Source organism: Reyranella sp. (assembly GCF_044224635.1).
Classification (GTDB): domain Bacteria; phylum Pseudomonadota; class Alphaproteobacteria; order Reyranellales; family Reyranellaceae; genus Reyranella.
On record NZ_JBGAKA010000023.1, the window covers coordinates 57,672 to 115,034 of the forward strand.

At 66.8% G+C, this 57,363-nt stretch carries 47 protein-coding genes and 1 pseudogene (2 of these 48 running past the window's edge); 30 read left to right on the plus strand and 18 right to left on the minus strand.

What is annotated here, in order from left to right; genetic code table 11:
- A protein-coding gene (locus tag ACILR9_RS20205) for a winged helix-turn-helix domain-containing tetratricopeptide repeat protein (RefSeq protein WP_395711759.1) crosses the window boundary here: on the minus strand, positions 1 to 1,726 show its 5' portion. It extends 29 nt beyond the left edge of the window; 1,726 of the gene's 1,755 nt are visible here — the first part of the coding sequence; the start codon lies at positions 1,724 to 1,726; its stop codon lies off the left edge, out of view.
- Positions 1,727 to 2,011: 285 nt separating this feature from the next.
- Between ACILR9_RS20205 and ACILR9_RS20210 the strand changes: the two genes are divergently transcribed.
- The gene (locus ACILR9_RS20210; RefSeq protein ID WP_395711760.1) at positions 2,012 to 2,845 is read left to right on the plus strand and encodes a metal-dependent hydrolase; all 834 of its coding nucleotides are present in this window, start codon (positions 2,012 to 2,014) and stop codon (positions 2,843 to 2,845) included.
- A 15-nt stretch (positions 2,846 to 2,860) separates the two neighbouring features.
- Here ACILR9_RS20210 and ACILR9_RS20215 read toward each other — a convergent pair whose 3' ends face one another.
- Complete coding sequence (locus ACILR9_RS20215) at positions 2,861 to 4,021, minus strand: substrate-binding protein (RefSeq protein WP_395711761.1); 1,161 nt, start codon at positions 4,019 to 4,021, stop codon at positions 2,861 to 2,863.
- A 248-nt stretch (positions 4,022 to 4,269) separates the two neighbouring features.
- Here ACILR9_RS20215 and ACILR9_RS20220 point away from each other — a divergent pair, with 248 nt between their 5' ends.
- The 7 genes from ACILR9_RS20220 (at position 4,270) to ACILR9_RS20250 (ending at position 12,761) form a co-directional block, all read left to right on the plus strand.
- Positions 4,270 to 5,574, plus strand: coding sequence for a carbohydrate porin (locus ACILR9_RS20220; protein WP_395711762.1), 1,305 nt, complete (start codon positions 4,270 to 4,272; stop codon positions 5,572 to 5,574).
- 60 nt (positions 5,575 to 5,634) lie between these two features.
- Positions 5,635 to 6,741 carry a hypothetical protein gene (locus tag ACILR9_RS20225; RefSeq protein ID WP_395711763.1) on the plus strand — a complete coding sequence of 369 codons (1,107 nt, stop codon included), beginning with the start codon at positions 5,635 to 5,637 and terminating at the stop codon, positions 6,739 to 6,741.
- Between the two features lie 199 nt (positions 6,742 to 6,940).
- Complete coding sequence (locus ACILR9_RS20230) at positions 6,941 to 7,753, plus strand: FAD binding domain-containing protein (protein ID WP_395711764.1); 813 nt, start codon at positions 6,941 to 6,943, stop codon at positions 7,751 to 7,753.
- Positions 7,750 to 10,458: a molybdopterin-dependent oxidoreductase gene (locus tag ACILR9_RS20235; RefSeq protein ID WP_395711765.1), complete on the plus strand. Its 2,709-nt coding sequence runs from the start codon at positions 7,750 to 7,752 to the stop codon at positions 10,456 to 10,458. Before ACILR9_RS20230 ends, ACILR9_RS20235 begins: the two co-directional genes overlap by 4 nt.
- Positions 10,455 to 11,393: an antibiotic biosynthesis monooxygenase gene (locus tag ACILR9_RS20240; protein ID WP_395711766.1), complete on the plus strand. Its 939-nt coding sequence runs from the start codon at positions 10,455 to 10,457 to the stop codon at positions 11,391 to 11,393. The genes ACILR9_RS20235 and ACILR9_RS20240 overlap by 4 nt, the downstream gene beginning before the upstream one ends.
- 115 nt (positions 11,394 to 11,508) lie before the next feature.
- Positions 11,509 to 11,697 (plus strand): M23 family metallopeptidase, encoded by a 189-nt coding sequence (locus ACILR9_RS20245; protein WP_395711805.1) that lies wholly within the window; start codon positions 11,509 to 11,511, stop codon positions 11,695 to 11,697.
- Between the two features lie 56 nt (positions 11,698 to 11,753).
- Positions 11,754 to 12,761 carry an ABC transporter substrate-binding protein gene (locus tag ACILR9_RS20250; protein ID WP_395711767.1) on the plus strand — a complete coding sequence of 336 codons (1,008 nt, stop codon included), beginning with the start codon at positions 11,754 to 11,756 and terminating at the stop codon, positions 12,759 to 12,761.
- Between the two features lie 106 nt (positions 12,762 to 12,867).
- Here ACILR9_RS20250 and ACILR9_RS20255 read toward each other — a convergent pair whose 3' ends face one another.
- Entirely contained in the window at positions 12,868 to 14,871 is a 2,004-nt protein-coding gene (locus ACILR9_RS20255; protein ID WP_395711768.1) for a tetratricopeptide repeat-containing protein, read from the minus strand.
- 177 nt (positions 14,872 to 15,048) lie between these two features.
- Entirely contained in the window at positions 15,049 to 16,221 is a 1,173-nt protein-coding gene (locus tag ACILR9_RS20260) for a patatin-like phospholipase family protein (protein WP_395711769.1), read from the minus strand.
- Between the two features lie 213 nt (positions 16,222 to 16,434).
- Between ACILR9_RS20260 and ACILR9_RS20265 the strand changes: the two genes are divergently transcribed.
- From ACILR9_RS20265 to ACILR9_RS20275, 3 genes are all read left to right on the plus strand, one after another.
- Entirely contained in the window at positions 16,435 to 18,354 is a 1,920-nt protein-coding gene (locus tag ACILR9_RS20265; RefSeq protein WP_395711770.1) for a hypothetical protein, read from the plus strand.
- Entirely contained in the window at positions 18,351 to 19,256 is a 906-nt protein-coding gene (locus tag ACILR9_RS20270) for a hypothetical protein (RefSeq protein ID WP_395711771.1), read from the plus strand. Before ACILR9_RS20265 ends, ACILR9_RS20270 begins: the two co-directional genes overlap by 4 nt.
- 92 nt (positions 19,257 to 19,348) lie before the next feature.
- Positions 19,349 to 20,416 (plus strand): hypothetical protein, encoded by a 1,068-nt coding sequence (locus ACILR9_RS20275; protein WP_395711772.1) that lies wholly within the window; start codon positions 19,349 to 19,351, stop codon positions 20,414 to 20,416.
- A 50-nt stretch (positions 20,417 to 20,466) separates the two neighbouring features.
- Here the strand turns inward: ACILR9_RS20275 and alr are convergent, their stop codons facing one another.
- The 5 genes from alr to ACILR9_RS20300 form a co-directional block, all read right to left on the minus strand.
- Positions 20,467 to 21,597 (minus strand): alanine racemase, encoded by a 1,131-nt coding sequence (gene alr, locus ACILR9_RS20280; protein WP_395711773.1) that lies wholly within the window; start codon positions 21,595 to 21,597, stop codon positions 20,467 to 20,469.
- Positions 21,598 to 21,803: 206 nt separating this feature from the next.
- Positions 21,804 to 22,232 carry an Ivy family c-type lysozyme inhibitor gene (locus ACILR9_RS20285; protein ID WP_395711774.1) on the minus strand — a complete coding sequence of 143 codons (429 nt, stop codon included), beginning with the start codon at positions 22,230 to 22,232 and terminating at the stop codon, positions 21,804 to 21,806.
- A gap of 11 nt (positions 22,233 to 22,243) precedes the next feature.
- On the minus strand, positions 22,244 to 22,663 hold the full coding sequence (locus ACILR9_RS20290; protein ID WP_395711775.1) for a carboxymuconolactone decarboxylase family protein: 420 nt from the start codon (positions 22,661 to 22,663) through the stop codon (positions 22,244 to 22,246).
- 55 nt (positions 22,664 to 22,718) lie between these two features.
- The gene (locus ACILR9_RS20295; protein WP_395711776.1) at positions 22,719 to 23,261 is read right to left on the minus strand and encodes an SDR family oxidoreductase; all 543 of its coding nucleotides are present in this window, start codon (positions 23,259 to 23,261) and stop codon (positions 22,719 to 22,721) included.
- 12 nt (positions 23,262 to 23,273) lie between these two features.
- Positions 23,274 to 23,450, minus strand: coding sequence for a hypothetical protein (locus tag ACILR9_RS20300; RefSeq protein ID WP_395711777.1), 177 nt, complete (start codon positions 23,448 to 23,450; stop codon positions 23,274 to 23,276).
- Positions 23,451 to 23,603: 153 nt separating this feature from the next.
- Between ACILR9_RS20300 and ACILR9_RS20305 the strand changes: the two genes are divergently transcribed.
- The 7 genes from ACILR9_RS20305 to ACILR9_RS20335 all read left to right on the plus strand — a co-directional run bounded on the left by ACILR9_RS20305 (position 23,604) and on the right by ACILR9_RS20335 (position 32,213).
- Positions 23,604 to 25,208 carry an ABC transporter substrate-binding protein gene (locus ACILR9_RS20305; RefSeq protein ID WP_395711778.1) on the plus strand — a complete coding sequence of 535 codons (1,605 nt, stop codon included), beginning with the start codon at positions 23,604 to 23,606 and terminating at the stop codon, positions 25,206 to 25,208.
- 317 nt (positions 25,209 to 25,525) lie between these two features.
- Positions 25,526 to 26,572, plus strand: coding sequence for an ABC transporter permease (locus ACILR9_RS20310; protein WP_395711779.1), 1,047 nt, complete (start codon positions 25,526 to 25,528; stop codon positions 26,570 to 26,572).
- On the plus strand, positions 26,572 to 27,438 hold the full coding sequence (locus tag ACILR9_RS20315) for an ABC transporter permease (protein ID WP_395711780.1): 867 nt from the start codon (positions 26,572 to 26,574) through the stop codon (positions 27,436 to 27,438). Before ACILR9_RS20310 ends, ACILR9_RS20315 begins: the two co-directional genes overlap by 1 nt.
- Entirely contained in the window at positions 27,431 to 28,501 is a 1,071-nt protein-coding gene (locus ACILR9_RS20320) for an ABC transporter ATP-binding protein (RefSeq protein WP_395711781.1), read from the plus strand. Before ACILR9_RS20315 ends, ACILR9_RS20320 begins: the two co-directional genes overlap by 8 nt.
- A gap of 21 nt (positions 28,502 to 28,522) precedes the next feature.
- Positions 28,523 to 29,527, plus strand: coding sequence for an ABC transporter ATP-binding protein (locus ACILR9_RS20325; protein WP_395711782.1), 1,005 nt, complete (start codon positions 28,523 to 28,525; stop codon positions 29,525 to 29,527).
- Positions 29,528 to 29,577: 50 nt separating this feature from the next.
- Positions 29,578 to 30,675, plus strand: a complete 1,098-nt coding sequence (locus ACILR9_RS20330) for a DUF917 domain-containing protein (protein WP_395711783.1) — start codon at positions 29,578 to 29,580, stop codon at positions 30,673 to 30,675.
- Positions 30,672 to 32,213, plus strand: coding sequence for a hydantoinase/oxoprolinase N-terminal domain-containing protein (locus tag ACILR9_RS20335; protein ID WP_395711784.1), 1,542 nt, complete (start codon positions 30,672 to 30,674; stop codon positions 32,211 to 32,213). Before ACILR9_RS20330 ends, ACILR9_RS20335 begins: the two co-directional genes overlap by 4 nt.
- Positions 32,214 to 32,302: 89 nt before the next feature.
- On the opposite strand, the gene ACILR9_RS20340 is transcribed toward ACILR9_RS20335, so the two are convergent.
- Entirely contained in the window at positions 32,303 to 34,033 is a 1,731-nt protein-coding gene (locus tag ACILR9_RS20340; RefSeq protein WP_395711785.1) for an IS1634 family transposase, read from the minus strand.
- Between the two features lie 244 nt (positions 34,034 to 34,277).
- On the opposite strand from ACILR9_RS20340, the gene ACILR9_RS20345 reads away from it, so the two are divergent.
- The 6 genes from ACILR9_RS20345 to ACILR9_RS20370 all read left to right on the plus strand — a co-directional run bounded on the left by ACILR9_RS20345 (position 34,278) and on the right by ACILR9_RS20370 (position 42,305).
- Positions 34,278 to 35,237, plus strand: a complete 960-nt coding sequence (locus tag ACILR9_RS20345; RefSeq protein WP_395711786.1) for an OmpA family protein — start codon at positions 34,278 to 34,280, stop codon at positions 35,235 to 35,237.
- Positions 35,238 to 35,546: 309 nt separating this feature from the next.
- Entirely contained in the window at positions 35,547 to 36,725 is a 1,179-nt protein-coding gene (locus ACILR9_RS20350) for an MFS transporter (protein WP_395711787.1), read from the plus strand.
- Between the two features lie 44 nt (positions 36,726 to 36,769).
- Positions 36,770 to 37,147 carry a rhodanese-like domain-containing protein gene (locus tag ACILR9_RS20355; protein WP_395711788.1) on the plus strand — a complete coding sequence of 126 codons (378 nt, stop codon included), beginning with the start codon at positions 36,770 to 36,772 and terminating at the stop codon, positions 37,145 to 37,147.
- A 163-nt stretch (positions 37,148 to 37,310) separates the two neighbouring features.
- Positions 37,311 to 38,486, plus strand: coding sequence for an N-methyl-L-tryptophan oxidase (gene solA, locus ACILR9_RS20360; RefSeq protein WP_395711789.1), 1,176 nt, complete (start codon positions 37,311 to 37,313; stop codon positions 38,484 to 38,486).
- A 279-nt stretch (positions 38,487 to 38,765) separates the two neighbouring features.
- The gene (locus ACILR9_RS20365; RefSeq protein ID WP_395711790.1) at positions 38,766 to 41,480 is read left to right on the plus strand and encodes a DEAD/DEAH box helicase; all 2,715 of its coding nucleotides are present in this window, start codon (positions 38,766 to 38,768) and stop codon (positions 41,478 to 41,480) included.
- Positions 41,481 to 41,483: 3 nt separating this feature from the next.
- Positions 41,484 to 42,305 carry a hypothetical protein gene (locus tag ACILR9_RS20370; protein ID WP_395711791.1) on the plus strand — a complete coding sequence of 274 codons (822 nt, stop codon included), beginning with the start codon at positions 41,484 to 41,486 and terminating at the stop codon, positions 42,303 to 42,305.
- On the opposite strand, the gene ACILR9_RS20375 is transcribed toward ACILR9_RS20370, so the two are convergent.
- On the minus strand, positions 42,296 to 42,694 hold the full coding sequence (locus ACILR9_RS20375; RefSeq protein WP_395711792.1) for a VOC family protein: 399 nt from the start codon (positions 42,692 to 42,694) through the stop codon (positions 42,296 to 42,298). The two genes, ACILR9_RS20370 and ACILR9_RS20375, sit on opposite strands and share 10 nt — an antisense overlap.
- Before the next feature lie 212 nt (positions 42,695 to 42,906).
- Here ACILR9_RS20375 and ACILR9_RS20380 point away from each other — a divergent pair, with 212 nt between their 5' ends.
- Positions 42,907 to 44,463 carry a Fic family protein gene (locus tag ACILR9_RS20380; protein WP_395711793.1) on the plus strand — a complete coding sequence of 519 codons (1,557 nt, stop codon included), beginning with the start codon at positions 42,907 to 42,909 and terminating at the stop codon, positions 44,461 to 44,463.
- A 22-nt stretch (positions 44,464 to 44,485) separates the two neighbouring features.
- On the opposite strand, the gene hutU is transcribed toward ACILR9_RS20380, so the two are convergent.
- The 3 genes from hutU to ACILR9_RS20395 all read right to left on the minus strand — a co-directional run bounded on the left by hutU (position 44,486) and on the right by ACILR9_RS20395 (position 48,619).
- Entirely contained in the window at positions 44,486 to 46,153 is a 1,668-nt protein-coding gene (gene hutU / locus ACILR9_RS20385) for a urocanate hydratase (protein WP_395711794.1), read from the minus strand.
- Positions 46,150 to 47,697 (minus strand): histidine ammonia-lyase, encoded by a 1,548-nt coding sequence (gene hutH, locus ACILR9_RS20390; RefSeq protein WP_395711795.1) that lies wholly within the window; start codon positions 47,695 to 47,697, stop codon positions 46,150 to 46,152. The genes hutU and hutH overlap by 4 nt, the downstream gene beginning before the upstream one ends.
- Positions 47,698 to 47,842: 145 nt before the next feature.
- Positions 47,843 to 48,619 (minus strand): SDR family NAD(P)-dependent oxidoreductase, encoded by a 777-nt coding sequence (locus ACILR9_RS20395; protein WP_395711796.1) that lies wholly within the window; start codon positions 48,617 to 48,619, stop codon positions 47,843 to 47,845.
- A 75-nt stretch (positions 48,620 to 48,694) separates the two neighbouring features.
- Here ACILR9_RS20395 and ACILR9_RS20400 point away from each other — a divergent pair, with 75 nt between their 5' ends.
- The 3 genes from ACILR9_RS20400 to ACILR9_RS20410 are packed head-to-tail and all read left to right on the plus strand — an operon-like array spanning position 48,695 to position 52,514.
- On the plus strand, positions 48,695 to 50,338 hold the full coding sequence (locus ACILR9_RS20400) for a hydantoinase B/oxoprolinase family protein (protein WP_395711797.1): 1,644 nt from the start codon (positions 48,695 to 48,697) through the stop codon (positions 50,336 to 50,338).
- On the plus strand, positions 50,335 to 52,389 hold the full coding sequence (locus ACILR9_RS20405; protein ID WP_395711798.1) for a hydantoinase/oxoprolinase family protein: 2,055 nt from the start codon (positions 50,335 to 50,337) through the stop codon (positions 52,387 to 52,389). Before ACILR9_RS20400 ends, ACILR9_RS20405 begins: the two co-directional genes overlap by 4 nt.
- A 35-nt stretch (positions 52,390 to 52,424) precedes the next feature.
- Entirely contained in the window at positions 52,425 to 52,514 is a 90-nt protein-coding gene (locus ACILR9_RS20410; protein ID WP_395711806.1) for a type II toxin-antitoxin system Phd/YefM family antitoxin, read from the plus strand.
- Positions 52,515 to 52,586: 72 nt separating this feature from the next.
- Here the strand turns inward: ACILR9_RS20410 and ACILR9_RS20415 are convergent.
- The 3 genes and pseudogenes from ACILR9_RS20415 to ACILR9_RS20425 all read right to left on the minus strand — a co-directional run.
- Positions 52,587 to 53,690: pseudogene (locus tag ACILR9_RS20415) on the minus strand (ISAzo13 family transposase); the annotation flags it as partial.
- Positions 53,691 to 53,761: 71 nt separating this feature from the next.
- A complete protein-coding gene (locus ACILR9_RS20420; protein WP_395708878.1) occupies positions 53,762 to 55,531 on the minus strand; it encodes an IS1634 family transposase in 1,770 nt (589 codons plus the stop codon).
- Positions 55,532 to 55,610: 79 nt separating this feature from the next.
- The gene (locus tag ACILR9_RS20425; RefSeq protein WP_395711799.1) at positions 55,611 to 55,760 is read right to left on the minus strand and encodes a hypothetical protein; all 150 of its coding nucleotides are present in this window, start codon (positions 55,758 to 55,760) and stop codon (positions 55,611 to 55,613) included.
- Positions 55,761 to 55,812: 52 nt separating this feature from the next.
- Here ACILR9_RS20425 and ACILR9_RS20430 point away from each other — a divergent pair, with 52 nt between their 5' ends.
- Positions 55,813 to 56,313: a DUF433 domain-containing protein gene (locus ACILR9_RS20430; protein WP_395711800.1), complete on the plus strand. Its 501-nt coding sequence runs from the start codon at positions 55,813 to 55,815 to the stop codon at positions 56,311 to 56,313.
- A gap of 1 nt (position 56,314) precedes the next feature.
- Positions 56,315 to 56,707, plus strand: a complete 393-nt coding sequence (locus ACILR9_RS20435; protein ID WP_395711801.1) for a DUF5615 family PIN-like protein — start codon at positions 56,315 to 56,317, stop codon at positions 56,705 to 56,707.
- A 355-nt stretch (positions 56,708 to 57,062) separates the two neighbouring features.
- On the opposite strand, the gene ACILR9_RS20440 is transcribed toward ACILR9_RS20435, so the two are convergent.
- Positions 57,063 to 57,363, minus strand: partial view of a Panacea domain-containing protein gene (locus ACILR9_RS20440; RefSeq protein WP_395711802.1) — the 3' end only. 332 nt of this gene lie beyond the right edge of the window; 301 of the gene's 633 nt are visible here — the last part of the coding sequence; its start codon lies beyond the right edge, outside the window — the gene reads right to left on this strand; its stop codon occupies positions 57,063 to 57,065.

Sequence of the window (57,363 nt, forward strand, 5' to 3'; positions counted from 1 at the left end):
TCCGCCCCTCGAGCTTGAGCGCCCGCAAGACGCCCTGGAAGCGCGGGTCGCCATGAAGCGCGCGAAAGCACGGGCTCTGGCCGGTGAAACCCAGGTAGGTCGTCCGGGCCTTGACGCAGTGCTCGAGGGCATCGAGGGCGCGCGACGGCTCGCCGGCCGCCATCCATTGCATCGCCGCGCCCTCCCAGCGGTTGGTGCGTTCGAGCAGGCCGATCCACACCTCCATTGCCGCACGCCAGCCCTGGCTCCTGGCCAGCGCCTCGACATGCTCGGCCAGTCCCTGGGCGACGCTGAGGCCGCGCAGCGTCGCCAGACGCTCGACCATCGCTTCGTCGCGCCGGCCGAGCTGGTCGAAGATCAGCATGCGGCCGTAGTGGCCGCGCGGCGATTCGGGCACGATGGCCAGGCTCTCGGCAACCACCTCGAGGGCCTGCTCCGCCTTGTCCGCCATCCAGTAGACGATGCCGAGATGCTGCAGCGTCTCGACGCTGCGCGGATCGAGACGCCGCGCCTGCTCCATGGTTTCGATCGCCTCGTCATGGCGGCCCATCACGCTCAGGAACTCGGCCGTCGCGGCGAGCGCTTCGACCGAGCTGCCGTTGAGGGCGACGGCGTGGGTCAGGTCGGCCTCGGCGCCGTCCCAGTCCCAGTCGTATTCCATCTTCACGCGGCCCAGCACGGCCCATGCTTCGGCCAACCCCTCGTCGATTGCGAGGGCGCGTTCAGCCGACCGGCGCGCCATCGGCATCGCTTCGTCGACCGGCAGAGGCCGCAGCAGGGCGGTCGACGACATGCGCAGGTAGGTCGACGCCAGACCGGCATGGGCCATGGCGTAGTTGGGATCGATGGCGACCGCCTGCTCGAACAGGCTGAGCGCCTTCAGCAGCGGCAAGCGCATGAAGGGCTTGAGATTGGCCCTGGCCTGGAGCTGCAGGAAATAAGCCTCCGACGTGCGCGGCCGGTAGCTGTGCAGGCGATGCTCGGCGGCCGGTACCTGGGGCAGGGTGCTCGCGGCCCAGGTCGCGATCGCATCCTGCAAGGCCGCGCTGTCGCCATGCGGCCGCTCGAAGCGCTCGCTCCATCGGGTCCGGCCGCTTTCCACGTCGATCAGACGCGCCGCGATCTCCAGCCGGTCTGCGCTGCGTTGCACCGTGCCGTCCAGCAGCACGCCGACCCCGAGTGCCCGGCAGGCTTCCACGGTGTCGCTGGCTCCGGTGAGATCCTGCATGGCGTCGATCGGCCAGACGGTGAGACCAGGTACGGCACCAAGCACCGTGCTGACGGCGTCCGCGATGCCGACGCCGATGTAGGTGTCCGCGTCGGCAGCGGTGCGGGTCGAGAAGGCCTTGACCGCAAGCGTCCTCATCTCGGGGGGGGGCGGCGCCCCCCCGACGACCGGCGACGGCTCGGCGGTCGCCTGCACACGCACGGGCACGGACAGGCGATATCCTTCGCGAGCGACAGTCTCGAGATAGCCGCCGGCGGGGCCAGGACCCAGCGACTTGCGCAGGGTCGAGACATGGACGGTCAGTGTGCGTTCTTCGACGACGATGTCCGGCCAGAGCTTGGCTCTCAGCGTCTCATGCGCCACCAGCCGGCCGCGCGCCTCGACCAGCAGCAGGAGAATCTGCCAAGCCTTGCCCGGAACGGCAATCCGTCTTCCGTCCCGCGTCAGCCAACGTTCGGCGGAATCGAGAACAAAGGGCCCAAACGCGTAAACCGCCATCCCTACGCTCCGCGTCGCCGCGTCAGTCTTGATCCTTTCTTGATGTGCCGGCACACGCCATGCCGCAGATCATGGGAGCCATCCTAGTGGGAAGGCAGGCCGGCGTCTGCACTGTCGTGCACGACATCCGGGACGGGTGCCGCGTGTGGGGGCGATCGAGCGGTCGGCGAGCCATGGGTAGGGGGCTCGCCGGCTGCCGACGCCAGCAGGCTCCTGGTTTGGCTGGTGCGCCAACCGGGCAACGGTCACAATTGGTCCTGTCTTACCTTGTGTGGGGCTCGAAAGATGACTGTCACGATCAAGCGCCGCTCCGCTCTTGCCGGCTTTGCAGGCTTTCTGCTGTCTCCTGCCGCCTACGCTCAGGCGCCGGCCGCGGGCAAAGGAGAGCTCCAGTGGTTCGGACAGTCGGCATTCAAGCTGACGACTCCAGGCGGCAAGGTCATCATGATCGACCCCTGGCTCACGGCCAATCCCAAGACTCCGGCGGAATACAAGGACCTTGACAAGCTGGGCACGGTCGACCTGATCCTCGTCAGTCACGGTCACGGTGACCATTTCGGCGATGCAGTCGCGATCTCCAAGAAGAACGGCGCCCCGGTCCTGGCGACCGCCGGCATGGGCCAGACGCTGCAGGTCCTCGGAATCCTGACGCCGCAGATGTCGATCCGCATGAACAAGTCGGGCACCTACGAAGCTTTTCCGGGAGTCAAGATCACCCAGGTGCACGCCGACCATTCATCGGAAATGGTGCTGAAGGACCCGGCGACCGGCAAGGACGGCAGCTACCCGGGCGGCGAAGCGGTCGGGTTCATCATCGAGCTCGAGAACGGCTACAAGATCTGGCACACCGGCGACACCGGCCTGTTCACGGACATGAGGTTCATCGCCGACTACTACAAGCCGGACCTGCTGCTCATCCCGATCGGCGGCCACTTCGTGATGAATCCCAAGGACGCCGCTTACGCGACGGCAGAATGGATCAAGCCGAGGAAGGTCATGCCGATGCATTACGGCACCAGCCCCTTCCTGCGCGGCACCCCCGAGCAGTTCAAGGCGGCGCTGGGCAATGCACCGGTCGAGGTCCTGGCGATGCAGCCCGGCGACAAGATCGGCCTGTAGTCGGCCGGGGCCGCCTCAGCGCCCGAAAGCTTCGGGCTTGCAGCCCGACTGCGGCGCGACCTCGCCGAGGGCGCGGACTTCGACGAGCTCCTCGCCCTTGGACTTGACCAGGAACATGTTCAGCGTCGCGTGATGGTCCTTGCCGATGGTCAGCGCGCCGGACGGCGCCTCAAATCTCAACCCTTCGAGCGCGTCGACCAAGGCCTCCTTGTCGACCTTGCCGGCCTTCTCCAGGGCGGCCTTGATCGCCAGGAGCGTGCTGTAGTGGGTCTCGACGTAGTTTGAGATCGCGACACCAGGCCCGGCCTTGGCGCGCGCCCGCTCGACAAAGGCCTTGGCCTTCGGATCCTGGCTGGCGACCACAAAGGGGACTGCGGCGTAGAGATTGTCGCCCTTGCCACCGAACACCTTGAGATCGGCCTCGGTCAAGCCCAGGAAGGCCACCGTCATGGTCTTGAACACGCCACGTTCGGAAGCCAGCGGAATGAACTGCATGCCATCGCCCTTGAGCGCGTAGAGCAGGACCTTCGCCTTGCTGTCCGCCACCTTGTCGATCAATGGCGTGAAGTCCTTCTCGGTACCCAGCGTGTACTGCTTGGCGATCACCTTGCCGCCCAGCTTGGCGATCAAGGGCTCGGCAGCGTCGAACATGCGATGCGGCCAGTCGCGATCGGCGCCCAGCAGGTAATAGTCGGCGCCGAAGGTCTGCGTCATGTAGGGCAGCAGTGAATCGAGCTCCTGATTGGGCACCGTGTTGAGCGAGAACATATAGCGGTTGCATAGCCCGCCCTCGTAGTTCGTGGCGTAGAGCAAGGGGGTCTTGCGGCTTGCCACCACAGGTACGATGGCGTCGAGATTCTGTGACGTGATGGGGCCGACGACCGCCAGCACGCCGTCCTCTTCGACGGCCTTGCGCGCGGCTTCCGTTGCAATGAAAGGGCGGGTACCATCATCGCGATAGACGATCTCCACCGGCCGGCCCAGGATTCCTCCCGCGGCGTTGATATCGGCTGCAGCGAGGTCGAGGCCGAGCTTGGCCTGATTGCCGTAGAGCTCGACGCCGCCGGAGAACGGCAGCACGGCCCCGATCCGGATCGGATCGGCCGCATCGGCGGCCGCCATGGCGCCGGCGCTCAGCCAAAGCAGAGCAGCCCACCCTGAAACTCGCATCTTCATCTGTCGCATCCCTTCACACCGGTCGTCGTCAGCCGGCGTTCGACTGTAAGCCGATACGCCTTCGCTTGCGCCTTGCGCGCCCAATCTTGATCGTTTCTTGATGTCGCGGAACACACGTTGCCATGGATCATGTAGCATCCTGAGAGAAGGCGGGTCGGCGTCTTCGGGGCGAACGCGAACTGACGTTGGGGTGGGTAGGTCGACCATTGGCGAACCGGGGGGTGCCTTTGCGGGGTGCAGGGCTCTGGTTGTACTTGGGGCTGATATTCTCCGTTCTGGCCAGTGCGGCCGGAGCGCAGCAGCCGGCCGACACCGCGCCGCCCAGCGCCATCGGGACACAAGCGTCGCCGCAGAAGGTGGCGGCGATCAGCAGCAACCCCGCGGCCACCACCTTCTCGACCGGCACCGGCTGGCTCGGCCGCACGCTCGGTCTCAAGGAGGAATGGGGAATAAGGCTCGGGGGGCTGTGGTTGGCCGACACGAACGTCGTGGTTGCGGGGGGCGTGGACAACGGCGGATGGACGAATAACAGCGCACTGTTCGTCGGTCTCGGCGTCGACGCCGAGAAGCTGGTCGGCTGGCGCGGCGCGGCCTTCGGTTTCCAGTTCCTGCAGTTCAATGGCGGAAATACCAACGGAGAAGCCGGTGCCGTCACCGGATATAACAGCCTGATCGGCGCCCCGCCCTTCCACCGCACCGAGCTCTACGAGGCGTTCTACGAGCAGACCATGATAAAGGATGTGCTGAAGATGCGCATCGGGCGCCAACTGCCCGGAGCAGACTTCAACAATGTCCTGCGACCGGTCGTCTTCGATGATGTCTCGGAGAATATCCCGTCTGTCAGCGGCCTGCTCCTTACCTCGGTGTTCGTCAACACCTCGATGATTGGCGTGCTGCCCGGGTATTACAATCCCGGGAATGGCGTGACGGTCAATTTCACGCCGACCAAGTCCTTCTACGTCAATCTGGGCGTCTACGACGGTAATCTGGCGCGCGGGGTGCAAACCGGGATTACGCCGCCGCACTTCAACGGCTATTACTTCAGTATCGCTGAGATCGGCACCAACTGGGTGCTGGGTGAGGGCAGGCACCCCGGCCAGTTCGCTGTCGGCTTATGGCGCCAGACCGGCCTTCTGGAGGCCCGGGGTATCAGCGAGGAGGGAACCGGTGGGTTCTATCTCTTCGGCTCGCAGCGGTTGGCGCACCGCGTCAATCCGCATGTTCCATCGTCGGGCATCACCATGTTCTACCAGTTCGGGGCCAATACCTCGCAGACGCGGCCGGTCAGTCAATTCTACGGCGCAGGCATCACGGGCTTCGGCCTGGTTGGCGGCCGCGACCACGATTCGATGGGCATGGGCGTCAGTTTGTCGAGAATGAACCAGCACCTCTTCGTCCGGCCGACGGAGTTGCTGCTGCAGGCCTACTACCAATTCCACGTCGTGTCGGCGATCTTCCTGCAACCGACCGTGACCTTCATCCCCGAGCCCGCAGCCTCGCCCAACGTGCCGAGCACGCTGACGACGACGCTCAGGCTCACCGTGCTCTTCTAGGGCGTATCACCATCCATGACCATCAACTTACCCAACTGCAGAACAGGGATTGGAGCGAAGATGAGCAAACTGTGTTCACCGCTGGCGGCGGGCTTGCTCGCCGCCGGCCTTGCCGTCGGACCGGCGTCGGCGCAGGTGCCGGCCAACCTGCCCGAGTATCTCGCCAATATTTCGGGCAACACGGCGTCCAACCCGAGCGACGTCGCCACGCGCGATATCCTGCAGCTCGATATCGGCATGTTCTCGCTCTACGACAGGGCGTCGAACATTTACCGCCGCAACATCCTGGCCAAGCATCCCATCATTCTGGCGATGTTCACCAACGAGGGCGGACGGCTGATGCTCTACAGGCCCGGCCAGGCACCGATCGATGCGCCCAAGGTCCCCAAGGTCTACCAGATCCTGAAATCGACCGGGCACAGCACCATGGCGCTCAGCCAGGTCGTCATCCCGTCGGTCAACAATCCGGCCGACAAGCGCTGGATCGCACCGATGGCGGCCTACCGCACCCAGATGAAGACCGCGCTCGACGGCCTCGACGCCAGCAACGACATCCAGGCCGATTGGAAGCCCGCGGTGAAGGAGATCCTGGCCGCCAACGTCGCCTATATGGACGACTGCCTGTCCAAGGGCGTGGTCACGCTCGAGCCGCTGCTCGCCTTCGCCAAGAAGCAGGCGCCCAATATCAAGCAGATCATCAACTGGGCCGCCGCCACCCAGGTCAAGCACTGGATGGGCGTGATGGACGAGTGGTCGACGATGCTCGGGGCCGACATGGCCAAGACTTACGCGGCTTCCAACACGATCTACGTGGCGCGCCAGAACAACGTGCTGTTCTCGGTGCTCGCCCAGTATTTCGGCCCGGAGGCGATCAACGACCGCCTGATGCTGATCGAGACGATGGGCTTCACCACAACGCCCGAGGAAATGCTGACCTCGATGACGCGCATCATCGGCGACCGCTCGGTCGGCGAACTGTTCTTCGGCAACTACAAGCTCATGGACTTCGAGCTGATGGGAGGCGACGGCCGCAAGACCATCATCTCCGAGATGCAGCGCCGCGGAAAGCAGCCCTTCCTGCCGCCCGCCGTGCCGTTCGGCTCCAAGCAGTGGCCGACCCTGATCACGACCGGCCCGGGTCCGACATCGCTCGACGACCTGAGGTGAGGAACGTCTTGCGGACGCCTCATTGCTCCTCCCCAGGGAAGCTGGGGAGGTGTCGCCGTCTTCGGCGACGGAGGGGTCATGAATCTCATGGCTCTTGACCCCTCCGTCCGCGAAGACGCGGACACCTCCCCAGCTTCGCTGGGGAGGAGAATGAGGCGGTCCAGAGGATCATGAAGCTTAGCGAGATCGGGAGCGACAGATGAATCTCAATACGATCGTCGAGGTGAAACGGCCGAAAGCGTTCGATCAGATCGAATGGCGCGACGGCCATGCCTTCCTGGGCGGCGGGACCTGGTTGTTCTCCGAACCCCAGGTCAGCGTCGACACGCTGGTCGATCTCGATCAGTTCGGCTGGCCGGCGCTTACCGTGACGCCGCAGGGGCTCGAGATCGCCGCCACCTGCAGGATCGTCGAGCTGCACGACTTCAGGGGGCCGCCCGAATGGCAGGCGGTGCCGCTGTTCGACAAGTGCATCGACGCCTTCCTGATGTCGTTCAAGATCTGGAACGCGGCGACCGTCGGCGGCAACGTCGTCATGTCGCTGCCGGCCGGCGCGATGGTCTCGCTGACCGCAGCGCTCGAGGGCGTGTGCACGCTGTGGCCGCAGAACGATCCGCCGCGCCAGGTGCCGACCGTCGACTTCGTGACCGGCATGCATACCAATGTCCTGCAGAAGGGCGAGCTGCTGCGCTCGATCATGCTGCCGGCATCGGCGCTCAAGAAGCGCTTCGCCATGCGCCAGGCGTCGCTCACTCGCTACGGCCGGTCGGCGGCCCTGATCATCGCCACCGTCGACGACAGCGGAGAGGATTTCCTGCTGACGATCAGCGCGGCGACGCCGCGCCCGGTGCATCTGCGCTTCCCCAAGACGCCCACGGCCAGCGCGCTGCATCGGGCGATCGACGAACGGCTGGCGCCCGGCGCCTGGTTCGCCGACGTCCACGGATCGGCGCCCTACAAGCGCCACATCACCTTCTTCCTGGCCGAACAGATTCGTGCGGAGCTGTCATGAGCAAGTTCGAGGTCAACGGTCGCCTCTATTCGGCCGAGCCCAAGCCCGGCCAGTGCCTGCGCACCTTCCTGCGCGACCTGGAAGTGTTCGGCGTCAAGAAGGGCTGCGATGCCGGCGACTGCGGCGCCTGCACGGTGTGGCTGGACGGCAAGCCCTTCCATTCCTGCCTGGTGCCGGCGTTCCGCGGCGAGGGCCGCAAGATCACCACCATCGAGGGCCTCGCCCCGAACGGCTCGCTGCATCCCATCCAGAAGGCCTTCCACGACGCCCAGGCCTTCCAGTGCGGCTACTGCGCCGCCGGCATGATGATGACGACCGCGACCTTCGACGAGGCGCACAAGGCCGATCTGCCGCACGCGCTCAAGGGCAATATCTGCCGCTGCACGGGCTACCGCTCGATCGTCGATGCGCTGCACGGCAAGAGCAACATCGAGGAGGACATCGCCGGCAAGGCGCTCGGCGCCAGCCTGCCCAACCCGTTCACCGACGCGATCCTGACCGGCAAGGCGCACTACACGATGGATATCGCGATGGAGGGCATGCTGCACCTCAAGGTGCTGCGCTCCCCGCATGCCCACGCGCGCCTCAAGAGCATCGACAAGTCGAAGGCTCTGGCCATCCCCGGTGTCGTCGCCGTCTACAGCTGGGAAGACGTGCCGCGCCGGCTGTACAGCACGGCGTTGCACGAGGACCATCTCGTCGATCCCGACGACACCTACATCCTCGACAACGTCGCCCGCTTCGTCGGTCAGCGGCTGGTCGCGGTGGTCGGCGAGACCGAGGCGGCAGCCGAGGCGGGCGTGCGCGCCCTTGTCGTCGACTACGAGATCCTGCCGGCAGTGTTCGATCCGGTGGCCGCCATGGAGCCCGGCGCGCCGATCCTCCATGACAAGAGCGAGGTCGTCACCGACAACGGCAACATCTTCTGTACCCTGCAGGGCGAGATCGGCGACGTGGCTAAGGGCTTCCGCGAAGCCGACGTGATCCACGAGAACACCTACTCGACGTCGCGCGTCCAGCACGTGCATCTCGAGACTCACGGCTCGATCGCCTACCGTGGCGAGGATGGCCGCTGGCACGTGAGGACCAGCTCGCAGGGCCCCTTTGCGGCGCGCGCCAAGCTCGCCTACCTGATGGGCGTGCCCGCCTCGCAGATCCACGTCTTCACCGAGCGCGTCGGCGGCGGCTTCGGTGGCAAGCAGGAGATGGTGTCGGAGGACCTGCCGTTGTTCGCCACCATGAAGCTCGACGGCCGGCCGGTGAAATGGGAATGGAGCCGCGAGGACGAGTTCATCGGCGCCACGACCCGGCACCAGATGACGACCAGGGTCAAGATCGGCGCCAAGAAGGACGGCACGTTGACTGCGCTCGACGTCCAGGTGGTGTCCAACACGGGCGCCTACGGCAATCACGCCAGCGAGACCCTGGCCGCCGCCATGGCGAGCCCGTTCGCAGCCTACCGTTGCACCAACAAGAAAGGTATCGGCCGCGTCGTCTACACCAACATGATCCCGGGCGGCGGCTTCCGCGGCTACGGCGCCTCGCAGACCACCTTCGCCATGGAATGCGCGATGGACGAGCTGGCCCGCGTCCTCGACATCGATCCGTTCGAGATCCGTCGCAGGAACGTCGTGCGGCCGGGAGACAATGTCGAGTCGATCTGGAAGGAACCGAGCGATGCGAGCTTCGGCAGCCACGGCATCGACCAATGCCTCGAGATCGTCGATCGCGAGCTGAAGACGGGCAACGGTGTCGGCAAGCCGGAGGGTGACGACTGGCTCGAAGGCACCGGCGCGGCCCTCGCCATGCTCGAATGCGGCCCGCCGACCGAGCATCGCTCGGGGGCGGAGATGAAGCTGCTGGCTGACGGCACCTACCATCTCGCCTGCGGCTCGTCGGAGATGGGTAACGGCATCACCACGGCGCACAAGCAGATGGCCGCTGCCGTGGTCGGCGTGCGTGCTGGCGACATCGATATCATCAATGCCGACACCGACCGCACGCCCTATGACACCGGCACCTTCGCCAGCACCGGCACGGTGGTCGCCGGCAAGGCTGTGCTGGCGACGGCCGAGGCGATGAAGGCCGACATCCTCGACTTCGCCGCGCGTTTCACCAAGACGCCGCTCGAGCAGTGCCGCCTCGACAACGACGCGGTGATCTGCGGCAACAAGCGCATCAAGCTGAGTGAGCTCCATGCCGAAGGCGCCAAGGTCAATCATCGCTTCACGGTCGGCCGCAAGGCCTACCTGTCGCCGCGCACCATCGCCTTCAACGTGCAAGGCGTGCGGCTCGCGGTGCATCGCGTCACCGGCGAGATCCGCATCCTGCACAGCGTGCATGCCGCCGACATCGGCAAGCCGATCAATCCCATGCAGTGCCGTGGGCAGCTCGATGGCGCGGTCGCCATGGGCTACGGTTGGGCGCTGATCGAGAACATGGTTCACGACGAGGGCCACATGGTGAACCCGCAGCTGCGCAACTGCCGCGTGCCGGCCTTCGCCGACACGCCGCACACCGACATCTTCTTCGCCGACACGGTCGATACGATCGGTCCGCTCGGCGCCAAGTCCCAGGGCGAATGCGGGATCAACCCGGTGGCGCCGGCGGTCTCGAACGCGTTGGCCGACGCCACCGGCGTGCGCTTCGCGCACCTGCCCTTCACGGCCGATCGCCTGTTCGCGGCCCTGGCCAGCGCGTCATGACGGTCAGCATCGTCACGCAGACCTGCGTGCGGCCCGAGCGCGCCGATGATTTCGCGCGCTGGCAGGGTCAGACCAGCGACCTGGTCGCGGGCTTCCCCGGCTTCGTCGAGCAGCGACTGCTGCCGCCCAATCCGCCTCTGCAGGTCGACTGGGTCATCCTGCAGCGCTTCAACACGATCGAGGACGCCCAGCGCTGGCTGGCCTCGAACGAGCGCCAGACGCGCATCGAGGGCGCGGCGCCGATGCTGGTCGGCCGCGACGACGTGCACATCGTTCGCGACGATGAAGGCGGAATCAAGCCGGCGCCGGTCTCGGCCGTGATCAGCACCCGCGTCAAACCGGGGAAGGAGGTCGAATACCGCGCCTGGGAGCGCAAGATCGCCGCCGCGCAGTCGAAGGCGCCCGGCCTGCAGGGCTATCGCTTCGAGCCGGCGGTGCCGGGCATCCAGGAAAGCTGTGTGGCGATCCTGCGCTTCGACAGCCAGGCGAACATGGAGGCGTGGCTCAACTCGCCGGTTCGCAAGAAGCTCGTCGAGGAGTCGGCGCCGCTCACCGAGGAGTTCCACGCGCGCATGGCGAGCTCGGGCTTCGAGCAATGGTTTCGCGATGTCGCTCCCGGCAACAAGCCGCTGCCGGTGTGGAAAATGGACATGATCGTCCTGCTGTTGCTGTACCCCATCGTGTTCCTGTGGGGCTTCCTCGTCGGCACGCCGTTCCTGCAAAACCAGCTCAACATGAACTTCGCCGTGAACCTGTTCATCGGCAACATCTTCAGCGTTACCTTGACGGGCTTCCTCGTCCCTTGGGCGGCCAATCGCCTGACCTGGTGGCTGCAGCCTGCGGCCGGCTCCGAGATGCGCATGAGCCTGCTCGGTGCCCTGCTGATCATGGTCGTCTACGCTGCAATGGTGCTGGTCTTCTGGCGCTTCTTCTGAGGCCGTCGACGCACAATCGCGCCGACGGCTGGCACAGACGTCGCCCGCTTCTGTCGCAGCGTTATCACGGGCTGGCGCTGGCCGGTTCGGCCGTGCCGTCGCGCGCGGCGAGCTGATCGGATACGTCGGCAACACCGGTCATTCCACAGGCGCCCATCTGCATCTCGAGCTGATCAGCAGCGGCAAGCCGGTCGATCCGCTTGGCCATGCGATCTTCAAGCCCGTGCGCCGCGACCTGGAGAGATTCCGCCGTCAAGGTTCACGGGCGGCATCGGAGCCGAGCGAGGGTGGGAAAATCCGCTGAGACCATCGCGCCTGGGACGCGTATGATCTGATCAGCGTGGTATCAGACATAGCGTGATGCGCTGCAGTCCCCTGAGGCGGCGTGCCCTGCTTGCGGGCACCGCCGCAACCTTGTTGCCGCAATCGTCGGGCGCCCAAACCCAGAGAGGCGAAGGTGTGCGCCGGCTGGGCGCCCTGATGGCTGGCGCCGCCGGTGATCCGCTGTGGAAGGGGTTTGCCGACAGCTTCGTGCGCGACCTCCGTGACCTCGGTTGGCGCACCGGCGACAATCTGGTGATCGAGTGGCGCTGGGCGGCCGGCGAGGGCGCCCTGTTCGAGCGTTACGCTTCCGAGCTGGCGGCACTCGCTCCCGACGTCATTTTCTGCCAGACCAGCCCAGCCATTGCGGCGCTACTGCGGGCCACGCGCACGATCCCGATCGTCTTCGCCCGGGTCACCGATCCGGTCGCGCAAGGCTTCGTCCGCAGCTTGGCGCATCCCGGCGGCAACGCCACCGGCTTCGCCGACTACGATCCGCCGCTGGCCGGAAAGTGGCTGTCGATGCTGACCCAGCTCAGCCCGAAGGTGACCCGGGCGACGGCGCTCTACAACCCTGCGACCGCCCCCTACGCCGGCTTGATACTGGGCACGCTGGAAGCCATTGCACCTTCCTTCAAGATCACCCTGCACACCGCGACGATCGAGCATGAATCCGAGATCGAGCCGGCCGTCGCCCGGATCGCACAGGACAAGGGGGCCAGCGTGCTGGCCCTGCCCCACATCTTCACGGCGGTGCGTCGTGCGACCATCCTCGCGGCCGTCGGCCGGCATCGCCTGCCGGCCGTCTATGCCGACCGCTTCATCACCGAAGCCGGCGGCCTGATGTCGTATGGCATCGACCCGGGGGACCTGATCCGGCGTGCCGCCGTGTACGTCGATCGGGTGCTCGACGGCAGCAAGCCCGCGGACCTGCCGGTGCAGAATCCGACCAGGCTGGTCCTGGCGATAAACCTGCGGGCTGCCAAGGAGATCGGAGTCACGGTCGCGCCGACGCTGGTCGCGTCGGCCGACCAGGTGTTCGAATAGCTGCGGGTGGCCGCCCCATAGGCGCTAAAATACAAAGGGACCTCACCCTACGCTCAGGATGCTGGGAAGCGTGCGGATGCTCCTCACTTTGCGGCTGAAGCACCTCTCAAAGCGCCCGCGGATCGATGATCTCCGGTCGCCGACCGGTAGTCTTGCGCACGAGCTCCACCATGTGCTCGGTGCCGCCGGGTCCATCGCCTGGCGCGCCATCCCACAGTGTGATGAAGTAGGTCTTGCGCAGGCCCATCGACAGCGCGCTGTAGAGCATCCATCGATTGCAGCGATCGTGCACGCTGACGCCTGCCGGCGTCGGGCCCAGCTCCTGCGGCATCACGAGCGTCGTTGTCGCCTTGCTCTCCTTGACCTGCTCGAAGCTTTCTTCCCAGCGCCGATCAGGGTCGGCGAATGTCACCGAGTCGGCCAGGAATTCCTCTTCGCGGCGGGCCAGGCGCAGCTCCAGGCGCATGCCGCGCTCGAGGCAGGCTTCGGCGAACAGCAGGTCGCCGCCCGAGGCGCCGCCGCAGATGCCGAGATCGCCGGCGGCGGCGCCGACCTTGTCGAGTCGCTGGCGGATCACCGTGGCCGCGGGCTCGATCTTCTCCGGCGGGAAGCGCGCCGGCTTCTCCTTGCCCGGTCCGCGGATGTCGGGGTTGTCGATCATGTGGCCGCTGAACACCACGACGCGTTGGGGCTCGGCTTGCGCCGGCTTGCGGCCGCCGACCAGGGCATCGAGCTGCCGCTCGGCACGCTCGATGATCGGCAGGGCTTCGCGGACGATCTCGGCCCGGAACCCCAAGGTGCCGACGAAGCCCAGCTGTTGCTTCGACGAGTCGAGCGCGAAGCGGTCGCGATTGGTCACGGCCAGCGCCGCGGCATCGGCGTAGTCGGCGAGGGCCTCCGGTCGACGGCCTTCGACCAGCGCCATCTCGGCGCGCGTGGCGAGCGACCAGTAGTCCTTGTCGCGCTCCACCGCCACGCTGGTGGTCCAGCCGACGCCCGAGGCAATGCGGCCGAGCGGCAACTTGCTCTCGAGTCCGGTTACGTGCTCCCAGAGCCGGCCCAGGGTCAACGCGTTGATGCCGGCATAATATTCCCCGGGCGCGGCGCGGAACGCGTCGTGGTAGGCCGCCGCCGCGTTGTGCAGCGTCGACGCCGTATCGCGCGCCGCGGCGGCGGGATCCTCCTGGCGTTGCGGATGGCTGTCCCAGATCTGTATCCACTCGTCCTTCCAGGTGCGGGCATAGAGACCGAGGGTCTCGCCATCCTTGTGCTTGTCGGCTAGGGCGGCAAGGACATCGCGTGCTTCTGCGAAGCGCTCGGCGCGGCCAAATGCCATGCCTTCGATCTGGGCGGACTTGACGTCGTCGGGATCGAGCTTGCGCGCCTGCTCGACAATCTGCAAAGCGTATCGCGGCCGGTTCATCTTCAGGAGCGCATCGGCCGCCGTGCGCAACGCCTCGAATTCGAGCAGGCTGTTGGGCGTCTCGTCGGCCAGCACCAGGATATCGCCGGGTCGCTGGTTGCGCCGGGCGATCTCGACACGCCGCCGCCAGGCGTCGAGCGCGTCCCAGAACTCGTTGACGTCGCCGACCTTGAGCGTCTTCCAGTCCGGCTCGCGCAGGCTCGGGATCGTCTGGTAGACCGGGCTGGCACGCCGGCCGCGCCAGGCGCCCAGCGTCGCCACGATCGCCTCGGTGAGCGCCTGGCATTCCGGCTGGAGCCGATCGGGGTCGAGCTTGCCGTCCTTCAAGGTGTAGCGCTGCATACGCTGGCCGGCGATGTCGAACGGCAGGCGGTCGCGGTTGGCATAGGTCAGGACAGTGCCGCCGGAACGCAGGGCGTGGCGCACGCCGATCTCGTACCAGACATTGGGATTGTCCATCGTCAGGTCGGCAACCACGAACTCCGACAGCAGCAGATCCTGGAACATGTCGAGATGGATCGACCCGCCGCGCCGATCGGCATCGGCACGATGTGCGGCGAGCCCCGCCGCGTCGATGGCCGGCCGGATCAGCCGTTTGTAGATGTCGTCGCAGTCGACCTCGGTGCCGTCGGTCAGCTTCTTCCTGCCGAACGGCATGATGACGAAGGCCCGTCGAGCAGCGCTCATGGCGACCCTCCAGCCGTACAGGCCCGTAAGAGCGTGTGGTGAATCAAGCGCTTCATTTCACGAGATGAGTGCGTCCGGCGACGTTGTCATCCCGAGCGTCGCGAGCGACTTTCGAGGCAGCAGGAAAGGTCCCTCGCTGCGCTCGGGATGACACGGCTTTTGTCGCGCGCACCATGCTCACGAGAAATTCGAGAAATGGTCCGGGGTCACATGCTTCGCGGCATACTGCTCGCCGACGCTCCTGATATCGGCGATGAACTTGACAGAGTCCATGACCTGAACGTTCTCCGGCACGATATGCGGCAGGCCGAGCGCCGCCAAGCCTTCCCGGGTGACGTCGGGGTCGTAGCGTACGTAGGTGAAGAGCTTGGGGCCGGTCCAGTTCGACGGCCCGCCAGCGGTCACCAGTCCGGCGCCGAATTCCCGGTCGATGGGGGCGCCGAAACGGCACGCGCCGAAGATCCGGCACGACATGTCCTGGCCGGCCGATGCGGCGTTCATCAAGGCCGACGGAATGCTCTTGGCGTGATCGAGCAGCGACAGATCGCCTGGGCGCAGGCCGGGGCGGGCGCGCGGCGCCTGCCCGGTTCCGATCGACACGATCAGGAGATCGTCGATGCCGGTCTTCCAGTTGACGGCGTAGGGTTGGGCGGTGGCCAGCTGGAAGGCGAGAAAGGCCGGGTTGTTGTAGGTCGTTACGCCGCCGTCGACGAACACGAACGAGTATTCCCGCTCCGTGCCGGGGGCGAACACGATGACTTCGGGCGGGAAGTAGGTCGGCGCGGCGGTGCTGGCGCGGACGAGCTGCCACAGGGGAAGATCCAGATTGCAATCCTTGCGGCCACGCTCGTTATAGCGGGCGCGCGGATTGTTGGAGACCGGCCACGGTGAGTCGGTCGAATGGTTGCGCATCACCATCATGAGGAGAGTGCGCACCCTGTCATTCCCCAGCACGGCTGGCGGATCGGCCGCGGCATAACCGAGCGTGCGATTGATCTCCTGGCGCAGGATCGCGGCCAGGGGCTCGTCGACATAGCTGTAGTGCAGGCGCTTCCAGATCGACGATTGCTCGAACATCAGCGGTCCGCTCTTGACGTAGAAATCACGGATCTGCGCTGTCGACATGCCGATCGCTATGCAGGTCGCGATGATCGCGCCGGTGCTCGTGCCGCACACGAAGTCGAAATAGTCGGCCAGCACCAGGTCGGGCCTGCCGTGCCGGGCACGCAGATCCGCCTCCAGCTTGGCCAGGATCTCGACGCTCATCAGCCCCAGGATCCCGCCCCCGTCGCAGGCGAGGATCTTCTTCGGACCCGGCGCGGTCATGCGCTCCAGCACCTTGCTCGTCATGGCGTGCTCCCCCCGTAGCTCGATCTTTCCGTAGCTTCGATCGTCGAAGAGCGGCGGCCTGCCGTGACGTCCTGATGGCCCGGGTCGCCCGGTTGCGCCCGCCGCTCGCATGACAGGCACTGAAGATTATAAGCGACTTCGCGCTCCAGCCGGGTGCTCGAAACCTGTTCGCAAGATATGCAGTTGGGGAGGGGGCGCGGATCGCGGCCTTCCTTGAATTGCCCCGTCGATCCGGTCACCTTCCCTGAAATGATCTTCACGCCTGCGCTACTGGTCTTTGGTGTCCAGGGGTTGATCAAGCTCGGGCGCGCGTCGCGCGATGCCTATGAGCAGTACGTCCGGGATCGGCCCGCCTCGCTGCCGCTTCTCGGTGCGGTGGAGCTGACCCCGACGGAGAAGGCGACCGCCTTCTTCCGCCAGCCCGAGAACAAGATCTGGGTCGCCCAGGGCGGCACGTTTGCGGCGTATTGGGATGGCGATTCCAACGACCTCCGGGACGGCATCGAGAACGAGCGGGCGATCGTCGCTGCCTGGCTGCAGGTGTGCACGAGCCCGCCATCGGCCACGCCCTTCGAGCCCGCCCGGTCGGTCGCCTTCCTGGTCCGGCAATGGGAGGGCGACGGTCCGCCGCCACCGTGGCTCCGACTTGCCCTGGCCCTTGCCGACGTGGCGCTGGATTTCGGCGAAGCCTCGCCCGCGTTGCTGGGGCCAACCGGGACCAGCCAGCCGCTGCTCGAGACGGTCGCCGCCCTCGCCGAGCGAAGCCGGGCGCTGCTGCCCGACCTCAATGATCCGGACCAATGGCAAGGCGATCGATGGATCAATGCGAACTTCGCCCAGTCGCTTCTCGTGACCGTCTTTCGTACTGGCCTGGCGACGCTGGCCGACAATCCAGGCATCGTGATCCGGCAGGAGCATCTGCAGCCGCTGCTGGCGGCAGCGATTCGCCCGCTGAAAGACGGCTTCGAGAAGGCATGGTCGACCGCGCCGGCGGGTGCGCAGCTGGGTGCCTTGCTCAGGTGGGAGACGATTCGCGACCAGTGGCTGCCGGGCATGGCGGCCGGTGCGATCCGGGCCGTGGCTCAGGATCGCGGCTACTTCCTCGGCAGGATCATCGGCGGCGCCGGCGGATCGAATGCAGGGCAACTGGTCGGCGCGCTGGCCGACTCGCTGCTCGACGAGGCGGCGAAGCTGACCGGCCAGGATCTGCTGCTGCGCGACACCTGGATCCGCTTCTGGTCAGCCGCCATCGGTGTGATTGCCGCCCGTCCGGAACTCGTCGTTCCGGCCGGCACTCCGGCCGTTCACGAGCAGATCCTGCGTGAGCTGGTGAAGCAGGTGGCGGGCAAGCTCACGTCCGTGCCCGCCGGCGTCAACCGCGCCCTGTTGCTGGAGCTCGCCTCGACGACCCTGGAGGTCGTGAACGACTCGCTGCCTCTCGTGCTGCGCGGCAACGGCTGGAACGGCGTGGCGCGCGATGTGGTTGGCCGGGTCATCGACGCCCTGCAGCCGGCCCTGCGCGAGGGCGACCCTCTGCTGCTGCAGCGTCTGGCGTCGCCGGGGCAGGCTGTCGAGCTGGTCACCGTGGTGCTGAGAGAGATCGCCGCGTCGCCGCAGCTTGTGGTTGGCGGCGGCGCGGGACTGGAAGTCAGCGCGGTCGTGTCGACGGTCGCCGCCGCAATGGCCGCACAGGGCGCCGAGCTGCTGACGGCCAAGGGCTGGCTGCTGGTTGCATCTGCCGCCGCCGAGGCCGCCGCGCGCAATCCCGGTCGTCTCTTTCAGCTCGATGCCGGGGCTGCGAGCGGCGTCGGCATCGAGTTCATTCGCGGCGTCCTGCTCAATGCCGGCGAGCTTCTCGAGGCTGGCAAGCCGCCGGTGCTGAGCGGCGCGGTGCTGTCCGAGCTGCTGGTCGAAGGCTTGAACATCCTTGCTGCGCGCGTCGCTGCACCGGCCCAGATTGCCGAGCTGCTGACAATCCTCCGGACGCTTGCCAAGGAGGCGGCAAGTCCGGACGGGCTGCTCCTGCCCGGCAACCTGCCGCCGTTGTTCGCCCGTATCGGCCTTCAGGTCCTCGCCAGGAAAATCCCGGCCACCGCGCCGGTCGCGCAGCTGCTCGAGGGAGTGGGCCAATGATGCCCGGCCGGGAATGCGATCGCGGCCGTCGCACGGCACTGTGGTGTGTGCTGGTCGCTTTCCTGATTGCGGGGTGCGCCGCGCGAACCCTGGACGATCTGTCGGCGTCGTACGAAGGGCTGACGGTGGATGCCAGCCGGGCCGAAGCCGCCCGACGCACGACGATGAACGCCTCAGGCGATTCGATGATCGTCCCGCCAGGCGCCAATCTCGGCCCTGCCTTCGTCAACGTCTCGCGCGAAGCGCTGAAGGCGGCGCAGAACGTCCCACAGTCGGATGTCGAGACGCGGATCGCGTTTTATCGCCTCGCCGCGTCGTCGGCCCATTTCGCCGTCGTCGAGGAGGCCCGCGCAGGCGCCGGAACGCCGGGAGGCGGCGCGGCGGCCTTGCTGAACGAGGCGCAAGGTCGCGGCAACGAAGCCTGCGCGCAGCTCAAGACGCCGCCGCAGCGCGACTGCGCCTATCTTGCCATGGCCAATCCGCTTGCCACGATCGCGGCATCGTCGGAGGCATGGCGTTTGCTGAAGCCTCAGGACAACAGCACGCAGCCGGACCGGGTGAGGGCTGTCCTCGACGAGCACGCCGGCGATGCCGACTTCGATGCCCAGCTTGCGGGATATCAGGCTGGTCGGCAGAAGGCGGTTGCGCTCGCGCCGATCGGCGCCTCGGCCGCCGGCCCGGCGACGGCGCAGCGCGGCGGATCGGCCATGGATTTCCTGCAGGTCAACGATGCCCGCGTCGCCTGCCTGGCGCGCAAGCGGTCCGACCTGGCGCGCTGGGCGGCCAACCGCGGCCAGCCGCCCAGCCGGATCGATCGGCAGCAGGCGCTCGCAACGGCGACGGCGACCGAGCGGCGCTATACCGACGCTTATGGCGGGACTGTACAGTGCGGGACAGGCTGAGCATCGTGCGAAGCTCGCCCTGAGTCAGAGGACGTAGCGATCGGTTGGGTTTGCGCAGCGGCGCTTGAGATTTGCGCAGGGAGAGGCTCGACATGCCTGATCAGGAGAATAACCCGATTCTGGCGCAGCCTGCCGCTGCTGCGGTTGGCGCGTCCACCTTGCCGGCGTACGCGGATTGCGCGGCGGCGGTCGCTACCGGCAAGGAGACCGGCGTCGAACGGATCCCGGCCGTGGTACCCCAGCTCTCGACGCCATGTCCCGAGTTCTCGGCGATCCTGCAACTTATGCCGGTCGCGTTACGAATCGAGAGCTACCTTCGTCACAACGCCGAGGCGATCGATCAGCAGGCCAAGCTGAAGCGGGAGGCCACGATCGCCAATCTTTGCCTTCTGGGAGCCGGGATCGTGAGCGCCCTGGTGCTGCTCACAACCTCACTGGCGCCGAAAAGCGCGCCTCAACTCTATGCCCTGGGGCTTGGCATCATCGCCCTGGGAGCAGTTGGAGCCTATTACAATCACATCGCCCGCGATCAGGCGCGAGCGGGACGATGGCTTGCCGAACGTGGCGAGGCCGAGCTCGCCCGCCTCGACGTCTTCAGGGAGGCGGCGCGGCGGGCTGCCGATGCCGGCCCGCGCGTCGCCTTGTACGCGCTGGCGCTCGTCATGACTCACCTGCTGAACGACCAGAGACTCTGGATGGTCGGCCGAGCCGCGCGGCATCGCACATCGTCCGTGCGCACCAGCCAGCTGAGCGGCCTCGCGGTGGCGCTCGCCTTCGTCGGTGGCAGCGGCGCCATCGTCGCCAGTCAATCCGAGTATGCTCTGTGGCTCGTCCTGGCCGGAACCGTGGGAGCCGCGCTGGCCGCCTATGCCACCAATCGCGAGGCGTTGCTGCGCGATCGCGCCAATGCAGAGCGCTACGAGAAGGCGGTCGTCGCCCTCGACCGGCTGGCCGAGCGAGTCGACGACATTGCTAGTCGTCTTCGCGCAGGTGAATCGCAAGCCGTGGTCGCCTTCACCGACGCCGTCGCCGACCAACTGTCGAGCGAGCACAAGCTATGGCTCGAGGGAACCGCCCAGGCCGATGCGGTGCTCGAGAAGCTCGACGGGCAATTGCGCCAGCTGGCAGCCGAGCGCAATCCGAGGGATCAGAACAGGTAACGAGCCTTCGCCCCGTCGCGACGACCCGCAACGGGCTGCGATCGCAACCCTCAGCGCGCGCCGACTCGCGGGATGGTCGGTGCCACCGCCATGGCAAGGTCGGCGAGGCGGCGGTGCCCGCATCGCGTCATGACCTCGCTGAACGCGATCTCGGCGTCGCCCTGACGTCCGACGATGACCACCTCGTCGCCCGGCGCGGCGTCCGGGATGCCCGAGACATCGACCCGGACATGCTCGATCGAGATCGCTCCGAGGATGGGCGCGGAGCGGCCGCGGATCAGCACCCGGCCGGCATTGAACCGGGGCAGACCGTCGCGCGTGCCGAGCGGCAGCACGGCAAGGCGCATTCCGGGAGTCGACGGAAAGGGCATCTGGTCGGGATAGGAAGGCGATATCGCCGCCTTCACCTGGAGGATGCGGCTGGTGATGGCGTCCAGAGCCGGACACACGCCGAAATCGATGCGCGCTGCCGCGGCGCCCCGGGATCCGAACAGCAGGCCGCCTGGATCGACCGCGTCGTATTCGATGCCGGGCAGCAGCACCAGCGAGGCGCTGGAGGCCAGCATGCGCAAGGGCATCGGGGCGCCCGTCCTGGCCAATGCCGCGACGACGGCATCGAAGCGGCCGGCCTGCCAGCGCAGGAACTCATCGGTCACGTTCGCCGGCACCTGCAGATGGGTGTAGAGGCCGGTCACCCGCAGGTTCGGCAGGCTGCGGACATGGGCGACGAAATCGGCGGCCTGCTCGGCCGGCACGCCAATCCGTTCGAGGCCGACATCGACCTTGACGAAGACGTCGAGGGGGCGCGTCGCGAGCCGGGCATATGCGGCGGCTTCGTCGGCATCGACCAGGGTCGGAATCAGGTCGTGGTCGAGGGTTGCCTGCACCGTCTCGCGGCTGGCGAGATGGCCGGCATAGAGCAGGATCGGAGTCCGGATTCCGTGGTCGCGCAAGGCGATCGCGTCAGCCTGGTCGGCGACCGCGATACCGTCGACGCCGTCGGCGGCAAGGACGGCGGCGACCTGCTGCAGGCCGAAGCCGTAGGCGTCGCCCTTGAGCGCGGCGAATATTTTGGTGCCGGGTCGGAGCTTCTGGCGCACCAGCCGCAGATTGCCGGCGATGGCCGCCAGATCGCAGACGAGCCGGTTGGGACGAAGGGAAGGAAGAAGCTCAGGTCGCATGCGGGTCACCCGTTGTTGCTGCAGACGCGCCGGAGTCAGCGCGTCCGGTAAGAGTCGGCCGAAAGCCTGAAGTGTCGCCGTCCTATGGCGGCAGAGGGATCATGCTCATGCGGACCGCGGGCGAGACGCCCGCTGAAGCGCTTGAGCGGGCGAGACGCCCGCGGTCCAAGAGCATGCCATGCGCGAACGGTCTGCAGGGGATGGCTCTACTGCTGCTGGAGCAGGGCGCGCTCCTGCGGTCCCGGCACCCCGAACCAGCGCTGCCCCTGCGGCGATCGCAGCAGCGCGGTCGCCCGACTGCCGTTCTCGCTGAACAGGACCTGCAGATGGTTGTCGCCGCAATCGCGCGGCTTGCACACATCGGCCGCCAGGTAGGTCGCGCTGCCGGTCTGCACTCGCTTCGACGGGCCGCAGACGCCGTTGCCGGTCTTCCGGAAGACGATGATCCACTCATCGACATTGCGCTCGTTGGCGAACAGGGCGTCGAACGAGTTGCGGAAGGCTGGCCGCTTCAGGAGATCGAACAGGTAGGGCGCAGTCTGCGCCCAAACTCGCCAGGGCGAGAGCAGCAAGCCGAGCACCGCGACCGTCGCGATCGAGACGTGTCTTCGCTGCCAGCGATCGGTCTTTCGCATGGCCTCGCCCCTCAGCTTTCGGCGGCCGCGGGTGTTGCGGCGGCCAGCTCGACGCAATGTCGCATGACGTCGGCGCCGGTCTCGTTCCAGGTCGTGATGCCGCCCGCCATCACGACCTGCACCAGCCCCTCGGCGAGCTCGGGCAAGGTCAGGCCGAGCCGCAGCGCGGCGGCGGCGTGGTTCTTCGCCCCGTTCTTCTGGCCGATCAGCGTATCGAGAAGCGCGAAGATCAATTCCTTGGTCTTGAGGTCGAGCGCGCCGCCGGCTGCCCTGTCGCGCATGATCGTGCTGCGGATCAGGCCATAGCCGGCAAAGGCTCCCGGTGCATGCTCGGCCAGCAGCCTGAAATTGTCGGGCACGCGCCCGAAGGTCGCCTCGAAGCTCGCGACCCCCGCTTGTTTCGCAGCGTCGATCAGATCGTCCCCGGCCATTCGCTCCCCGACTCCTTGCCGATCATGGCGTCGATAGTGCCCCAAATCATTCGGGCTAGCCAAGGGATCGCCAATTGCGGGGCGAAGGCCGGGAAGGGTCCAGGATTACGCCCCGCGCTGCCCAATCATCCATTCCAGAAGTATTATTATGGGGAATTAGCAGATTCCATTTGCGCTTCGTTATCTTGTCCAAAGTCTCCAATTCTTCCCATTCGACTAAATCGAGACCAAGTCTTAGAAATTCGGCTCGATATCGCGTCTTATCGGTGACATCGAGCCGGTGTTCATCGCGCCGTGCGGGCCGGCGAGGAAGGCGGTGAGCTAGCTCGGCGATCTCGTCGGGCCGGATGTGGCGCTTGATCGCCATGAAGCCGTGCATCAGGTCGGCCATCGACCCGTCGGCCGGGTTCATGCCGGCGTCGGTCGGGCCGGGCTGCACGCTGTTCACCGTGATGCCGCGTTCGCCGAAGTCGCGCGCGAGCCCGCGCACCATGCCCTGCATCGCCGACTTGGTCAGCGCATAGGCGGCGCCGGCGGCGAACGGCATGCGGTCGGCGTTGATCGAGCCGATGACGATGATGCGGCCGTCGCGGTTCATGCGCCGCGCCGCCTAGACGGCGGCGTGATAGGGCGCCCGTACATTGACGTCGATCATCCGATCGACCGCATCGGCGTCCTGAGTGAGCGGATCGCCCAACACCAGTGCCCCGGCAACGATGACCAGCACGTCGAGGGCATGGAAGCTCTTCGCATAGACGAATTGGCGAGTGCTGGAAAAGTAGTGCATGCCCTTGCGTGCAGGAAATGGGTTCGTGGCGCTGCGGCATCGACGCGGCGATGCGCACCCTGCCTTGCGCGCGACGCATGTCCTCGCTGCCGCGTTCATTGTTGGAACGGCAATTGCAGGATAGGCTTTCGCAGGGAATGCGGAGGGGTGATCATGCTCGACAAGTCTGAATTCAGTCGCGAACCGGGACTGACGCGGCGCGACCTGCTCAAGGCGGGTGCAGCCGTCGGTGCGGCCTCGGCGACAGTCGGTTCAACGAGTGGCTCGGCGCAGACGCCGTCGACCATCGTGTTTGCCAATCCGGTCGAGTTCGACACGCTCGATCCGCATACGGTGTTCGATTACAGCCGCGTGGCGACGCGGCTCAATTTCTACGACGGCCTCTATCGCTGGCTCGACAACCCGCCCAAGCTGACGCCGTGGCTCGCCGAGAGCCACACCGTGTCGCCGGATGGCCTGGTCTATCGCTTCAAGCTCAGGGCCGGCGCCAAGTTCCACGACGGCAGCCCGGTCACCGCCGACGATGTCGTCTATTCGATCGAGCGCGTGATCGGCATCAACAAGGGCTCGGCTGTCCTGTTCACGCCGGTGGTCAAGCCCGGCTCGACCAAGGCGATCGACGCCGGCACGGTCGAGTTCACGCTGACCAGGCCGTCGGCGACGTTCATGTCGACGATCCCCGAGTTGCACATCGTCAACGCCAAGGTGCTGAAGGCCAACACCAAGGACAACGATTGGGGCCAGGCTTGGCTGTCGAGCAACGTCGCCGGCTCCGGCTCCTACAAGCTCGAGAAGCATGATCCCGCGGTCGGCGTCACCGGCACGCGCAATGCCGATCACTTCATGGGCTGGCCAGGCAAGCACGTCGACCGCATCGACCTGCGCACCGTGCGCGAGCAGTCGAGCCAGGTGCTCGGCCTGATCAAGGGCGACTATCATGCGCTCGACGGCTTCCTGCCGGCCGACGCGCTCGATCGCCTGCGCAAGGCCAACACGGTGCAGATCCTCGAGCAGCCCTCGATGCGGCTGTTCATCCTGCATCTCAACAACCAGCGCGCCCCGCTCAACGATGTGCACGTGCGCCGCGCGATCAGCATGGCGTTCGACTACAAGGCCTTCATCACCGACATCCTGAAGGACACCGCGGTGCGCAATCCGGCGCCGGTGCCGGCCAACCTGTGGGGCTATCCCAAGGACGTGAAGGGCTGGGACTTCGACATCGACAAGGCCAAGGCGGAGCTGGCCAAGGCGCAGGTCAAGATCGACCGGCCGCTCGAGATTCACACCTTGACCGGCCTGTCGCAGAGCGAGCAGGCAGGCCAGCTCATGCAGGCCGGCCTGCGCAAGCTCGGCATCGAGAGCAAGATCATCGCCGAGACCTGGCCCACCCTGTCGGGCAAGACGCGCAGCAACGAGACGACGCCCGACATCTGGACCAACTGGATCTCGACGCTCTACGCCGACCCGCACAACTGGGTGGGCGAGATGTACAACAGCAAGAACTGGGGCAACTGGAAGACCGGCTCGTGGTACAAGAATGCCAAGGTCGACGAGCTGATCGACAAGGCCTTCACCTCCAACGACCAGAGCGTGCGCGACGCCGCCTACCAGGAAGCGGCGCGCATCGTCGTCGACGAGGCGGCGAGCGTGTTCATCTACAACACCAAATGGTACGGGCCGTTCGCCAAGCGTGTTCAGAACGTGCGTTTCTGCCCGGTCGGCAACGGGCAGGATTTCCGTTGGGTGAACATGGGGTGAGAGCGCCGAGACTCTCTGCCTCCCCCGTAGTCGGGCAGGGCATTCGCATATCACGCGCCGCCATTCATTCTCCTCCCCAGCTTCGCTGGGGAGGTGTCGCCGTCTTCGGCGACGGAGGGGTCATGAGTCACAATCGCGATGCTCATGACCCCTCCGTCCGCGATTACGCGGACACCTCCCCAGCGAAGCTGGGGAGGAGAATGAAGAACGCGCCCAAATGCGAATGCACCGCGTAAGCGGGGAAGGTGATCGAAGAACATGATCGCGCTCTCATCGAATGATCGTCGCGCTTTCGAAGCGAGCGGTTGGATGGCGTCATGAAGCCCGGCAGCCTCCTCGCCCTGTGGAAAGGCCAAAGCGTCTGGGCCTTCGCGTTGCGCCGGTTGGCCTGGAGCGTGGCGACGGTGGCGGGCGTGGTCGCGGTCACCTTCCTGATCAGCCACATCATACCCGCCGATCCTGCCGCGCTGATGGCGGGCGAGCGCGCGACCCGTGAGCAGATCGAGGCGCTGCGCCAGCAGCTGGGGTTCGATCGCCCCGTGCTGGTGCAGCTCGGCGATTACTATCTGCGCCTGCTGCAGGGCGATCTCGGCAAGAGCCTGTTCACGTCGCGGCAGATCTCGGCCGACCTGATGGGCCGCCTGCCCGCTACCATCGAGCTCGCGCTGGCGGCCATGGTGATCACCGTCGGGCTCGGCGTGCCGATCGGCGTGGTATCCGCGCTGCATCGCAATTCGTGGCTCGATCACGCCGTCCGTGTCGTCACCATGTCGAGTCTCGCGATCGCGAGCTTCTGGTTCGCCATCATCCTGCAGCTCTACTTCGCCATGGAGCTCGGCTGGCTGCCGCTCGGCGGCCGCCTGCCGCCCGACCTTGCCGCACCGCCGCCGCTCACGCGTCTTTACCTCGTCGACGCCCTGCTGGCCGGCGACATCGCCACCTTCGGGACGGCCTCCGCCCATCTCGCCCTGCCCGCCGTGACGCTGGCGCTGCCGGCCATGGCCACCATCGTGCGCTTCACCCGCGCCGGCATGCTCGACACGTTGAACAAGCCGTTCGTGCATTACGCCCGCGCGCTCGGCCTGCCCGAAGCGCTGATCGTGTGGAAATACATGCTGCGCAACGCGCTGACCTCGACGGTGACGCAGATCGGCCTGATCTCGGGCGCCCTGCTGGGCGGCGCCGTGGTCGTCGAGGCCGTGTTCGACTGGCCGGGGCTCGGCTACTACGCGGTGAACTCGATCGTGATGTCCGACTACAACGCCGTGCTCGGCGTCACGGTGTGGGTGGCTCTCATCTACATCGTGATCAATCTGTCGGTCGATATCCTGCACCGCCTGATCGATCCGCGCGGGACCGGCTGATGGGCAGCGAGACCATGCTCGTCCTGCGCAAGCTGGTGGAGGACCGGCTGGCCCTCGTCGGCCTGCTGATCGTGCTCCTGCTGATCGCCAGTGCCCTGTTCGCGCCCTGGCTGGCGACCCATCCGGATGCCGTCACCGAGTTCAATCCGGCCCATCGCCTGCGCCCGCCGGGCGGCGAGTATCTCCTGGGCACCGACCGCCTGGGCGGCGACATCTTCAGCCGCCTGCTCTATGGCGCCCGCGTCACCATCGTCATCGCGCTGATCGCCGTCGGCGCCGCCGTGCTGATCGGCGTGCCGCTCGGCCTGGTCGCGGGTTTCAGCGACGGCGCGCTCTCCACGGCGATCATGCGGCTTACCGACATCTTTCTCGCCGTGCCGCAGATCATCCTGGCGATTGCCATCGCCCAGACCCTGGGGCCGAGCCTTCCCAACGTCATCCTGGCGCTGTCGGCCACCTTCTGGCCGTGGTTCACGCGGCTCGTCTATGCCGAGACGCGCTCGGTGCGCAACGAGACCTTCATCGAGGCGACGGTGGCGCTCGGCGCCTCGCCGGCGCGCGTGGTGTGGCTGCACGTGCTGCCCAACATCATCTCGCCGATCATCGTGCGCATCACGCTGGGTCTTGGCTTCACCATCCTGACGGCGGCAGCCCTGGGCTTTCTCGGCCTCGGCGCGCCGCCGCCGACGCCGGAATGGGGCCGCACCATCGCCGAGAGCCGCGAGTACCTGCCCGACGCCTGGTGGTATGCGGCGGCCCCCGGCATCGCCATCTTCCTGGTGGTGATCGGCTTCAACATGCTGGGCGACGGCCTGCGCGACGTGCTCGACCCGCGCATGCGCCGCGCCGGGAGGCCGCGTGACTGACCTCCTGTCGGTGCGCGATCTCGAGGTCAACTATCACACCGAGCGCGGCGTGGTGCGCGCCCTCGACGGCGTGTCGCTCGCCATCGGACAGGGCGAGGTGGTCGGCCTGGTGGGCGAGTCGGGCTGCGGCAAGTCCACGCTGGCGCGTGCCATCCTGGGTGTGCTGCCGGCACCGGCGTCGGAAGTGGTGACCGGTACGATCCTGTTCGCCGGCCAGAACCTGCTCGACCTCTCATCGGTGGAGGTCGGGCGCCGCATTCGCAGCCGGCGCATCGCCTTCATCCCGCAGGATCCGTTCGGCTCGCTCAACCCGCTGTTCACGATCGGCCAGCAGATGACCGACCTGATGCAGTGGAAGTCGCCTGTTGCGCCTGACAAGCCGGGCCGCGGCTGGCCAACGTTGCTGGCGCCCTATCCGGCCCAGCGCAAAGCGCAGGATCGCCAGGCCATCCTCGACATGCTGGAATCGGTGCAGATTCCCGAGCCGGCGCAGGTGCTGAGCAAGCTGCCGCACGAGCTGTCGGGCGGCCAGCGCCAGCGCATCGTCATCGCCATGGCGCTGCTGCCGCAGCCCGAGCTGATCATCGCCGACGAGCCGACCACCGCCCTCGACGTCACCATCCAGGCGCAGATCCTGCGCCTGCTCCATCGCGAGGTGAAGCGCCGCGGCGTGTCGGTGCTGTTCACCACCCACGATCTCGGCACGGCCTGGGAAATTTGCGACCGTGTCGTCGTCATGTATGCCGGCCAGGAGGTCGAGGTCGCGCCCAACGAGGCGTTCTTCGCGGCGCCGCGCCATCCCTACACCGCCAAGCTGCTGCAAAGCCTGCCGCGCGCCGACGGTGTCGCCCAGGACATCCCGGGCGAGATCCCGAGCCTGATCGCGCCGCCCGCCGGCTGCCGCTTCAACCCGCGCTGCGAGCACGCTTCCGCGCCCTGCCGCACGACGCGCCCGCCCACGGTCGGCGGCGATCACAAGGTGCGGTGCTATCATCCGGTGGCTCAGCCTCTTGCCCAGCTTCGCTGGGGAGGTGCCCCGTCTTACGGGGCGGAAGGGTCATGAGTCACAAGAGACAGCGGTACCATGACTCGTGACCCCTCCGTCGCGTCCGACGCGACACCTCCCCAGCGAAGCTGGGGAGGAGGAAATCCGCTCCTCGACGTCCGTGGCCTCGCCCATCGCTTCGTGCTCAAGGACGGGCGCTCGGTGCGCGCGCTCGATGGTGTCGATCTCACGGTCGAGACCGGCGAGATCCTGGGCATCGTGGGCGAATCAGGCTGCGGCAAGTCCACGCTCGGCAAGACCCTGATCGGCGTGCTGCGCGCCGACGACGGCACGGTGCATTTCGAGGGCACGCCGATCCATGGCCTGGCCAGGCCGGCGCTGCGCGCCGTGCGTGCCCGCCTGCAGTACGTCTACCAGGATGCCGGCGCCGCGCTCGATCCGCGCTGGACCATCGCGCGCTCGCTCGACGAGGCGCTGGTGATCCATACCAGGCTTACCCGCCCCGAGCGCAATGCGCGGGTGCGCGAGACCCTGGCGTCGGTTGGGTTGCGCGAGGATCATCTGCCGCTCTATCCGCACGAGGTCTCGGGCGGCCAACAGCGCCGCGTCGGCCTGGCGCGCGTGCTCGCGTTGCATCCCAAGCTGCTGATCCTCGACGAGCCGACCTCGGGCCTCGACGTCTCGGTCCAGGCCACCATCCTCAAGCTGCTGCTGGCGCTGTGGCAGCAGTACCACCTCACCCTGCTGTTCATCTCGCACGACCTCGCCGTGGTGCGCAGCGTGTGCACGCGCGTTGCCGTGATGTATCTCGGCCGCATCGTCGAGATGGGGCCGACGGCCGAGATCTTCGGCAATCCGCGCCATCCCTATACGCGCTCGCTGCTCGCCGCCGTGCCGGTCCCGGGCGGCCGGCGCGTGATCGAGGAGGCATGGCTCGAAGGCGAGCCCCCCAATCCGCTCGCCATCCCCTCGGGTTGCCGCTTCCGCAATCGCTGCCCGATGGCCGCGCCGCGCTGCGCCAGCGAGGATCCGACACCACGCCTGCTCGGCCCGGCGCATGAAGCCGCCTGCCACTTCGCCTGACGTCACGTCGCATGATCATCACCTCGCCTCGTTCCAAAGGACTTCGCCCGATGCCCAATCCTCCGCACCGGATCACCCTCGACGATCTGGAAGCCTTCGCCACCGGCGCCTGGATCCTCGGCACCGGCGGCGGCGGCGATCCCTATTTCTCGTTGCTCGAGGCGCGCCAGCATTGGGGCGCCGGCAAGTCGGTCGAGCTGATCGATCCGCTCGCGCTCGACGATGACGATCCAATCGCCTGCATCGGCCAGATGGGGGCGCCGATCGCCATGCAGGAGAAGATGGTCGACGGCCCGCTGATCGCGCGCACCATCACCATGATGGAGAAACACCTCGGCCGGAAGTTCAAGGCGATCATGATGTGGGAGGTCGGCGGCAACAACGGCTTCCAGCCTTTTCTCGCGGGCTCCTTGCTCGGCCTGCCGGTGGTCGACTGCGACGCCATGGGTCGCGCTTTTCCGCGTGCCGACATGACGACCTTCGCAATTCGCGATCTGCCGGCCTATCCGTGGACCATGATCGACATCCGCAACAACAGCGTGCTGCTCACCGAGGCGGTCGACTGGACCTGGATGGAGAGCATGACCCGCAAGGTCTGTACCGCCTGGGGATCTCTCGCCGCGACCTGCAAGGCGCCGCGCACCGGCCGCGACGCCAAGGAGTCGTCCTGCCTGCACACCGCCACCAAGGCGATCCGCATCGGCCGCGCCGTTCATGCCGCCCGGCGCGCCCATGCCGATCCGGTCGCCGCTGTGGTCGACAGCGAGCACGGGCTGCTGGTGTTCCGCGGCAAGGTCACCGACGTGCTGCGCCGCGCGGCGGAAGGCTGGCTGCGCGGAACCGTGACGATGGACGGGCTCGACGAGAATCGCGGCGAGACGTTCCGCGTCGATTTTCAGAACGAATGGTCGGTCGGCTGGCAGAACGACCAGGTGCGCGTCACCGTGCCCGACCTGATCTGCCTGATGGACACCGTGTCGGGCGAGGCGATCGGCACCGAGACCATCCGCTACGGCCAACGCGTCAGCGTGATTGCCCTGCCGGCGCCCGCCATCCTGATGTCGCCCAAGGGCCTGAAGCATGTCGGCCCGCGCGCCTTCGGCTACGACCTCGACTTCAAGACCATCTTCCCGGAGGCCGTGCGATGATCCGCCTGGGCATCGATGTCGGCGGCACCAACACGGATGCCGTGCTGGTCGACGACGACAAGGTCCTGCATGCCGTCAAGACCGCGACGACCCACGAGGTCGGCGACGGCATCGTGACGGCGCTGAAGCGCCTGGTGACGGAAAGCAAGGCCGATCCCGACACGGTCGACGCCGTGATGATCGGCACGACCCATTTCACCAACGCCGTCGTGCAGCGCCGTCATGTCGCCAAGGTCGCCGCCGTGCGCATCGGCCTGCCGGCCGCCGCGACCCTGCCGCCGTTCGTCGACTGGCCGGCGGACTTGCGGGCACTTGTGCAGGGACCGACCTTCATGATCGAAGGCGGCCACGAGCTCGACGGCCGGCCACTGGCGCCGTTCGATCGCCAGGCCATGAAGGAGGCGGCGGCAAGGATCCGCGATTCGGGCGTCGAAGCCGCCGGCGTCGCCTCCGTGTTCTCACCCCTCAACGACGAATCGGAACTGGAGGCGGCCGAGATCCTGTCGGCTGTCGCGCCCGGCGTCTCGATCACCCGCTCGCACGAGCTGGGGCGCATCGGCCTGCTGGCGCGCGAGAACGTGACCCTGCTGAACGCCGCGCTGGTCGGGCTGGCGAAGCGGACCGCGGATGGGTTCGTGCGCGCGCTTGCCGAGTCGGGCATCCGCGCGCCGCTCTACATCACGCAGAATGACGGCACGGTGAGCCTGGCCGAGCAGGCGACACGCTTCCCCGTGCACTGCTTTGCCTCAGGACCGACCAACTCGCTGCGCGGCGCGGCGTTCCTGTCCGGCCTCGACGACGCCATGGTGGTCGATGTCGGCGGCACGACGTCCGATATCGGCTGCCTGCGTCATGGCTTTCCGCGCGAGGCCAACAGCAATGTCGAGGTGGGCGGTGTGCGCACCGCCTTCCGCATGCCAGACCTGCTGTCGATCGGGCTCGGCGGCGGCACGCTGGTCGATCCGGCGGACGCCGCGAAGATCGGCCCGGTCAGCACGGGGTATCAGCTCACCGAGCGTGCCCTTGTGTTCGGCGGCAGCGATCTCACCTGCACCGACATCGCGGTTGCTGCGGGCCTCGTCGATCTGGGCGAGCGCAAGCGCGTCGCCCATCTCGATCACGGGTTTGTCACCGCCGCCTTGGCGCGCTGCCACGCCATGCTGACCGAGTCGGTGGATCGCATGAAGACCGAAGCGGGCGACGTGCCGCTGATCGCCGTCGGTGGTGGCTGCTTTCTCGTGCCTGAGTCCATGGAAGGCGTCAGTCGCATCGTGCACGTGCCGCATCAGGGCGTGGCCAACGCGGTCGGCGCCGCCATTGCCCAGGTGTCGGGCGAGGTCGACCAGGTCTTCCAGAGCATGAAGCGCGAGGAGGCGCTGGCGCGCGCGCACGCCATGGCGGCGGAGCGTGCAGTACGTGCAGGCGCCGTGCGCGCCTCGCTCGCGGTGGTCGACCAGGAAGACATTCCGTTGAGCTACCTGCCATTCGACAGCTTGCGGGTGCGCGTGCGCGTCGTGGGCGATATCGAGGCGAGATGATGTTGCATTAGTCTGAAGTTCCGTTTTCGAGAGAGCAAGATTTGCTGTTGCAGCAATGCTTTGCGCGATTTTGGCGGTTGGATTTCTGACTACGCGGTGACGTTGTCGATGAGTTGCAATGCGCGCCGCTGGAGGGCGTTGGGGGTTGTCAGGACGTCGAAGGTGTTGTTGGTGGCGCCGCCCGGAACGCGGCATGTGTTGCGCACGATGGTGGCGAGGGCCTCGAGGAGCGTGGTGAAGCAATGAAGATCGGTGCCGTCGGGGCGTTTGCGTGAGGCGATCTTGACGCGTGCGGCCTCGGATCGGCGCGCCGGCCTGACGGGATCGCGGTTACGCTTGGCGTCGCGATCCTCGTCGGCGAACATCAGCTCACGCCACGCCTCGCGCATGTGCCACTCGACGTAGTAGGCGAGCATGCACAGGAAGATGTGGGCCCGGACGCGGTCCTCGAGGCGATGGTGGATCGGGCGGACCTTGAGGTCGACAGTCTTGAGCGAGCGGAAGGCCCGCTCCAGGTCAGTCAGAGCCTTGTAGTTGCGGACGGCATCGTCGGCGCTCATGTGGCGCTGCTTGACGGCGGTGCGAATGACGTAGAGGCCATCGAGGGCGGCCTCCTCGGCGACCTTGTCGTGACGCAGCGTGAAGTCGAAGGCGGCCTCGTCGATGGCGAGATCGAAGTGCTTGGCGACCTTGTACTTGTTGAGCACCTTGCCGACGCGCACGCCGATGGTGGCAGCACCGTGCAGCGAGCCGCGCGCCACCATGGCGCGGACCTTGTCGAGCTCGCCGGTGGTGGCTTCGAGCAGGGCGGTGCGCTTGTGGGCGCGTCGCTTGGCGAGTGCCGGATTGCGGCAGGCGACGAGGCGCTCACCTGGGAAGTCGGGGTGCTGCAGCTCGAACAGGTTGCGCTCGTCGAACAGGTCCATCTGCAGCGCGCCGTCGCTCAGCAGGCTGCGGATCTGGCCGCTCTTGAGCGCGGTGATCCAACCGAAGCGATCGGCGCGCAACTGCTCGATCGAGGCCGTCGAGATCATGCCGCGATCGCCGACCAGCACCATGTGCTCGAGGCCGAACTGCCGGCGCAGCTTGTCGGCCTGCGGCAGGAAGGTCGCCGGATCGGCGGTATTGCCCTCGAACACCGAGACCGCGACCGGACAGCCGCGCCGATCGGCCAGCAATCCCCAGTTCACCTGCAGCTTGCCCTTCTTGCCGTCACGGCTGTAGCCGCGTGCCGCCAGCGGGCAGTGGTTGCCTTCGAAGTAGCTCGACGTCAGGTCGTAGAGCGCCAGGCCGCCCGATGCCAGGTGGCGGGCCGCCAGCTTGCGCTCGATCGCGTCCTGGCGCGCCAGCAGCCAGTCCATGGCGTGGTAGAGATCGTCCTCGTCGGCATCGGCTACGCCGAGCTCGTCGGCCAGGGTTCGGCTGCGCCACCAGCGTGTCGTCGCAAGCTTGGTGTGCGGCGCCACGATGCGGGCCACGATCATGGCCACGACCAGGTCGGCTTCGCGACATGGCCGTGAGCTGAGCAGGCTCGCGACGTCGAGCCGGCGCACGGCGCGCAGCACGGCGGCGACGTCGCCGTGCGGCCGCGAGGCGATGATCTCGAAGCGCTCGCCCGCGGGCACGAACTCTTCGCCACGCAGGCCGCGGCGGATCATGTCGACCAAGGTGTCGGGCAGGTGGGAGAGATTGCCGAGTGTCTCGTTGCGGACCTTGCCGCCCTCACGAAAGCTGCGGCGCAGCAGATGAGTGGTGTAGACGCGGCCTTTGTACTGGCGCGTCGTGGTGACGACGTGGACGGGTCCTCCCCTGGCAGCCATGCCGGACAGAAAGCCACAAAAGTCTTCTCTTGTCAATAATTTTAGTGACTACAAATTGCATCGTCGTCAAGCATCTCGACCCGGCACAAGGGCCGATGGATTCAATGCTTCTCGCTCTAGACGCTGACGAAATTCGCGCGGAACTTCAGATTAGTGCAACAGCGTGGTGCCATTCCGGCCGGCCGCTGCAACGCCGTTCTCCGGACGCCGTTCCGACAGGCATTGCTCACTCCGGAGAATGTCAATGAACAAAGGCCTGTTGGTCGCTGCATCGCTGCTCGTCGTGCCCGCTGCAGCCCAGTCGCAATCTCTCTTTGAAGGCGGACCGTCCAATCCCGGCTTCTATATCGGGGCGCAAGGCGGTCTCAACTGGCTCATTAACAACAACAATTACAACATGGATCTCGGTTACGCCGTGGGCGGCGTGATTGGCTACGACTTCGTCGGTCCGCGCGTCGAGCTCGAGACCATGTTCCGCAGCAACAACGGCAGGGGTACTGCGAACTTCGGCAATATCTTCAGCAACGTGAACGGCCGCATCGAGCAGCTCTCTGTGATGGCCAATCTTCTGTACGATTTCGCACCGGGAGCCACCGTCACGCCGTACATCGGCGCCGGCGCCGGCATCGCCTTCGCCGATGCCTACATCAACGGCTGCTCGCTGTGCAGCACGCAGTTCGCCTATCAGGGCATCATCGGCGTCGGCTGGAACATCGACCAGAACTTCCGCGTCAATCTCGATGGCCGCTACTACGGTACGACGGCGCCGCCGGGCTATCAGAACAACAACATCACGGTCATGCTCGGGCTCAGCTACAAGTTTGCCCAGCCGGCCGCAGCTCCCATGCCGCCGCCGGCGGCGGCGCCCGCATCGCCGCCGTCGTTCATGGTCTTCTTCGACTGGGATCGCGCCAACTTGAGCGACCAGGCGCTGACGACGATCCGCCAGGCGGCGCAGGCCTTCAAGTCCAAGGGCAATGCCCGCATCACGGCGACCGGCCACACCGACACCTCCGGTACCGAGGCCTACAACATGGCGCTGTCGTTGCGGCGGGCGAACGCCGTGAAGGATGCGCTGGTGCGCGAAGGCGTGCCGGCGACGGCGATCGCGGTGATTGGCCGTGGCGAGCAGGGCCTGCTGGTCCAGACCGGCGACGGCGTGCGCGAGCCGCAGAACCGTCGTGTCGAGATCGTCGTGCAGTAAATCGTCTCTGGATTTGGAAGTGACGACCGGCGGCGCCTTCGGGCGCCGCTCTTTTTCTCTCATCCGCCGCCCTTTTTTGTCATCCTGAGCGCAGCGAAGGATCTCATCGTCAGAAGTCACGAAGTACGCTCCTGGAAGCGGCGATGAGATCCTTCGCTGCGCTCAGGATGACGGGGGTGCGCTCAGGATGACAGGGCGTGCTCGCTGCCCGATCATGCTCTAAGATCGCCGGACTGGTCCGTCTGACGCCGTGCCGCGGATGACAATGGATCGTGTGCGTGACCTGGTACCGATCTGTCGATCCGACACATGCTTCGTTCTCTTCCGGCGGATTTCTGGCGACTCTGGTCGGTGGGATTGATCGTCACGACCGTGCGCTGGATGGAAACGGTCGTGATGGGTGTCGTCGTCTACAAGCAGACGGGCTCGGCTCTCGCCGTCGCCTCGATCACCATGCTGCGCCTGCTGCCGATGGCTCTGTTCGGCGCCTTCCTGGGCGCGTTTGCCGAGCGGTTCGACCGTCGCCTGACGCTCGCCGGCGTGATCGGCGTGCTGGCGATCACCTCGATCGCGCTGGCGATCGCCGCCCGGCTTGGCGAGCTCGAGGTCTGGCAGCTCGCCCTCGCCAGCCTGGTCAACGGCTTCGGCTGGGTGACCGACAATCCGGTGCGCCGCGTCCTGATGGGGGAAAGCGTCGGCCGCGAACGCATGGCATCGGCCGTGGCGTTCGACGTCGGCGGCCTGAACGCCAGCCGCATGGTCGGCCCGACGGTGGGCGGCCTGCTGCTGGTCGGGGTCGGCATCGACGGCACGTTCGTGATGAACGCCGCGATGTACCTTGCCGCCATCGCGCTCGCCCTCGCCGTGCGCACGCGCATGCCCGCGACGCCGGGCGCCGGCGCGGTGCTCGCACGCACGCTCGAAGGGTTCGCCATCGTGTTCGCCGACCGGCGGCTCGCCGCCACCATGGTCGTCACGGTGATCTACAACGTGCTCGGCTGGCCTTTCATCAGCATGATCCCGGTGATCGGCCGCGACCAGCACGGGCTCGGCCCGGAAGGCATCGGCATCCTGACCAGCGTCGACGGCGTCGGCGCCTTCTTCGGCGCGCTCGCGCTGGCGTTCTGGCTGACCCAGCGCTGGCATGCGCCGGTCTATGTCGGCAGCGTAGCGGCCTATCAGGTCGGCGTGATCGCCTTCGCCCTGGCGCCCGAGCCGACGACGGCCGGGTTGGCCCTGCTGCTGACGGGACTTGCCGGCGCGGGCTTCGCCACCCTGCAGGCGACCATCGTCTATCTCGCCGCGCCCACCGAAATGCGCTCTCGCGTCCTGGGCGTCCTCTCGGTATGCATTGGCACCGGACCGATCGGCTTCGTCTGGCTGGGTTGGCTCGCCGACCAGATCGGCGCGCCGACGGCGACGGCGGTGACCGGGCTGATCGGCCTCGCGGCCCTGGCGGCGACGCGGCCGATGTGGCGGACCATCTAGATGCGTTCGGCTTCGCCGAGCCACGCGAGAGGAGGAGGAGCACCATGAAGACCGTTCAATCGATGCTGGCCGAGGCTGAGGCGGCGGTGCCGCGCATCAGCCCGGAGGAAGCCAAGGCGCTGGTCGGCCGCGCCGACGTGCTGTTCCTCGACGTGCGCGAGCCGCCCGAGGTCGCCGCGTCGGGCAAGGTGCCGGGGGCGCTCGCCATCCCGCGCGGCCTGGTCGAGTTCCGCGCCGATCCCGCGTCGGCAATGCACGACAAGGCCTTCGACCGCAGCAAGACCGTGGTCGCCTACTGCGCCTCCGGCGGACGCTCCGCGCTGGTCGGCAAGACGCTGAAGGACATGGGCTACGCCAACGTGCGCAACCTCGGCGGCTTCAAGGGCTGGGTCGACGCCGGCGGCAGCGTCGAGAAAGCCTGAGCTGAGGACCTGACACGAAACAGCCGATACATCACACCTGTCATCCCGAGCCTAGCGAGGGACCCTTTGAGCTGCAGCAAAGGTCCCTCGCTACGCTCGGGATGACATCAGTGTCATTGCAACAGGCACGATTATCTTGCAACACTCCTCGAGCGGAGCTCGAATGTCCCCAACCTACGACGTCGCCGTGCTCGGCCTCGGTGCCATGGGCGCGGCGGCGAGCTACCAGCTTGCCCGGCGCGGCGCGCGGGTGCTCGGCATCGATCGTTATGCGCCGCCGCACGATCACGGCTCGACCCATGGCGACACGCGGGTCACCCGCGTCGCCTGTGGCGAGGGACCGGAGTACTCGGCCTTCGTCCTGCGCTCGCACGAGATCTGGCGCGCCCTCGAGGCCGAGCTCGGCGTCGAGCTGCTGACCCAGAACGGCATGCTGGTGATCTCCGGCAAGGGCGAGCGCGCGCTGAGCCACGGCATCGACGCCTTTCTGGCGGCGACGGTGAATGCAGCCGAGCAGGCCGGCGTCGACTACAGCCTGCTCGACACTGCGGCGATGCGGGCGCGCTTTCCCGCCTTCAAGCTCTCCGACGGCGACGAAGGCTACTTCGATCGCGTCAGCGGCTTTGTCCGCCCTGAACTCTGCATCGAGGTGCAGTTGCGCCGGGCGAAGGAGCTCGGCGCCGACCTGCATGTGAACGAGACGGTGGCGTCCTTTCAGCAGAAGGACGGCAGGGTGAGCGTGACCACGGACAAGGGCACGTATCAGGCGAAGCAGCTGATCGTGTCGGTCGGGCCGTGGCTGCCGCAGCTGCTCGAGCCCGAGCTGGCCAGGACGTTCAAGATCACGCGCCAGGTGCTCTACTGGTTCCGCGCGCGCGACGCGGCGGCTCACGCCCGGTTCAGCCCCGATCGCTTCCCCGTCTACATCTGGCAGGTGCCGGCGCCGCAGGTGATCTACGGCTTTCCCGCGACCGGCGGCATCGACGAGGGCGTCAAGATCGCCAGCGAGCAGTACGAGCTCGAGACGACGCCCGAGACCGTCGACCGCACGGCGAGCCCGCAGGAAATCCGTGAGATGTACGAGACTTATGTCGGTCCGTTCCTGCCCAGCCTGTCGCCGGTCTGCATCAAGAGCAAGATCTGCCTCTACACCTGGGTCGACGGCGCGCGCTTCATCATCGACCGCCATCCCGCGCATGACCGAATCATCATCGCCTCGCCCTGCTCGGGGCATGGCTTCAAGCACTCCGCCGGCATCGGCGAGCTGCTCGCCCAGATGGCGCTGGGCGAGACGCATCGCGACATCTCGATGTTCAGGCTTGGCCGCGTTGCGTCGTGAGGTGACGTTCCGTCCGCGGATGGTCCGGTGGGGTAGGCGGGCGCACGGGCCGCTCCTCAGAGAATCCGACTTATTCGACGAGCTCTGCGAGCATGCGGTGTCCGTGACTGGAAAGGTCCCTCGCTGCGCTCGGGATGACACCATTGTTGTCATCCCGAGCGCAGCGAGGGACCTTTCTGTCTTCATCCCGCAGTCGACAGCACAGGCGTCGAAAAAGTCACACGCTCTCAGGGTGAGGTCCCTTTGTAAGTTAGCGGCTATGAGGCGACGTCTGCCGCCATGACGATGGTCCCTGTCCTCAGCCCTCATGGTGTGCTGTCGCTCAAGCCGTCGGTCGACGCGACGGCGGCGCTGGGGGCGACGCGCGCACTGGCTCTCGAAAAGGCTTTCGCCCGCGGCGCCGGTCACGGGCTGCTGCACCTGGGAGCGGCCGAGGTCGGCGTGGCGCTTCCGCCGGTCCTGTCCTACTGGCGCGAGTTTGGGTCGCGCTACGTTACGGCACTGTGCGCCCTGCCCAACCTCGACGAGGCTCGCGGCAAGTCGGCCGTCCCGGTTCCCGCGGAACACGAATTGGCCCAATTGGCCGCCGCGGTGCCGCCGATGATCGGCGGCGAATACCTGACGCCATCGGTTCTCGCCGCGCTGTGGCGCGAGACCGACCAGGCCTTCGAGGCCGAGCTGGCCGAGGCCGGCGTGCCGGTGCAGGGCTTCCTCAAGGCGCACCATCCTGCGTGGAACCTGGTCGGGCGAGTCTATTTCAACCTCGCCGAGAATCGGAACGATGCCGAGGCTCCCTTCGCCTTTCTCGCTTCCTACACGACCCGTCTGTCGGCCGCGGCCAAGGCACAGCACCTGCCGCTCGGCCGGGCGCTGCAGGAATATGCCGGCGCCCGGAATCGCGAGCGCCTGCTGTCGCTGCTCATGCCGGTCCAGCGGGCAGCCGAGCGCTGCGGCTGGCTGAAAACGATGGTCGCGTCGGGCGAAATCTACCATCCGCTGCGCTGGAGCCCGCGCCAGGCGATGGACTTCCTGCGCGATGCCTCGGCACTCGAGTCGGCCGGCGTGATCGTGCGCATGCCGGCGTCGTGGCGCATGAACCGGCCGGCACGTCCGCAGGTGCGGGCGACGGTGGGTGGCCGGACCCCGTCCCAGCTCGGGCTCGACGCGGTGCTCGACTTCCGCATGGACGTGACGCTCGACGGCGCGACACTGTCGGCAGCCGAGATCAAGACCCTGTTGGGGCAAACCGAGGGCCTCGCCTTCATCCGCGGCAAATGGGTCGAGGTCGACCGCGAGCGGCTTGGCCGCACGCTTGGCCGCTTCGAGGCGATCGAGCGGCGAGCCGCCGACGAAGGCCTGCCGTTCGGTGAGGCGATGCGCCTGCTGGCCGGAGCGTCGATCGAGGGCGACGAGCCGGGCGGGCGCGCGGACGCCGAGTGGAGCGAAACCGTGGCCGGCCCGTGGCTTGCCCGCACGCTCGCCGAGCTGCGTCACGCTACCGGCGGATCCGGCGTCGATCCCGGCCGGTCGTTGCAGGGCGAGCTGCGCGCCTATCAGCGGGCCGGCGTGCAATGGCTCCATCTGCTCGCCCGCCTGGGACTGGGCGCCTGCCTCGCCGACGACATGGGGCTCGGCAAGACGATCCAGGTCCTGTCGCTCCTGCTGGTGCTGAAGCAGCAGCAGCAGGGCAGCGGTCACAAGGCCTCGCTGCTGGTGGCGCCGGCCTCGCTGCTCGCCAACTGGGCGGCGGAAATTGCCCGCTTTGCCCCGGGTCTGAAGGCGGTGGTCGTTCATCCTTCCGCCCTGCCGGCGGAGGCTTTGAAAGAGAACGGGGCGGGCGTGCTGGCCGACGCCGACCTCGCCATCACCAGCTACGGCTTTCTCTCTCGCGTGCCGTGGCTGATCGGCACTTCCTGGCGGCTCGCGATTCTCGATGAAGCCCAGGCGATCAAGAATCCCGGCGCGCGGCAGACCCGCACCGTCAAGCAGCTGCGCGCCGACGCGCGCATCGCCCTCACCGGCACGCCGATCGAGAACCGGCTGGGCGACCTGTGGTCGATCTTCGATTTCCTCAATCCGGGCCTGCTCGGATCGGCCAGGCAATTCTCGTCGTACGCCAAGCGGCTGGCGGAGGGCGACGACCACAACCACAATTCCTACGGCCCGCTCCGGGAGCTGGTGCGGCCCTACGTGTTGCGTCGCATGAAGACCGACCGGAGCATCATCGCCGATCTGCCCGACAAGACCGAGGTCAAGGCGTTCTGCGGGCTGAGCCGCAAGCAGGCGGCGCTCTACGAGCAGGCGGTACGCGAGCTCGGCGAGAGGCTCGACGGCAGCGACGGCATCGAGCGTCGCGGGCTCGTCCTGGCGCTGCTGATGCGGCTGAAGCAGATCTGCAACCATCCCTCGCAGTGGCTCGGCGACAATGGCTGGGCCGAGAGCGACAGCGGCAAGCTCGCCCGCTTGCGCGAGCTGGCCGAGGAGATCGCCGCGCGTCAGGACAAGGTCCTGATCTTCACCCAGTTCCGGGAAACCACCGCACCGCTGGCTTCGTTCCTGGCCTCGGTGTTCGGCCGCGCCGGCCTGGTGCTGCATGGCGACACCGCGGTCGGCAAGCGCCGCGACCTGGTGCGGCAATTCCAGGAAGACGAGGACGTCCCGTTCTTCGTGCTGTCGGTCAAGGCCGGTGGCGCGGGGCTCAATCTCACCGCCGCCTCCCATGTCATCCACTTCGACCGCTGGTGGAACCCGGCTGTGGAAAACCAGGCGACCGACCGTGCATTCCGCATCGGCCAGACCAGGAATGTGCTGGTACACAAGTTCGTCTGTCGCGGCACCGTCGAGGAGAAGGTCGACCAGATGATCGAGAGCAAGCGCCGGCTCGCCGGGGATTTTCTCACGGGCGGCGCGGAAGCGAGCCTGACCGAGCTGCCGGACGACGAGCTTCTGAAGCTGGTGAGGCTCGACCTCGCCACGGCGCTGAAGGAAGGGTGACGGATGAGGGATTTCGACTGGCCGCAGTACGTCACGGTGGCCGAGCAGCGCAGGAGGGCCATGAAGGAGTTGGCCAGGCTGCGCAAGGGCAAGCGGCCGGTTGCCCCCGTGACCATCGAGGGCAACGCCATCGCCAGGAGCTTCTGGGGCAAGGCGTGGTGCGCCAACCTCGAGCGCTATAGCGACTACGCCACGCGCCTGCCGCGCGGCCGGTCCTACGTGCGTAACGGCATGGTCGTCGATCTGCAGATCGCCGACGGCAAGATTTCCGCGCTGGTGAGCGGAACCGAGCTTTACACGACCACGATCGCCATCGCGCCGGTACCGGCGGCGCGATGGAAGGCCATCTGCCGCGACTGCACCGGCTCGATCGATTCGCTGGTCGAGCTGCTGCAGGGCCGGCTTGCCAGGAGCGTCATGGACCGGGTGTGCCGCCAGGGCGATGGCCTGTTCCCGGCGCCGAAGGAGATCAAGCTGGCGTGCAGCTGCGAGGACAGCGCCAGGATGTGCAAGCACGTCGCCGCCGCACTCTATGGCGTCGGCACCCGCCTCGACGAGAAGCCCGAGCTGCTGTTCGCCCTGCGCCACGTCGACGAAAGCGAGCTGATCAGCGGCGCCGAGCAGGCCCCGTCGTCGCCTTCGCCGGTGCCGGCCTCCGACAACGTGCTTGCCGAGGGTGACGTCGGCGCACTGTTCGGCCTGGAGATGGCCGAGGGCGCGGCGACGCCGGTTGCCGCTCGAGCCGAGCGCAAGCGGAAGAAGCCATCAGAGGCCCCCGCGAAGCTCGCCGGGCGCAGCCGAACGAAGCGGAAGGCTCAGTCCTGATACGCGAACTCGAGCTTGAGCCCGTCGGGGTCGGTGAAGAACACCGCGTAGTAGCCGGCGCCGTAGTGCGGATAGTCGGCCGGCGCATCGAGGATGGTGGCGCCAATCGTGTGCAGCAAGTCGTGCAGGCGATCGACATCGGCGCGGCTCTCGGCGCGCCAGGCGAAGTGGTGCAGGCCGTTGGCGTAGCGATCGTGGATGCGCGCCGAGCGAGCGGGCTTGATGCCGATCGAGCAGGTCCCCGCCGGGGTCGGCAGATCCCAGTCGATGCCGTCCGCTTCGGCGCGCACGCGCCGATAGCCCATGAAGTCCAGGATCGCCTCGTAGAAGGGCGCCGAGGCGGCAAGGTCGCCGACCGTCAGGTCGAGATGGTGCATCGATCCGCGCATCGTCCAGCTCCCCTGACGCCGGCACGCGCTTTGACGCGAATTCGGACCAGAGGATAGGTCCGACTGGACGTCCATGCTCGGCGCGATCGCGGGCAGGCCGGAATAACCCGACAACCCCTCGACATGATAAGCTAAAAATGACACAACACAATAAGCTAAAATTAACAAGCACGAAAAGCTGACAACCGCGCGGCGCAAAGGCTGATGAAACGATGGCGACGCCCCCACAAAAGCTGGCTGATTCCCTGGATGCCCTGAAAGCGCTCCAGGAGCGCGGCGTCGTCGCTATCCGAGCCAAAGACCTCAGCCGGGCGCACAGGGAACTGCTCAAGAAAAACGGATTCCTGCAAGAGGTGATGAAGGGTTGGTACATCCCATCACCGCCCGGCGGCCACTCCGGCGACAGCACGACATGGTACACATGCTTTTGGCCCTTTGCGGCAGCGTACTTGCAAGAACGGTTCGACCACGACTGGTCCTTGTCGCCTCAACAGTCCTTGTCCCTCCATGTCGGCAACCAGACCGTCCCAAAGCAGCTTGTGGTGCGATCTCCTCGAGCGAGGAATCGTGCTACCCCATTGCCCCACGACACATCCGTGCTCGACATCCGCGCCGCGCTACCGGGGGATCAGGACATCGACCTCAAGGATGGTCTGCGGCTCTTCTCCTTGCCGTCGGCCCTGATCGCCACCTCTCCAGCGTTCTTTCAGCATCATCCCACCGATGCCCGCGCAGCGCTTGCCAACATCCGCAATGCGTCCGAAGTGCTCGCGAAGCTGCTGGATGGCGGTCGCAGCACGGTGGCGGGGCGACTTGCGGGAGGATTCCGCAACATCGGTCGCGACCGGATCGCCAACGATATTCTGAGCGCCATGCGGGCGGCTGGGTACACGGTTCGCGAAGAAGACCCGTTCAAGACCACGATCAGTATCGACCTCCCCATCCGCGAGGTTTCTCCTTACGCAAGCCGCATCCGCCTCATGTGGCAAGCGATGCGCGGCCCGATCATCGACAATTTTCCACGACCTCCAGGCCGGCCGAACGACCTTGACGCCTACATGCAGCGCGTCCAGGAGAACTACGTCACCGATGCCTATCACTCGCTGTCCATTGAAGGGTATCGCGTGAGCCCTGGGCTCATCGAGCTTGTGCGCCGCGGAAGCTGGAACCCGGACATCAAGGAGAAAGACCGCGAACACCGCGATGCGCTTGCCGCTCACGGCTATTGGTTGGCATTTCAGGCCGTTCAACGAAGCATAAGAAGAGTGCTCGAGGGCGAGAATCCGGGCCTCGTCGCCGACGAAGATCATGGCGCTTGGTACCAGGAAATGTTCTCTCCGAGCGTGACAGCCGGTCTATTGCGCACCGCCGACCTGGCTGGCTACCGCAACGCTCAAGTCTATATTCGCCGCTCGATGCATGTACCGCTGCCCCGTGAAGCAGTCGTCGATACCATGCCTGTGTTTTTTGAGATGCTGGCGCAGGAAACCGAAGCTTCCGTGCGGGTCGTGCTCGGTCACTTCGTCTTTGTCCATATCCATCCATACATGGATGGCAATGGTCGCATGGGGCGTTTCCTGATGAACGTCATGCTTGCCGCTGGCGGGTATCCGTGGACAGTCGTGCCGGTGCAACAGCGCGCCTCCTATATGGCGGCGCTGGAACAGGCAAGCGTCGAACAAAATATCGTACCGTTTGCGGATTTCCTGGCGAAGCTCGTCAAGCAAGGGCAGCGCGGCAAGCCGGTCGCTACAGTTCCCAAGTCCTGATCAGCCGGAATCCAAACCGATGTCAGAAAAGACTCGGCAAATTCAGCCCCTTCTCCCGGGCGCAGGCGATGGCGTCCTCGTAGCCGGCGTCGGCGTGGCGCATGACGCCGGTCGCCGGGTCGTTCCACAGCACGCGTGAGAGGCGCCGGGCGGCTTCCGGCGTGCCGTCGCAGACGATCACCATGCCGGCGTGCTGGGAGAAGCCCATGCCGACGCCGCCGCCATGGTGCAGCGACACCCAGGTGGCGCCCGAGGCGCAGTTCAGCAGCGCGTTGAGCATCGGCCAGTCCGAGACGGCGTCGGAGCCGTCGCGCATGGCCTCGGTCTCGCGGTTGGGGCTGGCGACCGAGCCTGAATCGAGATGGTCGCGGCCGATCACGATGGGCGCCTTGAGCTCGCCCTTGGCCACCATCTCGTTGAAGGCGAGTCCCAGGCGATGGCGGTCGCCCAGCCCGACCCAGCAGATGCGGGCCGGCAGGCCCTGGAACTTGATCCGCTTTCTCGCCATGTCGAGCCAGGTGTGGAGGTGCTTGTTGTCCGGCAGCAGCTCCTTCACCTTGGCGTCGGTGCGGTAGATGTCCTCGGGATCGCCTGACAGCGCGGCCCAGCGGAACGGCCCGATGCCGCGGCAGAACAGCGGGCGGATGTAGGCCGGCACGAATCCGGGAAAGGCGAAGGCATCGGCGACGCCTTCCTCGAGCGCCATCTGGCGCAAATTGTTGCCGTAGTCGACGGTCGGCACACCCAGCCTGTGGAACTCCAGCATGGCGCGCACGTGGCCCGCCATCGACTGCCTGGCCGCCTTGGCGACGCCGGCCGGATCGCTGGCGCGGCGCGCCTCCCAGTCGGCGAGCGACCAGCCGCGCGGCAGGTAGCCGTTGACCGGATCGTGCGCCGAGGTCTGGTCGGTCAGGCAATCGGGCCGCACGCCGCGGCGCAGCAGCTCGGGCAGCACGTCGGCGGCGTTGCCGAGCAGGCCGACCGAGACCGCCTTCTTCTCCGCGGTCGCCTTGCCGATGATGGAGAGCGCGTCGTCGAGATCCCTGGCCTGGACGTCGAGGTAGCCGGTGCGCAGGCGGAACTCGATGCTGCTCGGCCGGCATTCGATGGCAAGGCAGGAGGCGCCGGCCATGGTCGCCGCCAGCGGCTGGGCGCCGCCCATGCCGCCCAGCCCGGCGGTCAGGATCCAGCGTCCGGCGAGGCTGCCGCCATGATGCTGGCGCGCCATCTCGACGAACGTCTCGTAGGTGCCCTGCACGATGCCCTGGCTGCCGATATAGATCCACGAGCCGGCGGTCATCTGGCCGAACATCATCAGGCCCTTGCGATCGAGCTCGTTGAAATGCTCCCAGGTCGCCCAGCGCGGCACCAGGTTCGAGTTGGCGATCAGCACGCGCGGCGCGTCGGCATGGGTGCGGAACACGCCGACCGGCTTGCCCGACTGCACCAGCAACGTCTCGTCGGCCTCGAGCCGTTGCAGCGCCGCGACGATCCGGTCGAAGCTTCCCCAGTCGCGCGCGGCGCGTCCGATGCCGCCATAGACCACCAGCTCGCCCGGCTTCTCGGCGACGTCGGGATCGAGGTTGTTCATCAGCATGCGGAGCGGCGCCTCGGTGAGCCAGCTCTTGGCCGAAAGCGCCGTGCCGTGCGGCGCGCGGACGATGCGGGCGTTGTCGATGCGAATCGTCATGCGGGTCCTCTTCGATCGAGCGTGGGCACGAGGTCGCTGCCCGCAGCACGGATGAGCGCGCCGCCGGAGACCAGCGCCGTCGCGACCTCGATATCGGGGTGCAGATGGCGGTCTTCTTCGAGACGCGGCACGTCCGCACGCAGCAGGGCGCGCACCGCTTCGAGCGGCGGGCTCGTGGAGAGCGGGCGCAGGAAGTCGCAGCCCTGCGCCGCCGCCAGCAGCTCGATGCCGACGATGGTGCGAGCATTCGCCGCCATATCGGTCAGGCGGCGCGCGCCATGCGCGGCCATCGAGACATGGTCTTCCTGATTGGCCGATGTCGGGATCGAATCGACGCTGGCGGGATGGGCGCGCTGCTTGTTCTCCGAGACCAGGGCGGCGGCCGTGACCTGCGGGATCATGAAGCCGGAGTTGAGACCCGGGTGTGCCGTGAGGAACGCCGGCAGCCCTGACAGCGTCGGATCGACCAGCATGGCGATGCGGCGCTCGGCCAGCGAGCCGATCTCGCAGATCGCCAGCGCGACGATGTCGGCGGCAAAGGCCACCGGCTCGGCGTGGAAGTTGCCGCCCGACAGCGCTTCCTCGGTGTCGGCGAAGATCAGCGGATTGTCGGTGACGCCGTTGGCCTCGGTCGCCAGCGTGTCGGCCGCCTGGCACAGGATGTCGAATGCTGCCCCCATGACCTGCGGCTGGCAGCGCAGGCAATAGGGGTCCTGGATGCGCTCATCGCCGATCAGATGCGAGGCGCGGATCGCCGAGCCGGCCATCAGGCGGCGCAGCGACTCCGCCGTTGCGATCTGGCCCTTGTGCCGGCGCAGGCGATGGATGCGCGGATCGAACGGCGCATCCGAGCCGCGTGCCGCGTCGGTCGACAGCGCGCCAGTCACGAGCGCCGCGCCGAACAGGTTCTCGGCCTCGAGCAGCCCGGCGAGCGCGTAGGCCGTCGAGAACTGCGTGCCGTTGAGCAGCGCCAGTCCCTCCTTGGCGCCGAGCTGCAGCGGCGCGAGCCCGGCGGCGGCCAACGCCTCGGCCGCCGGCACGATCCGTTCGCCCACGATCATGTGGCCGACGCCGATCATCGCCGCGCTCATGTGGGCGAGCGGCGCCAAGTCGCCCGAAGCGCCGACCGAGCCCTGGCACGGCACGACCGGCGTCAGGCCTCTGGCGAGCAGCGCCTCGAGCAGGCGCACCGTCGCGGCATGCACGCCCGATGCGCCCTGCGCGAGGCTCGCCATCTTGAGCGCCATCATCAGCCGCGCGACGTTGACCGGCATCGGCGCGCCGGCACCCGCGGCATGCGATAGCACGATATTGCGCTGCAGGGTGGCGAGGTCCGCTGCCTCGATGCGCACGTTGGCGAGCTTCCCGAACCCGGTGTTGATGCCGTAGACGGGCTGCCCTCTGGCGACGATCGCGGCGACTACCTGCGCCGAGGTCTCGATGGCGTCGTAGGCCTCGGTTGGCAGCGCTGCTGAGGCGCCGCGATAGATGTCACGCCAGTGGGCGAGGGGAACGTTGCCGGGCGACAGAATGACGGAGATCATGCCTGCCGATTATCGACGCAAGGCGGGTCGAACGCATTGGCTTCTTGCGGGCCGCGGGCGCGTCAGCCGCATAGGCGCGCCAGATTTCGCTTCTCCTCCCCAGCTTCGCTGGGGAGGAGAGCCGAAGCGTCAGCGACACTGGCTGTCACCCGTGGCCGATGTAATCCATGCGCCCGCCATCGACCGTCAGCACCTGGGCGGTGACGAAGCCGGCATCCGGCCCGGCCAGGAAAGTCACGGCGGCGGCAATGTCCTCCGGCGCACCAACCCGACCGACCATGGTGCGCTCGCGCATCGACGTCACGCGTTGCGCGAACGCCTCCTCGCTGGCGCCGCGTCGCGCCATGTCGGTGACGATCCAGCCGGGACAAACCGCATTCACCGTGATCCCGGACCGTCCGAGCTCCAGCGCGAACCGCCGCGTCAGGGTCAATACCTCCGCCTTTGTCGCGGCATAGAACGTCGTGCCCGGGAGCGCCGTGCCGATGGCGGCGTTGGACCCGATATTGACGATGCGGCCGTAGGTGCGTGCCTTCATTCCCGTCATGACCGCCCGCACGGCGTGGATCACGCCGTTCACGTTCACGGCACGCATGCGCTCGAGCGCCGACGCATCGTAGGTCTCCAGCGTGGCGGGAGCGGACACGCCGGCGTTGTTGACCAGGATCGACACCGGTCCCAGCTTTCCCTCCGCCTCGGCGACCATCGCCGCCACGGCAGCCGGATCGGCGACGTCGGCCTGCAGCAGGGCGGCCCGGCCGCCGGCCGCAACGATCTCCGCGCGCAACGCCTCGGCTTCCGCCGGATGCGCCACGTAGTTGATGCCCACGGCGGCGCCGCGCGCCGCCAGCCGACGGCAAATCGCTGCCCCGATGCCACGCGAGCCGCCCGTCACGATCGCCACCTGCCCGTTCCAGTCCATGACGTCCCCTCCGAACCTAGATCAATGATACTGCATATGTTGACGGCGATAGCCCCCTGCCGGAATGTCCGTTGCATGAACGCGCCCGATCCAGTGACGTTGTCCGTCCTCGACAACCGCTTCCGTGCCATCGTCGACGAAATGGGAGAGGCGATGCTGCGCACCGCCTATTCCCAGATCCTGAATTCCTCGCGCGACTTCTCCATCGCGATCTGCGATGCCGAGGCGAGGCTGCTGGCCCAGGCAGATCACATCCCGATCCACGTCGGTGCCATGCCCTTCGCGGTGAAGGCGGTCGTCGAGGCCTTCGGGGAGTCGATTGCCGATGGCAACGTCTACCTGCTGAACGACCCCTACCACGGCGGGTCGCATCTGCCGGACTTCACGGTTGTCGTGCCGATCTTTGCCGAAGGTCGGGTGATCTTCTATTCGGTGGTTCGCGCCCATCAGACCGATATCGGCGGCGGCACCCATGGTGCCTACAATCCCGCCGCCACCGAGATCTTCCACGAAGGCCTGCGTCTGCCGCCGATCCTGCTGGGCGAGGGGCGGCTGCCGAGGCCCGACCTGGTGCGCATGATCGTCACCAACAGCCGGATGCCGCGCGAGGTGCGCGGCGACCTGATGGCGATGATCGGCGCGGCACATCTGGGCGAGAAGCGTCTGCTCGCCGTCCTGGACAGGAATGGCACGGCGAAAACGGAAGCCGCGGTCAGCGCGATCCTTGCGCTGTCCGAGGCCCATGCACGCCGCATCATCGCGTCCTGGAAGGATGGCACCTGGACAGGCGAGGCTTTCCTCGACGATGACGGCTGCGGACGGCAGGACATTGCCATCCGCGCAACGGTGACGAAGACGGGCGATGCGATCGTCGTCGACCTGTCGGAGTCCGATCCCCAGGTGCCGTCCTTCCTCAACTCCTCCTGGCCCAACACGGTGAGCGCGGTGCGGATGGCCATTGTCTTCCTGCTCGATCCGGAGATCGCCAAGAACGACGGGTGCTTCCGCCCCATCGAGATCGTCGCCCGGGAAGGCACGATTGTCCTGCCGCACGAGGGTGCACCGGTGACCATGTGCACGTCCCACTGCGCGAACGAGATCGTCGAGGCGGTGGTCAAGGCGTTGGCCAATGCGTGCCCCGATCGCGCCATGGGCGGCTGGGGCCGGCGCTTCCGTATCGCGATCAAGGGCAGCGATGCGCGGCGGCCGGGCCGGCCCTTCGTGTGGCACCTGTTCCATGCGCGTCCCGGCGGTGGCGGGTCGTCGCAGGGCGATGGCTGGTCCAATGCGGGCGAGTGGCATTCGGCCGGCGGGTTGAAGTTCGGCAGCATCGAGATGGCCGAGGCCCGCTTCCCGCTGTTCTTCGCCAGGCACGAGTTCCGTCCCGGCAGCGCGGGCGATGGCCGCCATCGCGGCGGCCTCGGCGCGGAGCTGGTGCTGAAGCTCGAGACCGACGGGCCGGCCGTGGGGAATACCGCCGGCGACGGCGTGCGCCATGGCGCGGCGGGAATGCTGGGCGGCAAGGACGGGGCACCGCATCACTACACGCTCAAGCGCGCCGACGGCACGTCGCGCGACCTGAGGACAAAGGAGGTCGGCATCCCGCTCGCGCCGGGCGACACGTTGCACGTCCGCGCCGGCGGCGGCGGCGGATGGGGGCCTCCCGAGGAACGCGACGCCGAGGCCCGCAGGCGTGACGCCGACGAGGGGCTGCTGTGAGCACCTTCCGGATTGGCATCGATGTCGGCGGCACCTTCACCGACATCGTCTGCGTCGCCGCGAACGGCATGACGACCCTGGCCAAGGCAACCTCCACGCCGTCGGATCAGAGCGAGGGCGTGGTGAATGGCCTCGCCGTGCTTGCCGAACGCCTGGGCCTGGGACTGCCCGACCTGCTGGCGCGCACGGAACGCATCGTCCATGGCACGACGGTCGCCACCAACGCGCTGCTGGAACGCAAGGGTGCGAAGGTCGCGATGCTCACCACCGAAGGCCATCGCGACGTCATCGAGATGCGCGAGGGGCTGAAGCCTGAACGCTATGATTTGCGCCTGCCGCCCGCACCCGCGCTGGTCCCGCGTCGGCTGCGCCTGCCGGTTGCCGAGCGCCTCCGTCCCGATGGAACGGTGGAGGTGAAGCTCGATCGCACCTCGCTGGACTCGGCGATTGCGGTGCTGAAGGCGGAGAAGGTCGAGGCGGTGGCCATCTGCTTCCTCCATTCCTGGCGTGACGACTCCCATGAACGCGCGGCCGCCGCAGCCGTGCGCGCCGCGCTGCCGGATGTCTTCGTGACGACGTCCGCAGAAGTGCTGCCGCAGATCAAGGAGTTCGAGCGGTTCTCCACGGCCTGCGTCAATGCCTATGTCGGGCCGATCGTGTCGCGCTACCTCGCGCGGCTGCGCGGGCGGCTCGCCGATGCGGGATACAAAGGCGCCATCTTCGTGATCCTGTCCCATGGCGGCGTCGCGCCTGTCGAGGAAGCCGCGCGGCTCGCCGCAGGCACCGCGCTATCGGGTCCAGCGGGCGGCGTCGCGGCCGGTGTCGCCCTGGCTGAGCGCGGCGTGGGGCAGAACCTCATCACCTTCGATGTCGGCGGCACCTCCACCGATATCGCGCTGGTGCTGGAGGGCGAGGCCGCTCTTGGCCGTGGCCGCACCGTGGGAGGCGAGCGCATCGCGCTGGAAAGCCTCGATATCGTCACGCTCGGCGCCGGTGGCGGCTCGATCGGCCATGTCGGGGCCGGCGGCACGCTGCAGGTCGGCCCGCGCAGCGCCGGAGCCGTTCCGGGGCCCGTCGCCTATGGCCAGGGCGGCACGGAACCCACGGTGACGGATGCCAATCTCGTCCTGGGCTATCTCGACCCCGACAACTTCCTCGGTGGCGCGCACAAGCTCGACCGCAACGGCGCCCTTGCGGCTTTCGGCAGGCTGGGCGAGTCGGTCGGTCTTCCCGCCATGGCCGCGGCGGAGGGCGTGCATCGCCTGGCCAACGTGCGCATGGCCGACGGCATCCGCCTCGCCACCGTGCGACGCGGCGTCGATCCGCGCCACTTCACCCTGCTGGCCTTCGGCGGCGCGGCGGGACTGCATGCCTCGGCCGTCGCGCGCGAGCTCGGGATGCAGCGCGTTGCCGTGCCGATCTTCGCTGCGGGGCTTTCGGCCTGGGGCATGTTGCACACCGACCTGCGCTACGAGATGGCACGGAGCGAGCTCGCCAGCGGCGGGGTGCCGGAGGATGCCGTGCTGCGCACCATCTGGGCCGGGCTCGAAGCGGACGGCCGCGCCCGCGTCGCCTCCTGGTTCGGCGGCAAGGTCGAGACGAGGCGCGCCGCCGACATGCGCTATGGCGAGCAGGTCTTCGAGATCACCGTGCCGCTCGAGGCGGTCGCGTGGGACGCGACGGGTCTCAGGGATCGCGTCACCGATGCCTTCCATGCACGCCATGAGACTCTGTTCACCTACGCGCTGCTCGAGGAGGAGGTGGTGCTGGTCAATGCCCGTCTCGCCGTGATCGGGCGCCTGCCGCCGATGCAGCCGCCTCAAGCCGTCGCGGGAGGCAGCCCGGCCGCGGCCTTCGCGACGCGCCGGGCGCAGATCGAGGGTGTCGAGCGGGAGCTTCCGGTCTTCGACTTCACAGCGCTCGCCGCGGGACAGGAAATCGCCGGTCCGGCGATTGTCGAGAGCGACACGACCACCGTGCTCCTTCTGCCGGGCGACACGGCACGGATGGATGGGCACGGCTGGCTCGTCCTGGTGCTGCCAGGCGACTGACCACGATTCTGTCGACGACCACGTCCCTGAGCGAGCTGCTGAACCAGGTGGAAGCGGGCGAGGAAGTCGCCATCACACGGCACGGTAAGCCCGTGGCGCACATTCGATTAGGCGGCGCCGCGTAATGGCGCTCATGCGCCGGAAGCGCGCCACTTCAGGCGAAGTAAGGGCTTGTGACGAAATAAACGCTTCGAATGTCAAGCGACTGTCCGGTTGGGCTTTGGAACGAAGGTGTAGTTCCAATCTGGATGGAAGCGGTCGTAGCGAATATTGAGCTGACTGATCTGTTGATCAGAGACCTTGGCGCCCTTGGGATAGCTCGTGGCGTCAATGTCGCAGGCGATGGTCAGTCCGGAGGTTGTCGTGGTGGCGGCGATGAGCTGCACGATGACCTTGTGGGAGAGCAAAGGTTTGGCGCGCCAGTTCTGGGTAATGAAGGCGAACATGCGATGCTCGATGCGGTTCCACTTGCTGGTGCCAGGCGGGTGATGGGTGACGGTGATGGCGAGACCGGTCTGGTTGGCGAAGTTCTGCAACTCGACCTTCCAGAGGCGGACCCGAGCGCCATTGCTGCCACCGCAATCGGCAGTGATCAGCAGGCGCGTGGCCTTGGGATAGCGCTTGCGCCCCATGCGCCGCCACCAGCGACGAATGCTCTCGACGGCGAAGGTTGCGGTGTCATGGTTGATGCCGACACTGACCCAGCCTTCATTGGCGGCAATGTCGTAGACGCCGTAGGGGACCGCTCGACCCTTTCCCGGGATGACGAAGTCGTGCACGCGCACGGGCTGGGGTCGGCCTTTGCGCCGCAGCTCTCGGCCGGCAGTCCTGAAATCGCCGACCAGCTCCTTCTTCTTGGTGTCGACGGAGATGGCCGGTTGTCGGCACCGCCGGAAACGCTGGACCCGATCGTTGATGTGCTGGAACTGTGCATCGCGGTCAGGGTGCTGCTTGCCCTCGCGGGTCTTGGCGTTGGCTTGCAGGCTGAAGCCGAGGTCCTTGAGCAGGCGGCCGACCAGATTGGCGCTGACCCGGTAGCCCTGATCGGCCAACGCGGCGGCGAGATGGCGCTGACTGCGACTCACCCACAGCAGGTCGGCCTGCGGATCGCCTCGGGTGGCCGAGGCAACCAGATCGAGCAAGGCCTTGCGCAAGCCGGGCTGCTTGAGGGTCGCCGCCTTGCGACCACCGCCGCTGCGGCGGACGCGGCCGTATGGCCATTCGGCCGCTTCCTCGTCGAGCTCCTTCAGGCCGCGCCCGATCGTGCTGCGCGCTATCCCATCTTTCTCAACTGGAGCCATTGTTGAGGGAAAAACCCTTTAGAATCAAAGGGTGGAGCTTGAAGGTCTCCACTACAGAGTGGGGTCCCAGGTTAGGCCGCGGAAGTGGGAGGGGCAGAGATCTTGGGCGGCGGCTGAGGTGGGAGCTCGAGCTTGAGCTGGTGGAGCAGGATCTTTTGATCGGCGTTTGGCTCGGTGTGCCGGGTGATGACGAGGGTGCGTCCGTCGGTGGTAGGGAAGTGAACGTCGAGCATCTTGATGTCGGTGAACTTGTCGAGGACGGCGCGCGGGGTGAGGCCGCCGGCGAGAGTGCGCAGGCGGGCGCGCAGGGTGACGTGCAGGCAGTAAGCGATGAAGGCAACGAAGATGTGTGCCTCGATGCGCTGTTCGAGCTGATGGAAGATGGGCCGCAGCTGGAGATCGTGCTTGAGGTTCTTGAAGGCGGCCTCGATCTCGGTGAGCTGGATGTAGAACTGCCAGAGCTCGGCCGGTTGGCGATCGCCGAGATTGCTGCGCAGAAGATATCGGCCTTCACGCTGTCGGACGCGCCGCAGCTTGCTGCGGTTGAGGGCGTAGCTGAATGAGGCGCCACGCGGTGCCACCTCGACATCGATCAGGCGCCAGGCGGCGGGTGCCTTGGCGCGCGCGCCGCCGAGCTTCATGAGCAAGTCCTGGCGCTTGATCTTCTTCATCGCCGACAGTTCCGTGAGGCGAGCCCACAGCCCTTTGAGCTTGCGCCGGCGCATGGCGCGCTCCTTGTGCACGCGCTGCTCACTGCGGGCGAGCACGTAGAGTTCCGGCTCGTCGGCCAGCAGCTTGACGTCGACGCCCTGGCGCACGCTCTGCCACGGCTTGTCGAGCAGGGCTTTCTCGAGCTTGCTGAGCCGGCCCTTCGGTGTGCCGACCAGGTAGTGGACCGGCGGATCGGCTTGCCGCATCTCGGCCAGGACGGCCTCGCTGGGGATGCCGCGATCCATCACCCAGATGCGCTGCGCCTTGCCGTGCTGCGCCTCGATCTTGGCCAGAAAGTCGCGCAGCGTCGTGCTGTCGGCAGTGTTGCCGGCCAGCACCTCGTAGGCCAGCGGGAAGCCTTCCGGCGTGACCACCAGCGCGATCACCACCTGCACGCAATCACCGCGCTTGTCGCGGCTGTAGCCGTAGCGCCGCTTGTCGGTCTCGTTGTGCGGCGGCGCCGACTCGAAATAGGTGCTCGTCAGGTCGTACAGCAGGACCTCGAACTGCGCCCCGAACAAGTCCTGCCAGCGTTGCCGCAGATGGCTGAACAGGCCCTGCTTATGCTCGAGCAGCTTGTCCAGACAACGATACAGCGCATTCTTCTCGACCAGCGAATAGTCGGCGCCCAGCAGATCGCCCATCGCGCTCTGGCTGAACCACTGTCGATGCAGCCGCCACTCGCTGCCAGGATCGATCAGCCGATAGCACACCAACGTCTGCACGATGTCACACCAGCTCGTGCCCTCGCGCGAGTCTTCCAGGCGATCGGCCCAGAAGCGATCCAGCTCGAGCTCCTCGTAGAGATGGCAGGCCAACCAGCACGCACCCCATTGCCGCGGCCTATGAAGCTCCATCGCATCGAGGCGGACCTGCACACCATGACCACGGGCGTGCTCGGGGACACCGCGATCGGCCGGGAACAGCGCCAGCTGCGTGTGCCGCCGAGCGTCTTCGTCGAACGCATCGACCACCCGACACCAGGCTTCACGCTGACAGTCGTTGATCTCGCCGAGGTACAGCACCGGCCGCTGCACCACCTTGCCGCCGGCGCAGCGCTTGTTCTCGACGATGCTCCAATAGCGATGCTCTTTGCCATCTTTGAAGCGTCGGTTGGCGCGTAAGAACATGATGGGTAGGGATACTACCCCACACAATTAGTACACGAAAGAGACTAGGTCTCCACTACACATGATTGCCAACGCGCGGTCATTGAAATCGCTCACTTTTTTGCTTCTCATCACCCTCGAAATCGATGATTCCGAGGTCCAGTTGAGAAAGATGGGCTATGCCTGTGAGATGCGACACCATCGCGATGCCGCCGCGGCCCGCAGCGCGAGCCTCGCTGGCGGCGAACAAACGAAGCCCTCGCTCATCCAAGTGAGGCGCGACTGCCTCATAGCGCATACGAATGGCGTCCCAGTCGACCACTTCATCAATATATAGCGTTTCTCACCTGATCTTGCTCGAAATCCGGATTCTATTACTGCTTTATACAACCCGAATCGATTCGATTATTTCGTCACAGGCCCTAACCTCCGCCGACGTGGCGCTCATGCTCTTATTCCGATCCGCAATGCGTGTTTCCGCCATCCCGATGAGCGCCACACTCGGTCCGCAAGACGCTTCGCCTCACGAAGCGTCGGGTGCTATGCTCTCTGCCATGGACGCTGCGTCCCTCCTCGCACGCATTGCCGCCGAACCCGGGAAAATGGGCGGCAAGCCCGTGATCCGTGGCCGTCGCGTCACCCCCGCCATGGTCTTGATCATGCTTTCCAACGGCGTCAGCCGGGAAGCAGTCCTGGAGGCCTATCCTGTGCTCGAGCCGGAGGATATCGACGCCTGCCTGCTGTATGCCGCGCGTTTGAGCGAGATGGCAGCCGCCCGAGGTCTCACCATCCCCGCTGAATAGTGTGCGCGTCCTCGCTGATTCGAACATCGTGGCGCAAGCGGTGCGTGCCATGCGGGATGCGGGTCACGATGTCGCCTATGCCGGCGAACGCGCGGTCGATCCAGGCGATCAGGCTTTACTCGATGAAGCCGCCGCGAACGAGCGCGTCTTCATAACGAAGGACCACGACATCGGCGCCTTGGTCCATCGCGATCGACGATCGCATTGCGGCGTGCTGCTTCTGGACGACCTCGGTGATGCCGTGGCGGAGGCCTCCCTAATCCTGTTCACGCTCTCAACATATCGCAATCGATTGGAACGCCGCGAGTTTCTCAGGGCGACCGCCGCCGGGGTTCGCGGGGCTCCCAACGAAGCCGAAGAGCCCCTCACTGGTGGCCCTTCGGCGGAGGGGTGATGACGCCGGGCGTTCGGAAAGTATCGGCATCTGCGAGATTCTCTGCCTGTGTCACCAAAGGAGCTGCGACCTGCGCTCGTAGGGTCTCCAGGCTTGCCCGGCCGGCAACACCGGCGGCCGGGCTTCTCCATGGGCTGACGGTCCCTCGATGGTGCGGCTCAAGGGAACGATCGGACCGACACAGCAAGCAGGATCACCACGCTGGTGTCGGGATCGACCTGATAGAGAATGCGCAATGCCGGCCGCATCTCCATTCTGGCCGTTGTCATGACGAAATGTTCCGGGTGGCCGGCAAGCTCGACGCCGGCTTGAAATGGGTCCTGCACCCAACAGCGACCAACACGCGTCGAGGGCGTCAGCCGCGAGCGGCCACTTCGCCTCGATGACGCCGAAGTCCTTCTCGAAACTCGGTGTAACCTCGACGTTGCAGGGATGATCCCCGCGATCTCTCCGTTCCGATCTTTGCCGCCTCTTCCATCGCCCAGTCGAGATCTTCGTCATCGATCTCTGCCGGGAGGATGTTGATCGCCGTGTAGTATGGCATCACTTGGCCGAGGCTGGCAGCTTCCCATGCCCTGGTGTGACTGAACTCACTGATCGACTTGGCGGTGTTGTTTCGGCAGACAAAGTCGATGACGTCGCTCAGCAGGGAACGC

Bases quoted from the DNA above. Each gene is read 5' to 3' on its own strand.
- ACILR9_RS20295 (WP_395711776.1), bottom strand. From the start codon at position 23,261: ATGAACCGCGACGGCCGCATCATCGTCATCGGCTCGATCAACGCCGAC.
- ACILR9_RS20345 (WP_395711786.1), top strand. From the start codon at position 34,278: ATGAACAAAGGCCTGTTGGTCGCTGCATCGCTGCTCGTCGTGCCCGCT.
- ACILR9_RS20255 (WP_395711768.1), bottom strand. From the start codon at position 14,871: ATGAGCGCTGCTCGACGGGCCTTCGTCATCATGCCGTTCGGCAGGAAG.
- ACILR9_RS20240 (WP_395711766.1), top strand. From the start codon at position 10,455: ATGACGGTCAGCATCGTCACGCAGACCTGCGTGCGGCCCGAGCGCGCC.
- ACILR9_RS20355 (WP_395711788.1), top strand. From the start codon at position 36,770: ATGAAGACCGTTCAATCGATGCTGGCCGAGGCTGAGGCGGCGGTGCCG.
- ACILR9_RS20285 (WP_395711774.1), bottom strand. From the start codon at position 22,232: ATGCGAAAGACCGATCGCTGGCAGCGAAGACACGTCTCGATCGCGACG.
- ACILR9_RS20430 (WP_395711800.1), top strand. From the start codon at position 55,813: ATGGCGTCCCAGTCGACCACTTCATCAATATATAGCGTTTCTCACCTG.
- ACILR9_RS20365 (WP_395711790.1), top strand. From the start codon at position 38,766: ATGACGATGGTCCCTGTCCTCAGCCCTCATGGTGTGCTGTCGCTCAAG.
- ACILR9_RS20300 (WP_395711777.1), bottom strand. From the start codon at position 23,450: ATGCACTACTTTTCCAGCACTCGCCAATTCGTCTATGCGAAGAGCTTC.
- solA (WP_395711789.1), top strand. From the start codon at position 37,311: ATGTCCCCAACCTACGACGTCGCCGTGCTCGGCCTCGGTGCCATGGGC.
- ACILR9_RS20210 (WP_395711760.1), top strand. From the start codon at position 2,012: ATGACTGTCACGATCAAGCGCCGCTCCGCTCTTGCCGGCTTTGCAGGC.
- ACILR9_RS20235 (WP_395711765.1), top strand. From the start codon at position 7,750: ATGAGCAAGTTCGAGGTCAACGGTCGCCTCTATTCGGCCGAGCCCAAG.
- ACILR9_RS20335 (WP_395711784.1), top strand. From the start codon at position 30,672: ATGATCCGCCTGGGCATCGATGTCGGCGGCACCAACACGGATGCCGTG.
- ACILR9_RS20420 (WP_395708878.1), bottom strand. From the start codon at position 55,531: ATGTTCTTACGCGCCAACCGACGCTTCAAAGATGGCAAAGAGCATCGC.
- ACILR9_RS20225 (WP_395711763.1), top strand. From the start codon at position 5,635: ATGAGCAAACTGTGTTCACCGCTGGCGGCGGGCTTGCTCGCCGCCGGC.
- ACILR9_RS20250 (WP_395711767.1), top strand. From the start codon at position 11,754: ATGCGCTGCAGTCCCCTGAGGCGGCGTGCCCTGCTTGCGGGCACCGCC.
- ACILR9_RS20315 (WP_395711780.1), top strand. From the start codon at position 26,572: ATGGGCAGCGAGACCATGCTCGTCCTGCGCAAGCTGGTGGAGGACCGG.
- ACILR9_RS20230 (WP_395711764.1), top strand. From the start codon at position 6,941: ATGAATCTCAATACGATCGTCGAGGTGAAACGGCCGAAAGCGTTCGAT.
- ACILR9_RS20375 (WP_395711792.1), bottom strand. From the start codon at position 42,694: ATGCGCGGATCGATGCACCATCTCGACCTGACGGTCGGCGACCTTGCC.
- ACILR9_RS20340 (WP_395711785.1), bottom strand. From the start codon at position 34,033: ATGGCTGCCAGGGGAGGACCCGTCCACGTCGTCACCACGACGCGCCAG.
- ACILR9_RS20380 (WP_395711793.1), top strand. From the start codon at position 42,907: ATGGCGACGCCCCCACAAAAGCTGGCTGATTCCCTGGATGCCCTGAAA.
- ACILR9_RS20305 (WP_395711778.1), top strand. From the start codon at position 23,604: ATGCTCGACAAGTCTGAATTCAGTCGCGAACCGGGACTGACGCGGCGC.
- ACILR9_RS20400 (WP_395711797.1), top strand. From the start codon at position 48,695: ATGAACGCGCCCGATCCAGTGACGTTGTCCGTCCTCGACAACCGCTTC.
- ACILR9_RS20325 (WP_395711782.1), top strand. From the start codon at position 28,523: ATGACTCGTGACCCCTCCGTCGCGTCCGACGCGACACCTCCCCAGCGA.
- ACILR9_RS20395 (WP_395711796.1), bottom strand. From the start codon at position 48,619: ATGGACTGGAACGGGCAGGTGGCGATCGTGACGGGCGGCTCGCGTGGC.
- ACILR9_RS20370 (WP_395711791.1), top strand. From the start codon at position 41,484: ATGAGGGATTTCGACTGGCCGCAGTACGTCACGGTGGCCGAGCAGCGC.
- alr (WP_395711773.1), bottom strand. From the start codon at position 21,597: ATGCGACCTGAGCTTCTTCCTTCCCTTCGTCCCAACCGGCTCGTCTGC.
- hutH (WP_395711795.1), bottom strand. From the start codon at position 47,697: ATGATCTCCGTCATTCTGTCGCCCGGCAACGTTCCCCTCGCCCACTGG.
- ACILR9_RS20270 (WP_395711771.1), top strand. From the start codon at position 18,351: ATGATGCCCGGCCGGGAATGCGATCGCGGCCGTCGCACGGCACTGTGG.
- ACILR9_RS20275 (WP_395711772.1), top strand. From the start codon at position 19,349: ATGCCTGATCAGGAGAATAACCCGATTCTGGCGCAGCCTGCCGCTGCT.
- ACILR9_RS20330 (WP_395711783.1), top strand. From the start codon at position 29,578: ATGCCCAATCCTCCGCACCGGATCACCCTCGACGATCTGGAAGCCTTC.
- ACILR9_RS20290 (WP_395711775.1), bottom strand. From the start codon at position 22,663: ATGGCCGGGGACGATCTGATCGACGCTGCGAAACAAGCGGGGGTCGCG.
- ACILR9_RS20215 (WP_395711761.1), bottom strand. From the start codon at position 4,021: ATGAAGATGCGAGTTTCAGGGTGGGCTGCTCTGCTTTGGCTGAGCGCC.
- ACILR9_RS20260 (WP_395711769.1), bottom strand. From the start codon at position 16,221: ATGACGAGCAAGGTGCTGGAGCGCATGACCGCGCCGGGTCCGAAGAAG.
- ACILR9_RS20350 (WP_395711787.1), top strand. From the start codon at position 35,547: ATGCTTCGTTCTCTTCCGGCGGATTTCTGGCGACTCTGGTCGGTGGGA.
- hutU (WP_395711794.1), bottom strand. From the start codon at position 46,153: ATGACGATTCGCATCGACAACGCCCGCATCGTCCGCGCGCCGCACGGC.
- ACILR9_RS20310 (WP_395711779.1), top strand. From the start codon at position 25,526: ATGAAGCCCGGCAGCCTCCTCGCCCTGTGGAAAGGCCAAAGCGTCTGG.